The sequence below is a fragment of the Erwinia sp. Leaf53 genome (assembly GCF_001422605.1).
Lineage (GTDB): Bacteria > Pseudomonadota > Gammaproteobacteria > Enterobacterales > Enterobacteriaceae > Erwinia.
The window spans coordinates 114009-170717 of sequence record NZ_LMLK01000025.1; the positions used below are offsets into that span (position 1 = coordinate 114009).

55 protein-coding genes (2 of these 55 running past the window's edge) are annotated in these 56709 nt (G+C 59.0%); 41 read left to right on the forward strand and 14 right to left on the reverse strand.

Going from position 1 to position 56709, the window contains the following annotated elements; translation table 11 throughout:
• The 10 genes from ASF13_RS20275 to ASF13_RS20320 all read left to right on the forward strand — a co-directional run.
• Positions 1–269, forward strand: partial view of an ABC transporter substrate-binding protein gene (locus ASF13_RS20275; RefSeq protein ID WP_056240828.1) — the 3' portion only. The gene continues 1012 nt to the left of window position 1, outside the view; the window shows 269 of its 1281 coding nt (coding positions 1013–1281); its start codon lies off the left edge, out of view; the stop codon is at positions 267–269.
• 9 nt (positions 270–278) lie between these two features.
• A complete protein-coding gene (locus tag ASF13_RS20280) occupies positions 279–1190 on the forward strand; it encodes a carbohydrate ABC transporter permease (RefSeq protein WP_056240832.1) in 912 nt (303 codons plus the stop codon).
• On the forward strand, positions 1187–2029 hold the full coding sequence (locus ASF13_RS20285) for a carbohydrate ABC transporter permease (RefSeq protein ID WP_056240835.1): 843 nt from the start codon (positions 1187–1189) through the stop codon (positions 2027–2029). Before ASF13_RS20280 ends, ASF13_RS20285 begins: the two co-directional genes overlap by 4 nt.
• An 11-nt stretch (positions 2030–2040) precedes the next feature.
• Positions 2041–3015 (forward strand): metallophosphoesterase, encoded by a 975-nt coding sequence (locus ASF13_RS20290; protein ID WP_056240839.1) that lies wholly within the window; start codon positions 2041–2043, stop codon positions 3013–3015.
• Positions 3016–3152: 137 nt separating this feature from the next.
• Positions 3153–3926: a hypothetical protein gene (locus tag ASF13_RS20295; RefSeq protein WP_056240842.1), complete on the forward strand. Its 774-nt coding sequence runs from the start codon at positions 3153–3155 to the stop codon at positions 3924–3926.
• 274 nt (positions 3927–4200) lie between these two features.
• Positions 4201–4947: a sulfite exporter TauE/SafE family protein gene (locus ASF13_RS20300; protein WP_056240854.1), complete on the forward strand. Its 747-nt coding sequence runs from the start codon at positions 4201–4203 to the stop codon at positions 4945–4947.
• 302 nt (positions 4948–5249) lie between these two features.
• Positions 5250–5708: a helix-turn-helix domain-containing protein gene (locus ASF13_RS20305; protein ID WP_056240858.1), complete on the forward strand. Its 459-nt coding sequence runs from the start codon at positions 5250–5252 to the stop codon at positions 5706–5708.
• Between the two features lie 16 nt (positions 5709–5724).
• Positions 5725–6300 carry a PIN domain-containing protein gene (locus ASF13_RS20310; protein ID WP_056240864.1) on the forward strand — a complete coding sequence of 192 codons (576 nt, stop codon included), beginning with the start codon at positions 5725–5727 and terminating at the stop codon, positions 6298–6300.
• Between the two features lie 309 nt (positions 6301–6609).
• Positions 6610–7152 carry an isochorismatase family protein gene (locus ASF13_RS20315; protein ID WP_056240867.1) on the forward strand — a complete coding sequence of 181 codons (543 nt, stop codon included), beginning with the start codon at positions 6610–6612 and terminating at the stop codon, positions 7150–7152.
• Between the two features lie 62 nt (positions 7153–7214).
• Positions 7215–8156 (forward strand): GlxA family transcriptional regulator, encoded by a 942-nt coding sequence (locus ASF13_RS20320; RefSeq protein WP_056240871.1) that lies wholly within the window; start codon positions 7215–7217, stop codon positions 8154–8156.
• Positions 8157–8335: 179 nt separating this feature from the next.
• On the opposite strand, the gene ASF13_RS20325 is transcribed toward ASF13_RS20320, so the two are convergent.
• Entirely contained in the window at positions 8336–9331 is a 996-nt protein-coding gene (locus ASF13_RS20325) for an acyltransferase (protein WP_056240876.1), read from the reverse strand.
• A gap of 238 nt (positions 9332–9569) precedes the next feature.
• Here ASF13_RS20325 and glyQ point away from each other — a divergent pair, with 238 nt between their 5' ends.
• The 3 genes from glyQ to ASF13_RS20340 all read left to right on the forward strand — a co-directional run bounded on the left by glyQ (position 9570) and on the right by ASF13_RS20340 (position 13886).
• The gene (glyQ, locus tag ASF13_RS20330; protein ID WP_056240879.1) at positions 9570–10481 is read left to right on the forward strand and encodes a glycine--tRNA ligase subunit alpha; all 912 of its coding nucleotides are present in this window, start codon (positions 9570–9572) and stop codon (positions 10479–10481) included.
• Between the two features lie 9 nt (positions 10482–10490).
• Positions 10491–12560: a glycine--tRNA ligase subunit beta gene (gene glyS, locus ASF13_RS20335; protein ID WP_056240883.1), complete on the forward strand. Its 2070-nt coding sequence runs from the start codon at positions 10491–10493 to the stop codon at positions 12558–12560.
• A 273-nt stretch (positions 12561–12833) separates the two neighbouring features.
• Positions 12834–13886: an NAD(P)-dependent alcohol dehydrogenase gene (locus ASF13_RS20340; RefSeq protein ID WP_056240886.1), complete on the forward strand. Its 1053-nt coding sequence runs from the start codon at positions 12834–12836 to the stop codon at positions 13884–13886.
• Positions 13887–13919: 33 nt separating this feature from the next.
• On the opposite strand, the gene ASF13_RS20345 is transcribed toward ASF13_RS20340, so the two are convergent.
• The gene (locus ASF13_RS20345) at positions 13920–14213 is read right to left on the reverse strand and encodes an HTH-type transcriptional regulator (protein WP_056241193.1); all 294 of its coding nucleotides are present in this window, start codon (positions 14211–14213) and stop codon (positions 13920–13922) included.
• 584 nt (positions 14214–14797) lie between these two features.
• Between ASF13_RS20345 and ASF13_RS20350 the strand changes: the two genes are divergently transcribed.
• The 8 genes from ASF13_RS20350 (at position 14798) to ASF13_RS20385 (ending at position 23358) form a co-directional block, all read left to right on the forward strand.
• Positions 14798–15514 (forward strand): DUF3053 domain-containing protein, encoded by a 717-nt coding sequence (locus ASF13_RS20350; RefSeq protein WP_056240890.1) that lies wholly within the window; start codon positions 14798–14800, stop codon positions 15512–15514.
• Positions 15515–16033: 519 nt separating this feature from the next.
• Positions 16034–17959, forward strand: a complete 1926-nt coding sequence (locus tag ASF13_RS20355) for a PTS mannitol transporter subunit IICBA (protein WP_056240894.1) — start codon at positions 16034–16036, stop codon at positions 17957–17959.
• A gap of 90 nt (positions 17960–18049) precedes the next feature.
• A complete protein-coding gene (locus ASF13_RS20360; RefSeq protein WP_056240897.1) occupies positions 18050–19198 on the forward strand; it encodes a mannitol-1-phosphate 5-dehydrogenase in 1149 nt (382 codons plus the stop codon).
• Between the two features lie 95 nt (positions 19199–19293).
• A complete protein-coding gene (locus ASF13_RS20365; protein WP_056240901.1) occupies positions 19294–19818 on the forward strand; it encodes an MltR family transcriptional regulator in 525 nt (174 codons plus the stop codon).
• Between the two features lie 72 nt (positions 19819–19890).
• The gene (locus ASF13_RS20370; RefSeq protein WP_056240904.1) at positions 19891–20253 is read left to right on the forward strand and encodes a YibL family ribosome-associated protein; all 363 of its coding nucleotides are present in this window, start codon (positions 19891–19893) and stop codon (positions 20251–20253) included.
• A 387-nt stretch (positions 20254–20640) separates the two neighbouring features.
• Positions 20641–21270, forward strand: coding sequence for a LuxR C-terminal-related transcriptional regulator (locus tag ASF13_RS20375; protein WP_056240907.1), 630 nt, complete (start codon positions 20641–20643; stop codon positions 21268–21270).
• A 10-nt stretch (positions 21271–21280) separates the two neighbouring features.
• Positions 21281–21745, forward strand: a complete 465-nt coding sequence (locus ASF13_RS20380; RefSeq protein ID WP_156365628.1) for a hypothetical protein — start codon at positions 21281–21283, stop codon at positions 21743–21745.
• On the forward strand, positions 21742–23358 hold the full coding sequence (locus ASF13_RS20385) for an FKBP-type peptidyl-prolyl cis-trans isomerase (protein WP_082502397.1): 1617 nt from the start codon (positions 21742–21744) through the stop codon (positions 23356–23358). The genes ASF13_RS20380 and ASF13_RS20385 overlap by 4 nt, the downstream gene beginning before the upstream one ends.
• On the opposite strand, the gene ASF13_RS20390 is transcribed toward ASF13_RS20385, so the two are convergent.
• On the reverse strand, positions 23359–23628 hold the full coding sequence (locus tag ASF13_RS20390; protein ID WP_056240920.1) for a FaeA/PapI family transcriptional regulator: 270 nt from the start codon (positions 23626–23628) through the stop codon (positions 23359–23361). It abuts the gene before it with no gap.
• Positions 23629–23998: 370 nt separating this feature from the next.
• Here ASF13_RS20390 and ASF13_RS20395 point away from each other — a divergent pair, with 370 nt between their 5' ends.
• Complete coding sequence (locus ASF13_RS20395) at positions 23999–24805, forward strand: winged helix-turn-helix domain-containing protein (RefSeq protein ID WP_056240922.1); 807 nt, start codon at positions 23999–24001, stop codon at positions 24803–24805.
• Complete coding sequence (locus ASF13_RS20400; RefSeq protein WP_056240925.1) at positions 24802–25284, forward strand: FidL-like protein; 483 nt, start codon at positions 24802–24804, stop codon at positions 25282–25284. Before ASF13_RS20395 ends, ASF13_RS20400 begins: the two co-directional genes overlap by 4 nt.
• Before the next feature lie 58 nt (positions 25285–25342).
• Here the strand turns inward: ASF13_RS20400 and ASF13_RS20405 are convergent, their stop codons facing one another.
• The 5 genes from ASF13_RS20405 to fdhD form a co-directional block, all read right to left on the reverse strand.
• Positions 25343–26410, reverse strand: coding sequence for a sugar ABC transporter substrate-binding protein (locus ASF13_RS20405; protein WP_056240929.1), 1068 nt, complete (start codon positions 26408–26410; stop codon positions 25343–25345).
• 25 nt (positions 26411–26435) lie between these two features.
• Positions 26436–27440, reverse strand: a complete 1005-nt coding sequence (locus ASF13_RS20410; RefSeq protein ID WP_056240933.1) for an ABC transporter permease — start codon at positions 27438–27440, stop codon at positions 26436–26438.
• Positions 27437–28942 carry a sugar ABC transporter ATP-binding protein gene (locus ASF13_RS20415; RefSeq protein ID WP_056240938.1) on the reverse strand — a complete coding sequence of 502 codons (1506 nt, stop codon included), beginning with the start codon at positions 28940–28942 and terminating at the stop codon, positions 27437–27439. Before ASF13_RS20415 ends, ASF13_RS20410 begins: the two co-directional genes overlap by 4 nt.
• Positions 28943–29276: 334 nt before the next feature.
• On the reverse strand, positions 29277–29894 hold the full coding sequence (sodA, locus tag ASF13_RS20420; RefSeq protein ID WP_056240942.1) for a superoxide dismutase [Mn]: 618 nt from the start codon (positions 29892–29894) through the stop codon (positions 29277–29279).
• Positions 29895–30095: 201 nt separating this feature from the next.
• Positions 30096–30935: a formate dehydrogenase accessory sulfurtransferase FdhD gene (fdhD, locus tag ASF13_RS20425; RefSeq protein ID WP_072166453.1), complete on the reverse strand. Its 840-nt coding sequence runs from the start codon at positions 30933–30935 to the stop codon at positions 30096–30098.
• A 213-nt stretch (positions 30936–31148) separates the two neighbouring features.
• Between fdhD and fdhE the strand changes: the two genes are divergently transcribed.
• The 7 genes from fdhE (at position 31149) to ASF13_RS20460 (ending at position 37194) form a co-directional block, all read left to right on the forward strand.
• Entirely contained in the window at positions 31149–32075 is a 927-nt protein-coding gene (fdhE, locus tag ASF13_RS20430; RefSeq protein ID WP_056240946.1) for a formate dehydrogenase accessory protein FdhE, read from the forward strand.
• A gap of 3 nt (positions 32076–32078) precedes the next feature.
• On the forward strand, positions 32079–32690 hold the full coding sequence (locus ASF13_RS20435; RefSeq protein WP_056240950.1) for a glutathione S-transferase: 612 nt from the start codon (positions 32079–32081) through the stop codon (positions 32688–32690).
• Positions 32691–32850: 160 nt separating this feature from the next.
• Positions 32851–33414: a DNA-3-methyladenine glycosylase I gene (locus ASF13_RS20440; RefSeq protein ID WP_056241200.1), complete on the forward strand. Its 564-nt coding sequence runs from the start codon at positions 32851–32853 to the stop codon at positions 33412–33414.
• 113 nt (positions 33415–33527) lie between these two features.
• The gene (locus tag ASF13_RS20445) at positions 33528–34190 is read left to right on the forward strand and encodes an OmpA family lipoprotein (protein WP_056240955.1); all 663 of its coding nucleotides are present in this window, start codon (positions 33528–33530) and stop codon (positions 34188–34190) included.
• 103 nt (positions 34191–34293) lie between these two features.
• Positions 34294–35280, forward strand: a complete 987-nt coding sequence (locus tag ASF13_RS20450) for a LacI family DNA-binding transcriptional regulator (RefSeq protein WP_056240958.1) — start codon at positions 34294–34296, stop codon at positions 35278–35280.
• A gap of 48 nt (positions 35281–35328) precedes the next feature.
• Positions 35329–36357, forward strand: coding sequence for a LacI family DNA-binding transcriptional regulator (locus tag ASF13_RS20455; RefSeq protein ID WP_056240962.1), 1029 nt, complete (start codon positions 35329–35331; stop codon positions 36355–36357).
• A gap of 318 nt (positions 36358–36675) precedes the next feature.
• Positions 36676–37194: a hypothetical protein gene (locus ASF13_RS20460; RefSeq protein WP_056240966.1), complete on the forward strand. Its 519-nt coding sequence runs from the start codon at positions 36676–36678 to the stop codon at positions 37192–37194.
• Between the two features lie 72 nt (positions 37195–37266).
• Here the strand turns inward: ASF13_RS20460 and ASF13_RS20465 are convergent, their stop codons facing one another.
• A complete protein-coding gene (locus ASF13_RS20465) occupies positions 37267–37485 on the reverse strand; it encodes a hypothetical protein (protein ID WP_056240969.1) in 219 nt (72 codons plus the stop codon).
• Positions 37486–37705: 220 nt separating this feature from the next.
• Here ASF13_RS20465 and ASF13_RS20470 point away from each other — a divergent pair, with 220 nt between their 5' ends.
• The 5 genes from ASF13_RS20470 to ASF13_RS20490 all read left to right on the forward strand — a co-directional run bounded on the left by ASF13_RS20470 (position 37706) and on the right by ASF13_RS20490 (position 43312).
• Positions 37706–38455: a sugar phosphate isomerase/epimerase gene (locus ASF13_RS20470; protein WP_056241205.1), complete on the forward strand. Its 750-nt coding sequence runs from the start codon at positions 37706–37708 to the stop codon at positions 38453–38455.
• Between the two features lie 2 nt (positions 38456–38457).
• Positions 38458–39411, forward strand: a complete 954-nt coding sequence (locus tag ASF13_RS20475; protein ID WP_056240972.1) for a sugar kinase — start codon at positions 38458–38460, stop codon at positions 39409–39411.
• Positions 39412–39497: 86 nt separating this feature from the next.
• Positions 39498–40790: an MFS transporter gene (locus ASF13_RS20480; protein ID WP_056240975.1), complete on the forward strand. Its 1293-nt coding sequence runs from the start codon at positions 39498–39500 to the stop codon at positions 40788–40790.
• Positions 40791–40838: 48 nt separating this feature from the next.
• Positions 40839–41813, forward strand: coding sequence for a glyoxylate/hydroxypyruvate reductase GhrB (gene ghrB, locus ASF13_RS20485; protein WP_056240976.1), 975 nt, complete (start codon positions 40839–40841; stop codon positions 41811–41813).
• A gap of 248 nt (positions 41814–42061) precedes the next feature.
• A complete protein-coding gene (locus ASF13_RS20490; protein ID WP_056240979.1) occupies positions 42062–43312 on the forward strand; it encodes a valine--pyruvate transaminase in 1251 nt (416 codons plus the stop codon).
• 35 nt (positions 43313–43347) lie between these two features.
• On the opposite strand, the gene ibpA is transcribed toward ASF13_RS20490, so the two are convergent.
• Positions 43348–43767 (reverse strand): small heat shock chaperone IbpA, encoded by a 420-nt coding sequence (gene ibpA, locus ASF13_RS20495; RefSeq protein WP_056240982.1) that lies wholly within the window; start codon positions 43765–43767, stop codon positions 43348–43350.
• Positions 43768–44073: 306 nt separating this feature from the next.
• Here ibpA and ASF13_RS20500 point away from each other — a divergent pair, with 306 nt between their 5' ends.
• Positions 44074–44448 (forward strand): YceK/YidQ family lipoprotein, encoded by a 375-nt coding sequence (locus tag ASF13_RS20500; protein ID WP_056241208.1) that lies wholly within the window; start codon positions 44074–44076, stop codon positions 44446–44448.
• On the opposite strand, the gene ASF13_RS20505 is transcribed toward ASF13_RS20500, so the two are convergent.
• Complete coding sequence (locus tag ASF13_RS20505) at positions 44408–45697, reverse strand: DUF3748 domain-containing protein (protein ID WP_056240986.1); 1290 nt, start codon at positions 45695–45697, stop codon at positions 44408–44410. The two genes, ASF13_RS20500 and ASF13_RS20505, sit on opposite strands and share 41 nt — an antisense overlap.
• A gap of 80 nt (positions 45698–45777) precedes the next feature.
• Complete coding sequence (gene yidA / locus ASF13_RS20510) at positions 45778–46587, reverse strand: sugar-phosphatase (RefSeq protein ID WP_056240989.1); 810 nt, start codon at positions 46585–46587, stop codon at positions 45778–45780.
• 278 nt (positions 46588–46865) lie between these two features.
• Between yidA and ASF13_RS20515 the strand changes: the two genes are divergently transcribed.
• The 5 genes from ASF13_RS20515 to ASF13_RS20535 all read left to right on the forward strand — a co-directional run bounded on the left by ASF13_RS20515 (position 46866) and on the right by ASF13_RS20535 (position 53372).
• On the forward strand, positions 46866–47432 hold the full coding sequence (locus ASF13_RS20515) for a sugar dehydrogenase complex small subunit (protein WP_056240992.1): 567 nt from the start codon (positions 46866–46868) through the stop codon (positions 47430–47432).
• A gap of 27 nt (positions 47433–47459) precedes the next feature.
• Positions 47460–49115 (forward strand): GMC family oxidoreductase, encoded by a 1656-nt coding sequence (locus ASF13_RS20520; RefSeq protein ID WP_056240994.1) that lies wholly within the window; start codon positions 47460–47462, stop codon positions 49113–49115.
• A gap of 140 nt (positions 49116–49255) precedes the next feature.
• Positions 49256–50632, forward strand: a complete 1377-nt coding sequence (locus ASF13_RS20525) for a cytochrome c (protein ID WP_056241210.1) — start codon at positions 49256–49258, stop codon at positions 50630–50632.
• A gap of 84 nt (positions 50633–50716) precedes the next feature.
• Entirely contained in the window at positions 50717–51706 is a 990-nt protein-coding gene (locus ASF13_RS20530; protein WP_056240997.1) for a LacI family DNA-binding transcriptional regulator, read from the forward strand.
• A 358-nt stretch (positions 51707–52064) separates the two neighbouring features.
• On the forward strand, positions 52065–53372 hold the full coding sequence (locus ASF13_RS20535) for an MFS transporter (RefSeq protein ID WP_056241000.1): 1308 nt from the start codon (positions 52065–52067) through the stop codon (positions 53370–53372).
• A gap of 6 nt (positions 53373–53378) precedes the next feature.
• Here the strand turns inward: ASF13_RS20535 and fic are convergent, their stop codons facing one another.
• A complete protein-coding gene (fic, locus tag ASF13_RS20540) occupies positions 53379–54491 on the reverse strand; it encodes a protein adenylyltransferase Fic (RefSeq protein WP_056241003.1) in 1113 nt (370 codons plus the stop codon).
• A gap of 264 nt (positions 54492–54755) precedes the next feature.
• Positions 54756–56709 carry the 3' portion of a DNA topoisomerase (ATP-hydrolyzing) subunit B gene (gene gyrB / locus ASF13_RS20545; RefSeq protein ID WP_056241005.1) on the reverse strand. The gene runs 455 nt beyond the window's last position, so the window shows 1954 of its 2409 coding nt (coding positions 456–2409); its start codon lies beyond the right edge, outside the window; its stop codon occupies positions 54756–54758.

Consider the following 56709-nt stretch of genomic DNA (forward strand, 5'->3'; position numbering starts at 1 on the left):
GGAGCATCGCCACCGGCTACGTCGCCACCTCCCCGGCCGCGTGGGACACCCAGGTGATGCAGGATTACGTGAAGCAGGTGCCGCAGGCGCTGGTGGCCCGCGAACAGCTGAAATACTCGCAGCCGGAGCTGTCGACCTATAACAGCGTGCAGATCCAGGAAGCGCTGAACCACGCGATTGAAGCGGCGGTGACCGGCGCGCAGACGCCAGCCCAGGCGCTGGAATCGGCACAGAAGCAGGCCGATCGCCTGCTCAAACCTTACCAGTAACGGCCTCTTATGAGCTCACTGCATACCGTGGATAATGTTGCCCGCCGCCGTGGCCTGTCGCTGCAGCTGTGTGGTTACCTGCTGATTTTACCGGCGCTGGGGTTTCTGCTGCTGTTTACCCACTATCCGGCGCTGGCCACGGTATGGGAGAGCCTGTTCAGCGCGGCGCGCGGCGGGCATCCGGCGCAGTTTGTCGGCCTGGATAACTACCGCGCCCTGCTGGATGACGACATCTTTATGCTGTCGCTGCGCAATAACCTGCTCTACGCGGCGGTGACCATTCCGCTGGCGGTGGCGCTGGCGCTGCTGATGGCGCTGGCGGTGAACCGCCGCCTGCGCGGCAACGCGATGGTGCGGGCCGCGTTCTTTATTCCGTCGCTGCTGCCGATGATCGCCATCGCCAACCTGTGGCTGTTCTTCTACACGCCGCAGCTCGGGCTGCTGAACAAGCTGCTGGCGCTGTTCTCGCTGCCCGCCGTCAACTGGCTGGGGGACCCGGACAGCGCGCTGTGGTGCCTGATGGCGATTTCGGTGTGGCGCGAGGCGGGGTTCTTTATGATCTTCTACCTTGCGGCGCTGCAGCAGATCGACCCGCGGCTGGCGGAGGCCGCCGAGATTGAAGGGGCCTCACGCCGCTACTTCTTCCGCCGCGTGCAGTGGCCGCTGCTGATGCCGACCACGCTGTTTATTCTGATTAACGCCTCGATGAACGCCTTCCGCATCGTCGACCAGGTGATCGCGCTGACCAACGGCGGGCCGAACAACAGCAGCAGCCTGCTGCTGTTCTATATCTACCGCACCGCATTCAGCTACTGGGACCTGCCTGCCGCCTCGGCGATGACCGTGGTGCTGCTGGCGATCCTCGCCGTGGTTGCGCTGATTAAATTCACCCTGCTGGATAAGCGAGCGCATTACCAATGAGTATCAGCCTGTCCGTTCCTGCCACCCGCACCTTCAGCGTCGGCCGCCTGTGCCTGAACGCGCTGATCTGGCTGGCGGCGCTGCTGTGGCTGCTGCCGGTGCTGGTGGCCGTCTGGGTCGCCATTCACCCGGCCAGCGATCAGGGCAGCTTTATCCTGTTCTCGCCGCTGACCGCGCAGAACTTTATCGACGCCTGGCACGCCGCGCCGTTTGGCCGCTATTTTATCAACACCGCGCTGCTGGTGGTGATGATCGTGGTGGTGCAGCTGGTGCTGGCGACGCTGGCCGCCTACGCGCTGGTGCGCTTCCGGCTAAAGCTCTCCGGGCTGCTGTTTGCGCTGATCCTGCTGCAGCTGATGATCAGCCCCGACGTGCTGATCCTCAACAACTACAAAACCATCGGCGCGCTCGGCCTGCGCGACACCCTGACCGGCATCGCGCTGCCCTACTTCGCCTCGGCGTTTGCCATTTTCCTGCTGCGCCAGACCTTTAAAAGCATCCCGCTGGTGCTGGAGGAGGCGGCGACCGTCGAAGGGGCCAGCCGCTTCTTTATCCTGCGCAAGATTTACATCCCGCTGGCCAAACCGGTCTACGTCGCGTTTGCGCTGGTTTCAATCAGCTTCCACTGGAACGACTTCCTGTGGCCGCTGGTGATCACCGACTCAGTCACCGTGCGCCCGCTCACCGTCGGCCTGCAGCTGTTTTCTGCCCCGGAACAGGGGGTGCAGTGGGCGCTGGTGGGCGCCGCCACGCTGATGACCTCGCTGCCGCTGCTGCTGCTGTTTTTGCTGTTCCAGCGCCAGTTTGTGCAGTCGTTTATGCGCGCCGGCATACGTTAACGGAGTTTATGATGGCTTTTGAATCCACCCCGCACCCGCTCTCGCCCCTGCAGCTGCAGGCCCTTGGCCCGGTCAGCGCGCTGTATGCCCCGCCGCAGCTGCGCGGCAGCGCCCCGGCCGACCGCACGCTGCGCTTCGGGCTGATCGCCGACCCGCAGTACGCCGACGTTGACGCCGACGTGGCGAAAAACCTCTACTACCGCCACGCGCTGCACAAGCTGCCGCGCGCCATCGCCGCCCTCAACGCCCAGCCGCTGGATTTTGTCATGACGCTGGGGGATATGGTCGACCGGCACTGGGCCAGCTACCGCGCGCTGCTGCCGCTGTATGACAAACTGCACCACCCGCACGGGTTTGTGATCGGCAACCACGACGCGCAGACGCTGGCCGACCGGCTGAGCGCGGCGCAGTCGCCGCCCGCCGGCCTGCCGAAAAGCTACTATCAGTTCCGCCTGGCGGGCTGGCGCTTTATCGTCTTTGACGGCAACGACATCAGCCTCTACTGCAACGCAGGCAACGGCGACGACTGCCAGCAGGCGATGGCGATGCTGGACGATCTGCGTTCCCGCGCCCAGCCGCAGGCGCAGCCGTGGAACGGCGCGGTCGGCCCCGCACAGATGAAATGGATTGAGCAGCAGCTGGCGGAAGCGCAGGCGATCGGCGAAAGCGTGGTGGTGTTTGGCCACTACCCGCTGGCACCGCACACCGGCCATATCCTGCTGAACGGCGGCGAGCTGGCGCAGCTGCTGGCACGCTACCGGGTGCGCGCCTGCTTCACCGGCCACGACCACCGCGGCGGCTACGCGCGGCTGGACGGCACCGACTTTATTACCCTGAAAGGCATGCTCGACGGCGCGGACGACACGCCGTTTGCGGTGGTGGAGCTGCTGGACGGCGTGCTGCGGGTGAAGGGCTACGGCCCGGAGGTCAGCCGTGTTTTACCGTTAAAAGAGGCCGCCCCTGCCCGGATGAAACAGCCCTCTTAACGCCAATCACAGAGACAATCTGCTCTAATTAGAACGCCAGCCGGATGACGCTGGCGTTCTGCTTTTTGCTGTGGATAATTGTGCTGAAAGCATAATAATTCGCCGTTATTTACTCTCTTTTTAATCAGGGAATCGCTATGAACAGGGACCATCCGCTCGCGACCGGCCGCCCCGCTGCCCGCCCCGCCCGTGCATTTATTGCGCAGCTGGTGACGTTCGTTATCAACCCCGCCATCCGCAACGGCCGCGATGAAGCCGCACCGCTGCGCGACGCCGCATGGAACTTTATCGCCTCGGTGTGCCTGGTGGCGCTGCTCACCGGCGGGCTGGGCGCGCTGCTGAACGCGTCTGACATCAGCGGATTCAGCGGCGCGATCAGGCCGGGCTTCCTCACCCTGTTGCTGGCTGCTTATGCGCTGATCTTCGCCATGCTGTTCTGGCTGCTCACCACGGCCGTAATCTCAGTCAGAAAGCGCGGGCTGCACCTGCTCAGCTTTATGCAGGTGCTGCAGAGCTGGGCGGCGCTGAACCTGTTTGTGGTGCTGCTGTGCTGGGCAGCGCTGGATCGGCTGCTGGTTGCCAGTGACGATAAGCCGCTGAGCCTGGTGTATCTGGCGCTGGGCGGCGTGGCCGGCCTGGCGCTGCTGATACTGGCGGCGCGCCTGCTGTTACTGCCGGTGATCCACTATCTGAGCCGCTATTTAAATCTCCCTGCCGCCGCCGTTATGACCCTGGCGATCGCCTGCGTCAGCGTTTACCTGAGCGCACAGCTGATCCGCCCGTTCAGCGCAGTGGCCTTCGATGCGCAGGCGACCTGCCAGGCGCTGAACCTCAGCCGCAATGCGCCGGGCACACCGGGCCAGATGCCGGAGAAGATGTTTACCGACAGCTGCCTGGCGCAGTTCCGGTGATAGGGTGAGGGCGGGCGTGGCTTGCCCGTCAGAGTTGACGATGACTGACTGAGCAAAAGGTTTCTGCAGGTTTCACGCCGCGACGGCACTGCTCAACGCTGATGCCTTCTGCCGGTCATCGTTCAGGCAGCCAGTACTGTTTCTGACGAATAAATCATCAGCCCGCCTGTAGTATTTTTACGATTGAGCGTTAAACTGAGCACAAATTAATCCGCGGGCGGCACACGCCGCCAGCCCGGCTTTACGCCATCACTGACAGGGAACCGTCAACCCCATGCACGATACGCTTACGCTTTCCGCTTATCTGATCCTCGCCGTCACCCTGCTGGTGGCCTACGTGATTTTCGGCATTGCCGGCTTTGGCAGCGCGCTGATCGCCAGCCCGGTGATGGCGCTGTACCTGCCGCTGTCGCAGATCGTGCCGCTGCTGGCGCTGCTGGATCTCTGCGCAGCCATCATCAACGTCAGCCGCGACGGCCGTAACGCCGCCTGGCCGGAGCTGAGGCGGCTGGTGCCGCTGATGGTGGCCGGCAGCCTGGTCGGTGCCACTATCCTGCTGACCACCCGCCCGGAGATCCTGCTGCTGGCGCTGGGCGTATTTGTTATCGGCTACGCGCTGTGGTCGCTGATCGGCCGTAAACCGGCGCACGCCTTTCCACCCGCTGCCGTGGTGCCCTTTGGCCTGGTCGGCGGCGTGTTCAGCGCGCTGTTCGGCAGCGGCGGCTTTATCTATGCCATCTGGCTCGGCGGGCGGCTGCCGCAGAAAGAGGCGTTCCGCATCACCCAGACTACGATAATCGGCCTCAGCACCCTGACCCGGGTGATTATCTTCGCTGTCGCCGGGGTGTATATGGACTGGCACCTGCTGCTGCTGGCGCTGACCCTGCTGCCTGGGATGATTATCGGCATCACGCTGGGGCGTTTCTTCACCCTGAAAATGTCACGCGAGCAGTTTCTGCGGATGATTAATCTGATTTTGCTGGCGTCCGGGGTGATGCTGGTGGGGCGGTATTTTGGCTAAAGGGGGTGACCTTTGATGAACCTGTAAGTTGGTCTTACAGGTTGCGTTTTATACAGCCGCGCCCTGGTAAAGGATAGCGCTTACAGCCTGCCTGGCGGCTACCAGTAGCTGTAGAGGGTTTTACAGGCGACCGGACGATAAAATCTACTGCACGGAAGCAACTGCTGGTTGAGTTTTTAGCTTTAGGGCAATGTCCTGCATTCCGGAAACCCTTCTGAGCGCACGTTTCGTTTGTTTCGATTATTGTTATTTTCGTCTATTTCGATTAATCTTGCAGTGACTCACCGACAAAGGTAATCATTATGGCAACGCCATTAATCCCTCTTAACCTTCCCGATCCCTTTGAAAGCGAAGTGGCACAGCGCGGGCAACGGGAACTGGCAGCTTTCCTCTCCACCCGACTGGAAACCCAGCGAATTTCAATCGTCGGCGAAGATAATCAGTCCCACAGTATTGAACTGCCTGCCCGGGCACTGAACCTGCTGGTTGAGGTGCTCGGGGAGCTGGCCGTGGGCAACGCAGTGCAGATCGTGCCAGTGCAGGCCGAACTGACCACTCAGGAAGCCGCCAATATCCTCAACGTTTCCCGTCCGCATATGGTGAAGTTGCTCGAAGAAGGCAAGCTACCGTTTCATAAAACCGGACGCCATCGCCGGGTGCTGTTTGCCGATCTGCTGAACTATAAACAACAGCGTGAACAGCAGAGTCTGGAGGCGATGCAGGCCCTGGCGGATCAGGGGCAAAATTTAGGAATCTATTAATCAGGGAAGTTTAATCATGGGACACTCACCTTATCCGGTGGTACTGGATGCCTGTGTACTCTACCCGGCACGCTTACGGGATCTGCTGATGCATCTTGGAATTGTTGGGCTGTATCAGCCTAAATGGAGCAGCCGTATCCACGATGAATGGTGTCGCAACCTGTTAGCTAATCGGGTGGATATAAAACCTGATGCGCTCAGACACACCGTTCAGTTGATGAATACGGCACTGCCAGATGCCAACATATCAGGGTTTGAATCACTGATTGAAAGATTAAGCCTGCCAGACAGCGATGACCGGCACGTTCTTGCAACGGCTATACGGGCTAAAGCCGAAGTGATTGTTACGCTCAATCAGCGCGACTTCCCATCGGAAATCCTCGCTTCTTATCATATGGAGGCACTGCACCCTGACGAGTTTATCTCCGACCTTTTTGACCTCAACCATGCTCTGGCACTCAAAGCGGTCAGAAGACAACGACAATCACTTCGCCACCCGCCGCTGGCAGTAAAAGAGTTTCTGGAGATGCTGTTTAAGCAGGGTTTACCACTGACGGTCAGGGCGCTGGAGAAATATCAGTATGCGATCTGATCGGCGCTACAAGACCGATCACGGGATGGCGTACAGTTTGATGTGACTTGTTCGGTAAAACCGAACAAGTCAGCGTTTTATAAACGTTACAAGAGTGAGAGATTTTGAGCAGATCAGCAATGTAAGTATCTATTTAAAATGTATTATTCACTTCTCCAGACCTCCCTGATTCTTTTATCAAGATCTATAAACTTCCCCCTACCTCGCGAACCTGTCCCTTGCAACCTCAATCCCGTCCTTTTCTGGCCTTCTCCCCCTCCCCAATCCCGTAGATCATAGCCCTAACCCCACCTCATAAGGAGTCCCAAAATGACCGACACCGTACTGTTAGTGATTGACGCGCAGCAATCCTTCTATCATCGTGGCTACCGTGAGACGCCGGAAACCCCGGCGTTTGAGCAGGCGTTGAGTGCGCTGGTTGCCGGCTGCCAGCAGCGCGGGATTGCGGTGGTGGACGTGCTGCATGAGGATGATGACGAGGCGTTCAGGCCGGAGTCCGGGCTGGTGACCCGCCTGCCGTTTCTCAGCCACCAGCCGGTTGCCACCTTCCATAAGCGGGTGCATAACGCGCTGACTGAATCGGGTTTGCAGCAGTGGCTGGAGCAGCAGCAGGTGAAGCACGTGATCATCAGCGGGCTGCGCAGCGAGCAGTGCTGTGAAACCACCGCCCGCGTGGCATCGGATTTCGGTTATCAGGTGACTTACGTAACGGAAGCGACACTAACCTTCCCGATCACCCATAACGGCATTACCCTGAGCGTGGCCGATCTTCGCCACCGTACTGAGAGCGTGCTGATCAACCGCTTTGCGGATATTGCCACCGTCGAACAGTGTCTGCATAAGCTGGGCTGATGCCAGCGTCAGCATTGTTATCACCGACCTCAAACTTTTCTGTCCGCAGGAGGCTGTCTGCTATGACCATCCCGGTTTATTTTGTCACCCTCCCCGGCGTGATGACGCTGGATATCACCGGCCCGGCAGAGACGCTGGCGCTGGCCGGTGATGCCTTTGCGCTGCGCTATATCGGGCCGGATGAGACGGTGCTGAGTTCCACTCAGATGTTTATCAGCCGCATTGAACCACTGCCGGAGACGCTGCCCGACGGCTGTCTGCTGGTGCTGCCCGGCGTCAGCGACTCGACAGTGTGGTTCGATACGCCGCAGGCGCTAGCGGCGCGCCACTGGCTGATGCGTATGCAGCCCGCCATTCACGCGCAGCGCATTACGCTGGTGTGCATCTGTTCCGGTTCGCTGCTGGCGGCGAAAGCCGGGCTGCTGCACGGCGTACAGTGCACCACCCATCATGAGGTCATCGACCGACTCAAGGTGGCGGAACCGGCGGCGATGGTCAGAGAAAACCGGATTTTCGTGGAAGATCGTGGCATCTGGACCAGCGCGGGCATTACGGCGGGCATCGACCTGGCGCTGCATCTGATTAACCGGCTGTGCGGGCCACGGGTGGCGCTGGAGGTGGCGCGGGAAATGGTGGTTTATTTCCGCCGCTCGGGGGAGGATCCGCAGCTGTCGCCGTTTCTGCGCTACCGTAACCATCTGCACCCGGCGATCCACCGCGCGCAGGATCTGCTGGTGTTACAACCGGAGCAGGCGTGGCCGCTGGAGGAGATCGCCGGCCGGGTGCACGTAAGCCCGCGCCATCTCACCCGGCTGTTCCGCGACCATCTCGGCATCAGCGTGCGCGACTACCACGAGCAGCTGCGGCTGACGCTGGCGCAGCAGCGGCTGCAGCAGGGGGAAGGTAACGAGCGGGCGGCGCTGGCGGCAGGGTTCTCCTCCGCCCGCCAGCTAAGGCGGGCCTTACAACGCTGGCAGGAAGACGCCGGCTTACAGAACCACTAACAGATCATCCCCGCTGAACAATCCGTAGTGCCGATTAATGGCTGAGTACCTCCAGCCCGGCGCTGTTCTCTGTAAGCAACGGTTCTGTTTACGTCACTCTGCACCGTCGGCATTTCAGCTGGCGGTCGAACGGTCATGCCTGTGGACAAGCGGTCCTAAGATGCAGCAGCCCCCTTTTCTCAGCTCACCCATCCCCGCGTATCAATTTTCTTCAGCCCGATCGCCAGCAGCAGGCTGCCGCCGAGGGTGATACTGAAGATCAGCGGGATATCCAGCCACGGCCGGTCGGTGTTGTCCAGGTCGTGGGTGCGCATAAAGTGGATAAACAGCGCGTGAAAGCCGTAGATCGGCAGCGAGTTGCGGGAAATCAGCGCCATAAACGCCGGTACGCGGTCGTTACAGCAGTTTTTAAACAGCACCAGCAGGCTGACCGCGGCGATAAACACCGCCGGGCCGCAGTAGAGGTACCAGGTATCGGCGAAGGCACCGTTAATCGCGAACTGGCGTTTGGTGCCGAAAGCGATCGCCGCCACGCAGGCCGCAAAAACCAGCCCGGCCAGCCAGCCGGTGCGGCGTCCGCCGGTTGCCATCATGCCGATCGCCCGGCCAAACAGCGCATAGAGCAGGTAGTAGATGGTGTCGCCGCTGATATAAAGGTTGATCGGCAGCCAGTGGAAGCGGGCGATGGAGCCGTCAACGGTGTTCGGGTTGGCAACGATCGCCAGCACCAGCGTCACCACCGCCAGATAGCGGGCGCGCACCGGCTTGACCTGGATCAGCGGCGAGAACAGGTAAATCACGATAATCGCGAAGAAGAACCACAGGTGGTAAAACACCGGCTTCTGCAGCAGGTGCGCCAGCGATTTACTCTCGTTAATCGGCGTCAGCAGGGTGATATAAATCAGCGCCACCGCGCTGTAGAACAGCAGGCACAGCACCACGCGGGCAAAGTGGCGCGCCTGGGCGCTGCGCTCGCCGAAAAACAGGTAGCCGGAGATCATAAAGAAGATCGGTACGCAGACGCGGGAAGCGGAGTTCAGCAGGTTCGACATATCCCAGCTGTGCTCACCCACCGACATGCCGGTGGTGACGTACCAGGTGGTGGTGTGGATCATAATCACCATCAGGCAGGCCAGGGCGCGTAAGTTATCTATCCATCCGATTTTCTGCGACATTTCATCCTCATTGTTCGCCAGTTCAGCAGGCTGCGTGTCAGAGCGTAGCCAGGCGGCCGGGCTTCAACAACCTGATGCGGGAAAATTCAGACCGGGATGAGCGGGTTATGCGGCAGGGGCAGCAAAATTAGCCGGGGATAAACGCGCTTACCGCCCGTCAGCACTTTGGTAATCAGCCCGCTCAAAGGGTATACTGACGCCCACTTTTTATAACCACTTCATCGCGTGCGACATCAACATGCAAAAGTTTGATACCAAGACCTTTCAGGGGCTGATCCTGACCTTACAGGATTACTGGGCGCGACAGGGTTGCACCATCATCCAACCGCTGGATATGGAAGTCGGTGCCGGGACGTCTCACCCGATGACCTGTCTGCGCGCTATCGGCCCGGAGCCAACCGCCGTTGCCTACGTGCAGCCCTCACGCCGCCCGACCGATGGCCGCTACGGTGAAAACCCGAACCGCCTGCAGCACTACTATCAGTTCCAGGTGATCATCAAGCCGTCACCGGACAATATTCAGGAGCTGTACCTCGGCTCGCTGAAAGAGCTGGGCATGGACCCGACCATTCACGACATCCGCTTCGTGGAAGATAACTGGGAAAACCCGACGCTGGGCGCCTGGGGCCTCGGCTGGGAAGTGTGGCTGAACGGGATGGAAGTGACGCAGTTCACCTACTTCCAGCAGGTCGGCGGCCTGGAGTGTAAGCCGGTCACCGGCGAGATCACCTACGGCCTCGAGCGCCTGGCGATGTATATCCAGGGCGTGGACAGCGTGTACGATCTGGTGTGGAGCGACGGTCCGCTGGGTAAAACCACCTACGGTGACGTGTTCCATCAGAACGAAGTCGAGCAGTCGACCTACAACTTCGAATACGCCGACGTCGATTTCCTGTTCAGCTGCTTCGAGCAGTACGAGAAAGAGGCGCAGAGCCTGCTGGCGCTGGAAAAACCGCTGCCGCTGCCAGCCTATGAACGTATTCTGAAAGCCGCGCACAGCTTCAACCTGCTGGACGCGCGCAAGGCGATCTCGGTCACCGAGCGTCAGCGCTATATTCTGCGCATCCGTACCCTGACTAAAGCCGTGGCTGAAGCCTACTACGCCTCCCGCGAGGCGCTGGGCTTCCCGATGTGCAACAAGAATAACTAAGAGGCAGCCATGACTGAACAAACCTTCCTGGTGGAGATCGGCACCGAAGAGCTGCCGCCGAAAGCCCTGCGCAGCCTGGCCGAGTCCTTTGCTGCTAACCTGACCGCCGAGCTGGATGCTGCGGGCCTCGCCCACGGTGACGTGAAGTGGTTTGCCGCGCCGCGCCGTCTGGCGCTGAAAGTCGCCGCGCTGAGCGCCGCGCAGCCGGATCGCGAAGTAGAAAAACGTGGCCCGGCGATTCAGGCCGCGTTTGATGCCAGCGGTGCGCCAACCAAAGCGGCCGAAGGCTGGGCGCGCGGCTGTGGCATTACCGTTGATCAGGCCGAGCGTCTGAGCACCGATAAAGGCGAATGGCTGGTGCATCGCGCTAAAGTGACCGGTGAAAGCGCGCAGGCGCTGCTGCCGGCGATGATCGCCACCTCGCTGGCGAAGCTGCCGATCCCGAAACTGATGCGCTGGGGCGCGTCCGAGGTGCAGTTCGTGCGCCCGGTACACACCGTGACCCTGCTGCTGGGCGATGAACTGATCCCGGCGAAGATTCTGGGCATCGACTCCGCCCGTACGATTCGCGGCCACCGCTTTATGGGCGAGCCGGAGTTCACCATCGATAACGCCGATCAGTATCCGCAGATCCTGCTGGAGCGCGGCCGCGTGCAGGCCGACTTTGAGGTGCGTAAAGCCACCATCAAGGCCGATGCCGAAGCCGCCGCGCGCCAGATTGGCGGCGTCGCCGACCTCAGCGAAAGCCTGCTGGAAGAGGTGACCTCGCTGGTCGAGTGGCCGGTGGTGCTGACCGCCACCTTTGAAGAGAAGTTCCTCGCGGTGCCGGCGGAAGCGCTGGTCTACACCATGAAGGGCGACCAGAAGTACTTCCCGGTGTACGACGCCGCGGGCAAGCTGCTGCCTAACTTTATCTTCGTCACCAACATCGAGTCGAAAGATCCGCAGCAGATTATTTCCGGTAACGAGAAGGTGGTGCGCCCGCGCCTCGCCGACGCCGAGTTCTTCTTTAACAGCGACCGTAAGCGTCGTCTGGAAGATAACCTGCCGCGCCTGGAGACCGTGCTGTTCCAGAAACAGCTGGGTACGCTGCGTGACAAAACCGACCGTATTCAGGCGCTGGCCGGCTGGATCGCCGCGCAGATCGGTGCAGACGTCAACCACGCCACCCGCGCGGGCCTGCTGTCCAAGTGTGACCTGATGACCAATATGGTGTTCGAGTTCACCGACACCCAGGGCGTGATGGGCATGCACTACGCGCGTCACGACGGCGAAGCCGAAGACGTGGCGGTCGCGCTGAACGAGCAGTATCAGCCGCGCTTTGCCGGCGATGCGCTGCCGTCTAACCCGATCGCCTGCGCGCTGGCGATCGCCGATAAGATGGATACCCTGGCCGGCATCTTCGGCATCGGGCAGCATCCGAAAGGCGATAAAGATCCGTTCGCACTGCGCCGTGCGGCGCTGGGCGTGCTGCGTATCATCGTTGAGAAGAACCTGCCGCTGGATCTGCAGACCCTGACCGAAGAGGCCGCGCGCCTGTACGGCAGCAAGCTGACCAACGCGAAGGTGGTGGATGAGGTGGTCGACTTTATGCTCGGCCGTTTCCGTAGCTGGTACCAGGAAGCGGGCCACAGCGTGGATACCATCCAGGCCGTGCTGGCACGCCGCCCGACCCGCCCGGCGGATTTCGACGCGCGTATGAAGGCGGTATCGCACTTCCGTACGCTGGAGCAGGCTGCCAGCCTGGCGGCCGCCAACAAGCGCGTCTCCAATATTCTCGCCAAGTCCGACGAGCCGCTGAACGACAGCGTGCAGGCGTCGCTGCTGAAAGAGAATGAAGAGATCAAGCTGGCGACCTACGTTTCAGCGCTGACCAGCAAGCTGGCACCGTACTTCGCCGAAGGCCGCTACCAGGATGCGCTGATCGAGCTGGCCGAGCTGCGTGAAGCGGTGGACAACTTCTTTGACAAGGTGATGGTCAACGCCGACGACAGAGAGATCCGTCTAAACCGCCTGACGCTGCTGGCGAAGCTGCGCGCGCTGTTCCTGCAGGTAGCGGATATCTCGCTGCTGCAGTAGGTGCTACAGTGGTGGCTGCCTGCGGCTGCTATTGCGCGCAGGCAGCGCCGATCGCTGGCTGCTGCCATTGTGCGCGGGCAGCGTAAGCGCTGTGTGTCCTCCCTGCGCTTCAGCGGTGCCGAGTAGGCGTCTGAACCGGGCAGCGGGTTTACCGGCTGTCCGGTTCGGGTCTCTGAAACAGGTTTCCAGACACCCCCCTTTACAATTCCACCTTGCCCCTGACGCCTTAAATCCCTACCCTGTGCCGTTTTTGCCAACCAGGCTGAGACATCAATGCAATCTTACGGATTCGCTGCCAAAGCAGCTAACACCCCGCTGGAACCCTTCACCTTTACCCGTCGCGAGCTGCAGGCCGGTGACGTACACATTGATATTCACTACTGCGGCGTCTGCCACTCTGACCTGCATATGGCGCGTAACGAGTGGGGCGTCAGCCAGTTCCCGCTGGTGCCGGGCCACGAAATCGTTGGTCGCGTGGTCGCCACCGGCAGCGCGGTCTCCGCCTTTAAGCCCGGCGATCTGGTCGGCGTCGGCGTGATGGTCGACTCCTGCGGCCACTGCGCGCAGTGCCATGACGGCGAAGAGCAGTATTGTGAAGCCGGCTTTACCGCCACCTATAACGGCGAGGAAAAGGTGATCGGCGGCAAAACCTTCGGCGGTTATGCCGACAATATCGTGGTCGACAGCAGGTTTGTGGTTTCGGTACCGGAGAACCTGCCGCTGGCCGCGGTGGCACCGCTGCTGTGTGCCGGCGTGACAACCTGGTCGCCGCTGCAGCACTGGAACGTGCAGCCAGGCCAGCGTGTGGGCGTGATTGGCCTCGGTGGCCTCGGCCATATGGCGGTGAAGCTGGCCCGTGCGCTGGGCGCGGAAGTGGTGCTGTTTACCACCTCTCCGGCAAAAGGTGCGGATGCGCTGCGCCTCGGAGCCAGCGAAGTGGTGGTATCGAAGGACGCTGAGCAGATGGCAGGCGTGAAGAACAGCCTGGATATGATCCTCGACTGCGTGGCGGCACCGCACGATCTCGACCCGTACCTCGCCGCGCTGAAGACCAACGGCCACCTGGTGCTGGTCGGCATCCCTGACGCGCCGCACAAGTCGCCGGACGTGACGCCGATCGTCTTTAAGCGCCTGAGCATCTCCGGAACCTCGATCGGCAGCATCAGAGAGACTCAGCAGATGCTGGATTTCTGCGGTGAGCACCAGATCGTGTCTGAGGTGGAAGTGATTCGTCTGGATCAGGTCGAGCAGGCGTTTGAACGGATGCTGAAGGGTGACGTGAAGTACCGCTTTGTGATCGATATGAAGGCGCAGGCCGCCCTGTAAAACAAAAACCCGCCAGATGGCGGGTTTGTTCTTTTATCCCAGCAGCTGTCTGCTGAGACACGGATTCGAATGAATCAACTGCATCAGTTTTTGTGCACTGCCTGACGGACGGGTCTTCTTCGCTTCCCAACTCTTCACCGAGGAAACGCTAACGCCCATTGCCAGGGCAAACTCATCAATCTGCATGCCGGTAATCTCCCGGATGCGTTTGGGTTCAGGCAGTAAAACGTCGTCCTTCAGAATCGGGGACAGGGCGATCGTCTGACGGGTAATCACGATCTGTTCCAGACTCGATAGCAGTTCATGCATTGGATCTTTTGTTTCCATTAATTCCATCAGTGCACCTCATTCAACTCACGTAACGTGAACAACAAGAGGATGTAGAACCTGAAGCTCAGGTTCTGAATGCTGGCGAACAGCAGCCGCTGGCGGCCTCAAAGTCGGGCCCACAGGGCAAGCACCAGGAACCTAAATACTAGTCAATCCCGTGTGATTTGGGTCATATTTTTTGATTATTTTTCAGTTCTGCTGAAAATCTCAGCCGCGATTGATCGACGTCAATTAATCAGCCGGTCCGATCATTGCAGGCAGGGGCGCGGGTAAAAAAAAAGGGCCGCACAACGGCGGCCCAGGCAGACAGGATGCCTTGTATAACTCAGGCAAATTGTTGCCTCCAGCCTGCCAGCGAGGCCTTACCATCAAACCCCATATTGTTCAGAAACCCGGTCATCCCCCGGTTGATCTCAGGGTTCGATAGATATCGGTCCAGTGTTCATGATGTTAGCGTTTTTTAGGTATTAAAATCGTTGCGGCGGGTGAGCAATGATGGCTACCTTTAAAAATGCAGTTCGACTATTCTTAGTCGCGGTAGCAATCTTAAAATCACCCGTTTTAAACAGGAGTTTGTTCTTATGACCACAGGACCTGCGCGTGTCTGGATGCGTCTGCTGGTGCCATTTATGGCGCTGTTTTTGGTGCTGCAGCTGACCGCCTGCGGTGATAAAGAAGGAGATCAGCGCAAAGCGTTTATCGACTTCCTGCAAAATACCGTGATGCGCAGCGGCGAGCATCTGCCGAGCCTGAGCGAAGACCAGAAGCAGAAGTTCGGCAACTATGTCAGCGATTACGCGATTCTTTACGGCTTCTCACAGCAGGTCAATAAAGCGGTGGAATCGGGTATGAAGCCGGTAGTGGATGAACTGTCTGCCATTCGTACCCCGCAGGATTACCTGACGCGCCGCGACTCTCTGCGCCAGGCCAGCGGTGCGCTTGGCGTGCTGGCCCAGCAGATTCAGTCCGCTAAAACCCAGGCGGACAGCAGCAAAGGGACGCTGAAACAGCCGGAGGATCTGAAAACGGTCTATGACAACGTCTATAACAAGGTGGTTTCTCAGCCAGCGGCTTCACTGATCCCGCTATTGCCGGCACTACAGACCCTGAGCCAGGATGCGGTACAGACCGGCGATTTTCTGCAGCAGCAGGGATCGCAGGTAAGCTTTAACGGCGCGGCCGTACAGTTCCCGACCCAGCAGCAGGCGACCCAGTACAATACGCTGATGAGCAATCTGAGCGCCAATACCCAGGCGCTGACCCGGGCGCAGAGTGCACTGCAGGGCGGATTCCAGTAAGTCACCGCAGGGGGTACCGCGGTGCCCCCACATAACGCCCCCTGTCGTCCGCCACCCATTTCTGCTGGCGTCCTGCCCCCTGCAGGCCCTTAGCGACTTCATATGGCACGTTTTATCGGACTATATCGCTTCGATAGATCCGCGTCACAGAAACGCGACGGATCAATAATCAGCGAAATTCACCCTGAAATTTATTGTGATCTTCATCACACAAATGACACGTAACGCACGTCATCATTTGTGATAAGCATCACAAAAATGAGCGTTTCGCGACGATTTTACATACAGAAAGAGGCGTTCTCACTGCATAAACGTGATCATAATCACTAAAACAACCTGGTTCACCCCACCCATATAGTGACTTAGATCACACTTTATCCGCACGCATCGCAAGCGTCATATTCGCGTGATAGAGTCCGCCTGCATACAGTGATACTGACGGCGTCGCCGTAACGTCTCCAACAAAAATCAACGCGCTCTCTTACTGGGTCAGCGCGTACTCATAAGGGGTGTGTTTATATGTCCTCATCAGATTTTAAGATCAAAGTGCAGAGCTTTGGTCGCTTTCTGAGCAACATGGTGATGCCAAATATCGGGGCATTTATTGCCTGGGGGATCATCACCGCGCTGTTTATCCCAACCGGCTGGCTGCCAAACGAAACGCTGGCCAGGCTGGTCGGCCCGATGATCACCTACCTGCTGCCGCTGCTGATCGGCTTTACCGGTGGCCGCCTGGTCGGCGGTGACCGCGGCGGCGTGGTCGGTGCGATCACCACCATGGGCGTGATCGTCGGTGCCGATATGCCGATGTTCCTCGGCGCGATGATTGCCGGTCCGCTGGGCGGCTGGGCGATCAAATCTTTTGACCGCGCGATCGACGGTAAGATTAAAAGCGGCTTCGAGATGCTGGTTAACAACTTCTCTGCCGGTATTATCGGCATGCTGCTGGCCATCATTGCCTTCCTGGCGATCGGGCCACTGGTTGAGGGCCTGTCGCACATTCTGGCGGCCGGCGTAAATCTGATGGTGCAGAACAACCTGCTGCCGCTGACCTCGATCTTTGTTGAACCGGCGAAAATCCTGTTCCTCAATAACGCCATTAACCACGGTATCTTCTCGCCGCTGGGTATCCAGCAGGCCAGCGAAGCCGGTAAGTCGATCTTCTTCCTGATTGAAGCCAACCCGGGCCCGGGCATGGGCGTACTGATGGCCTATATGTTCTTCGGCCGTGGCAATGCGAAGCAGTCTGCCGGTGGTGCCGCGATTATCCACTTCCTCGGCGGTATTCACGAAATCTACTTCCCGTACGTGCTGATGAACCCGCGCCTGATTCTGGCGGTGATCCTCGGCGGTATGACCGGCGTGTTCACCCTGACCCTGCTGAACGGTGGCCTGGTGTCTCCGGCTTCTCCGGGTTCAATCCTCGCCGTGCTGGCGATGACGCCAAAAGGTGCCTACTTCGCTAACATCGCGGCGATTGTGGCGGCCTTCGCGGTCTCCTTTGTCGTCTCTGCCGTGCTGCTGAAAACCAGCAAAGTGAAAGAAGATGACGATATCGAAGCGGCAACCCGCCGTATGCAGGAGATGAAGTCGCAGTCTAAAGGCCAGACCGGCGCTACTGCCGCTGAAGGCCTGCACGGCGATCTGAGCCACGTGCGTAAAATCATCGTTGCCTGTGACGCGGGCATGGGTTCCAGCGCCATGGGCGCCGGCGTGCTGCGTAAGAAGGTGGCCGATGCCGGCCTGAGCAACATCTCGGTGACCAACTCGGCGATTAACAGCCTGCCGGGCGACGTTGACCTGGTGATTACCCACCGCGATCTGACCGAGCGCGCGATGCGCCAGGCACCCCATGCGCAGCATATTTCGCTGAGCAACTTCCTCGACAGCGGCCTGTATAACGATCTGACCGCGCGCCTGGTGGAAGCCAACCGCAGCGAACAGCACCGTGAAAAGGTCAATGCCACGCTGAACGACAGCTATGATGACGGCCAGGCCAACCTGTTCAAACTGAGCGCCGCCAACGTGTTCCTCGGCAATCACGCCGCGGACAAAGAGCAGGCGATCCGCTTTGCCGGTGAGCAGCTGGTGAAAGGTGGCTACGTTGAGCCGGATTACGTGGAAGCGATGCTGGCCCGTGAAAAGCTGACGCCAACCTATCTGGGTGAGTCGATCGCCGTCCCACACGGCACCATCGAAGCGAAAGATCGCGTGCTGAAAACCGGCATCGTCTTCTGCCAGTATCCGAACGGCGTGAAGTTCGGGGATGATGAAGACGCCATCGCCCGGTTAGTGATCGGCATTGCCGCACGCAACAACGAGCATATTCAGGTGATTACCGCCCTGACCAATGCGCTGGATGATGACTCGGTGATTGAACGGCTGGCCACCACCAGCAACGTGCAGGACGTGCTGGATCTGTTGTCCGGTGACGCGCGCGCCTGATCCATAAGCCATTCGTTGATTTCGCCCCAGGGGCCGGGCTTGCCCGGCCCCTGTTTATTGGCTCGTTGACTCTGTAAGAAGGGATTAATTATGAAAGCTCTGCATTTTGGCGCGGGTAATATTGGCCGCGGTTTTATCGGCAAACTGCTGGCCGATGCCGGTATTCAGCTCACCTTTGCCGATGTTAATCAGGCGGTGCTCGACGCGCTGAACGCGCGCCATCAGTACCCGGTACAGGTGGTCGGTGAGCAGGCGAAGACCGAGATCGTCACCGGGGTTGATGCGATTAACAGCACCAGCGACGAGGTTATCGATCGGGTGGCTGAGGTTGATATCGTTACCACGGCGGTTGGCCCACAGATCCTTGAGCGCATTGCGGGCAGCATTGCGAAAGGGCTGGCTAAACGCAGTGATAACGCTAATACCCGTCCGCTGAACATTATCGCCTGTGAAAACATGGTGCGTGGCACCACTCAGCTGAAGGGCCACGTGCTGAAGGCGCTGCCGGAGCAGTATCACGCCTGGCTCGAAGAGCATGTCGGCTTCGTCGACTCCGCCGTTGACCGTATTGTTCCGCCGACAGAAGCCGGCAGCAGCGATCCGCTGGAAGTGACCGTAGAGACCTTCAGCGAATGGATCGTCGATCAGACCCAGTTTAAAGGCCCGCTGCCGCAGATTGCCGGCATGGAGCTGACCGACAACCTGATGGCCTTTGTCGAGCGTAAGCTGTTTACGCTGAACACCGGCCATGCCATCACCGCCTATCTCGGCCAGCTGGCCGGCCATCAGACCATCCGTGATGCGATTCTCGATCCAAAGGTACGTCAGGTGGTTGAAGGCGCGATGCAGGAGAGCGGCGCGGTGCTGATCCGCCGTTACGGCTTTGATGCACATAAGCACGCGGCCTATATCAGCAAGATCCTCAGCCGTTTTGAGAATCCGTACCTGAAAGATGACGTCGAGCGCGTCGGACGTCAGCCGCTGCGCAAGCTGAGCGCCGGTGACCGCCTGATTAAACCGACGCTGGGCACGCTGGAGTATCAGCTGCCGCACGACAACCTGGTGCAAGGCATCGCGGCCGCGCTGCACTATCGCAGCGAGCAGGACCCTCAGGCGCAGCAGCTGACCGAACTGCTGGCGAAACAGGATGTCGCCACCACCCTGGCAGAGATCTCTGGCCTGGATGCCCACAGTGATGTTGTGGCGGCGGTGGTGAAGGCTTACAACGCTGTGTCATAATGTCGGCCTTCCTCACGGATGAACCCTACGGGTGCAGCGCTGCTGCGCCCGTACCGACGCCATTATGCCCCATTACGAATCACGTGCAGGCTCTCATGGAACAACCACAGGCTTTTGAAAATCGGGTGCTGGAGCGCCTGAACACCGGACGTTCGGTGAGAAGCTTTCTGATCGCCGCCGTTGAGCTGCTGGCCGAAGCGGTCAATATTCTGATTACTCAGGTGTTCCGCAAGGATGACTATGCCGTCAAGTACGCGGTCGAACCGCTGCTGCTCGGTGATGGCCCGCTGGGGGAGCTGTCGGTGCGCCTGAAGCTGGTCTACGGCCTCGGCATCATCAACCGCAGCGAGTATGAAGATGCCGAGCTGCTGATGGCGCTGCGTGAAGAGCTGAACCACGACGGCAGCGAGTACCGCTTTACCGACGATGAGATCCTCGGCCCCTTTGGTGAGCTGCATTGCGTTACCGCCCTGCCGCCCTGCCCCGACTACGTCAGCGATGATGCGGAACTACGCGCCATGCAGCAGCAACGCTATCTGCAGGTGGTGCGATCGACCATGGTGCTGTCGCTGACCGCGCTGATCGCGCGGATCAGCCAAAAGCAGGCTTTTAAAAAATAACGCCCCTTTTCCCTCTTTCCGCCGCTTTCGTGTATCCTTTGCTGCAATGAATCATTGTTGACGGTTACGGTTATGACAGAAAAAGTGCAGGATGAAATCAGAGCGTTGAGCGACAAGCTGGATGCCCTGAACCATAAAGAACCGACGCTGCTGGCGTCTGGCGACAGCGAGAAGCTTGGCGAGCTGTTGAAAGAGAAAGATAAGCTGCAGGCTGAAATTGAACGTCTGCGCGGCGTGCGGGCTGAAAAACTCAGCAAGGAAGCGCAGCAGCTGCAAAAACTGCCGTTCAGCCGGGCGATCACCAAAAAAGAACAGGCCAACATGGGCGCGCTGAAAAAAAGCGTTCGCGGACTGATTGTGGTGCATCCGACTTCCGCGCTGGGCCGCGAGCTGGGTCTGAAAGAGATGACCGGTTACGCTCGCGCTGCGTTTTAACGCCGGTATCTGACGGATGTCATCCAGGCTGATGTGAAACGTCTCTCTAGACGGCGCGTCATGTCAGCCTTCCCGGAAGATTGCTTTCCCCCGCCTCACCTGCTGTACCTTCCCCCTTGTTGTCAGGCCTTACCCGCTGTCGAATACGCTGATTAATAAAATTTAATATCGCAAAAGCTTTATTTAAATTCTTTTGCGACGACTAACATCGCATAAATTCAATAGCCAGTTATATATATCGCAATTTGCAAAACTGGTGATACTTACTTTTGCCATAATATTAATAACGATACAATATATGGATTAATGTGATGAATTAAGGCGATGACAGCCGCTGAGAGGCGATGCCCGTCTCTCCGGTTAGGGACAACAGTGGATGAAAAACGGATGAACAGAAATCAGCTGACGATCGTAATCAACGACCCTAATCGGTACTTTGCTGACGGGCTCGCCGCCTGTATTTCTGAGTATCTGTTAGCCAAGGGCATTTCGCCTTCGTTTACCGATTGCGTATTTAATTATGATGCAAGAATCCTGTTTATTGCTGCCGAATCCATATCCATCGCCAATTGTCATTACCTTCATCGCCGCGTCTCTACGCGTTCGCTTGACGTTTTTATCCTCCGCGACAGAACACCACTGCCGGATGAGGGCAACATAACCGTTCCCCACTTAGATGATTTTCCGACCTTATACCGTGACAGCCAGCTGGCTGACTTTTACAGAAAAGTACAGAGCCGTACGTCTCCGCATACTGATTTACGCAGTTTGCTTGCCAGGCCCTGCACTCCGCACTCTTTTGGTTTGCTCACCCGGCGTGAAATCGAAGTGCTGCGTTACCTGGCTCGCGGTATCAGTAATGGCGCGATTGCCCGTTTTCTGCTGATCAGCGAGAAGACGGTGAGTGCGCACAAAAGGAATATCATGGCCAAACTCAATATGATCCGCCCTGCTGAACTTAACTACTGGCTACTGCAGGAAGGCTGGTGCGAGTCCTGGTGCGGGCGTGATAAATAAAGAGTCCACGATGATCACCGCGATGTTAACTCCCATTATGTGCAAAAAAAACAGAATCGTTTTGCTCTGTTCACTACTACTGGCCGGCTGCCAACTCTTACCGCAGTCAGAAAAAAAGACCGTAGTGACCCCGCCGACCGTTGCTGTAGCACCGGCGACAACCGCGCTGGCAACAAATCGTGCTGAACCGGCGCGCAGTCAAAAAGATGAAGGCGATCGGGTCCGGCTTCAGCAGTGTCAGGGGCAACTGGATGCGCTTAAGACCATGAATCCTGCCCAGTTTAAACGGATGCGTAGTGCCTTCGATTACCTGATGAATGGCGCAGCACAGTATGCCGATCTGCGGAGTAAAACGAATGCAGATACTCAGGACACCGTCGACTCACTGTATCGCTATCGTGCCAATCTCCTTTGCGCACAGATCGCGCAAACGCTGTTGGACAGCCTGACTAACCGGGGCGAGGCACGGCCATGATGGTCCGTCGGCGGATATCCTTCCGGTTGTCGGCAATCACGTTGAGTCTACTCTGCTACTCGTTACTCCAGCACAACGCGCTGGCAGATGAAGGCCCTGCCGTGCTGCAGTTTGCCCGTAAATACCAGCAACAGGCCGCCCCCCCGCGGGAGCGGCCTACCGTAACCCCCACGCGAACCCAAAGAAAACCCTCCCCGCCATCTGATGTTGAACATCAGCAACGGCTGGCGCTGCAACACGAGTTGGAAAAAAGCAGGCAGCAACTGAGTGAGCGCAACCAGCAGCTGTCAGATTTACGGCAAAAAATTACCCGCCTGGAGCGGCTCCCCCCTGCGTCACCGGCGACTCTGCCAGCGGTTCCCTCGCTGAGCGAGGCCGATCGCCAGACGCTGCAAAACCTTGCCAGCACCTTCCGTAATCTGTGGCATTTTTCACCGTCTGAGCTGGCGCTGGCAGAAAAACTCCGGCTGGCCAACCAACGGGCGAAGAAATCACAGCAGCTTGTAAACAGGACACGGCAACGGCAACAGGAGCTGCAACAGCAGCTCATTTCACTGCGCGATCGTTATACGGCGCTGCTCCGTCGCGATGCCACAGGCCAGCAGGCAACGGCACAACAGCAGGCAGAGCTTGAACAGCAGATTGCCGGGCTTAATCATACGAAGCAACAGCTGGCAGACAGTCTGCTAAGAAGCAAAGCAGCAGAAGCACAGCTGGACAGCGTGTTAGCACAGCAGAAAAGCAGCAGCAGCTCCGCCAGCAAGGCCAGCGCCGCGCTGCTGGCCGAAAAAAACAGCGCCGAGGAGAAGCTCAAGGCGCTGCAGGCCAGGCTGGACGAGGTGCTGGCWCAGCAGCAGGTGAAACAATCCGTTGCGGTTAAGCCTGGGGTGGCAGAACTCACTGCTGCACAACTCAGGCAGAAAGCCACGCGCGAAGCCTACGCTATCGGCTTCTCGATGGGCCAGGAAATACTGCAGGTGCAGGCTGAAAATCACAACTGGTCTGCGGTGGACAACGACCGTCGGGTGGTACTGGCAGGCATCGTTGATGCTTTTAAAAACACAGCAAAAATACCGCTGGCAGATATGGAAAAGATCATTGCCAGCGTTGCAACCCAGCTAAACAGCGGCCGGGAAAAATTCATGAACCGCCTGGACAAATCGACGAAAAACTTTGTTAAGGCCTTCATTAACGATAAAAAAACGCATAAGAGCAAACTCGGATTTTGGTATCAGATTGGCTATATCGGGGATACGCCAATTTCGGCGAATACCAGTATTGACGTGGTGGTAAAAGAGAGCCTGGCCAGCGGTAAGGTGATCGAAGATATGGATGCCAAAGGGATCGTGCTGACGCAGCCTTTATCGGCTTTTCCACCCATCTTCCAGGAAGCGCTAAGTAAGATAAAAAATCATGGTTCCGTTACTATTGTGGTCCCGCCAAATCTGGCGTATGGCGAGAAGGGCTATCCACCTAAAGTGCCGCCCAATGCCACAATGGTTTACGATATACGGATTGCCGAGTCGTATCCGGAAAATAAAAAGAAGAACGCATCGCCAGAGAAAAAGGTGTTACCCGGCAATCCCGCTCCGGAGAGTAAGAGAAGCCAATAGTTAAATTCCCTTAAGTTTCTCTGTTTTATTCCAGTACAAACTCTTACGATTTTCATTCTTAATGGAGGTAATCATTCCTTCTTTTTCAAGCTTGATCAATATATGTCTGGCATTATAAATACTTAAGTCGGAGCGATCTGCGATATCACGCGTACTGGCATAAATGGGATGCGGTCCGGATGGCATTTTTTCCGCAAAAAACTCGTTAAGTGCATGAATTACCTTTGCGACAGATTTTTCCCGATGCAGACAACTGGCACGTTCGAACATTGACAACTCCTTTATAAAATATATAGCTCCTGCTGTGAAAGGATCGGCCAAACTTTTACCTAACCCCTGTTGTGACAATGATAACCTCAGCCTGACTTAATCAAAACTTAATATCAATTATTAATTTATAATAGAATATAAAACTAACATAGTGAGATTTTAAGGAATTAAAGACTGATTTATCGAAAAACCAGCCTCCTGATAAGGATTTTTATATGCGCATTAATATAGCGTCAATAGTGATTAATTTTAATCACGCATGAGGCAGGATGTTATATCGCACTGCAGCGACAGGATAAGTTCGCCCGGCCAACTTGCGTTATGAATCTTTTGATAACAAACGCAATCAAAAATAAAAATCAGAAATGAAATGAAATATTTGATTAATGAAAAAATAGATTTTGATTCTGCAACCGGCTGGCTCCAGCTTATGGGGGAAGAGAACGCCTCTCTGCAACTTTCGCGCCCAAGCACGCTATTATTAACCGAACTCATAGTGAATGCCGGCAAAACATCATCGCGCGAATCGTTGCTCACCAACGTCTGGGAAAAAAATGGCCTTATCCCTTCCAGTAATAACCTTAGCAATCATATCAGTTATTTGAGAAAAACATTCAGGCAGCTGGGCGTTGAGGATGATGTCATCACGACCGTTCCGAAAGAAGGATTTCGGCTGGCGATGGTCACCCGATGCCATGATGCCGTTCACATAAACAAAAACCGCGTTGATGCCGATACCAAAACAGTTTCACCTGAATCGGAGGCAACCGAAAAACCACACCAGAAGGCGTCTCTTTCGCTTAATACCGTCGCTAACATTAGCATAACAGTAGCGCTGATACTGATATCCATTAGTTTACTTACTGTAATTACCCTGCCGACGAGATCGCAGGTGGCGATGACTCCTTTCCCACCGATCGGGCTCTGCCTGATGTATGAGATGAATGCAGGTAATCCGTCGTATCAGGAGGAGAAAAAAAACCGCCTCAAAGAGGTTATTAATCGTAATAACATCGATTGTAATAATAAAAAAAGCACGAATTACTTTGAATTCTATCATTTCAATCCAGAGGAAAAAAATGAACAGAAAGGTCTGTTTTTCGCCCAGTGCGTTATCGGAACGCTGGAGAGCGAACACTGTGTGAACTACCTCTCTGTCACCATCGATAAACCATGATCAAGAAAACGCTTATCGCCGGTGCCCTGCTGTGTACTGCACTGATTATGCCGATCTGCATGTGGATCCTGGCGCCCGAGCGGGCCAGCCCTGCGCTGGCACTCTCCTGCCGGGCGAACGTTCATTTTGCGATTAATCAGGATGCCACCACCACCACCATGGATGGCCAGGTTTCCCTGGTCACGCTGGGAAAATCACGACTGGCAATGCAATTTTCCGGTCAGATGACCACACCTGAAGGGCGATTTCTGCTCAACCGGGTCCTGATGATGACCTACCACTATCATCCTGAAAATCAGGCACTGGAACTCAATTACAGCCATAGCAACGTCAGTGAAACTGACAACATTCCTGATAGCGTGTTTTATCAACGGCTGGTAAAAAACCCTGCTTTACTGCTCTACCTGCAGCGCTTTAACCACGACAGCTGGCTGGTTTCCGGGCTGAATATGCCGCTTTACATCTGTACGGATCGCTGAGGATAAAAAAACGGCCTATCCTGCAGGATAAGCCGTTGTCGGAAGACGTAATCGGAGGTTATTTTTTACCGTATTTTGCTTCCAGCGGTGCGAACCACGGTGCGACGAAATCAGGTGAGGTGCCCCAGCCTGGGATAATCTTGCTCAGTGTGGCGACGTTAACGGCACCTGGCTGGGCCTTGAGCTGCGACTGAGAGATGGCTGCGGCCTGGAACTGATAGCTGGCCGGCGTTGGCTCGCCGCCGATTTTATTGGCTACCAGGCGCATGTTGATTGCACCAATCAGCTTGCTGTCTACCGCCACGGTCTGCTGCCACGGGCTGTTTTTCTCGCTCATCAGCTGCAGATCCTGGTTGGAAACGTCAATGCTGTAGAGTTTGATTTCAGTGCGGCCGTTCTCCTGCAGGGCTTTGTAAGCGCCCTGAGCAAACGCGTCCCATGAACCCCAGATGGCGTCAATTTTGCCTTTCGGATATTTAGCCAGAATGGCGCCAATCTTATTAGCGGTATCGCCCTGCACGTCGGAAGAGACGGCACCAATCGATTCCAGCTGGTGAATACCCGGGTTGGCCTTCAGCACCTTCTCATACACCACCTGGCGACGTTCCATCGCCGGGAAGCCGGCGACCCACAGCTTCACGATATTCGCTTTGCCGTTGCTGTCTTTCACCAGCTGATCGAGTGACAGCTGCGCCAGCGAGGCGTCATCCTGGGCGGTCACCGTGACGCCCGGCAGAGTCTGATTCACCGGCGTGTCGAAGACCGAAACCTTGATGCCGGCGTCGGTAATGCGTTTTACCAGCGCGGTCGCGTAAGGGTCTTTACCGTGCGACAGAATGATGCCGTCATACTTCTGGCTGATCGCCTGGTTCACGAAGTCCTGGAAACGGGCGTCATCGCCGTTGCTGAGGAAGGTGCTGACCTTAAAGCCCAGCTTGCGCCCTTCCTGGATCGCCCCGGCCACAAACTGGGTGGTGTTATCGTCCGAGCCCAGGTTGCGGATCACCGCCACGCGCACCGGGCCCTGATGATCGGCAATCGCGGCCGGGATGGCAACGTCAGCCGCAAGGGCGGGCAGCGAACTTAACAGGCTCAGCGCCAGCAGTGAAAGCGTAATTTTTTTCATTATTCTCTTTTCCCGTCTGCAAATGTCAGGCCGGTCGGCGCTGAACGTAGGTGATAGCCAGTGCAACCGCCAGCACCAGACCTTTAATAATATCCATGGCGTAATAGGGCACCGACAGCATCACCAGGCCATTCTGCAGCACCCCGAGGATCACCGCGCCCAGCAGGGTGCCCAGCGCGTTCGGTTTACCCGCCCCCGCCAGCGACAGGCCAATCCACGCCGCCGCCACCGCATCCATCAGATAACCGCCACCGGCGTTTACCTGCGAGGAGCCGATGCGTGACGCAAGCAAAATGCCGCCCAGCCCGGCCAGCAGCGCCGAGATCACATAGGCGAGGATGCGGTAACGGTTGGTGCGAATGCCGGACAGGCGCGCCGCCTCCGGGTTACCGCCGATCGCATACATGCGCCGCCCGTGTTTGGTCAGCGACAGCAGCAGTTGCGCTACCACGGTGACGACCAGCATAACGATAACAATTACCGGCACCTGGCCCAGCAGCGAGAACACCGGCGGAATAGTGCCTTCGGCCATATCACCGCTCGGCAACACCATGTTTTCCGTGATCGAACCGCCAAAACTGTAGGTCATCGCCACGCCCTGCACCACGAACAGGCTGGCCAGCGTCGCCAGCATATCGGGAATTTTCAGCACCACGATCATAAAGGCGTTAAACAGGCCGACCAGCGTACACAGCAGCAGGGTCAGAGCAATTGCCTGAGTGGGACCAAAGCCGTACCAGACAAACAGTGAAATCACCAGCGAGTTGGCCAGCGACGCCGTTGACCCGACAGAGAGGTCGAATCCGCCGATGGTCAGCGAGACGGAGACGCCGATGGCGATCACCGTCACGATGGCGATCGAGCGCAGGATATTGATAATGTTGGTCGGCTCAAGGAAGCTGTCAGACGCGATGCCAAAGCCGGCGATCAGCAGGACTACCGTCAGCAGCATGCCCCACTTATAGAGAAAATCCGTGAGCTGATGGCGGACGGACGGTGCCGCTTTAAGAGAGTGTTCTTTGCTGCTCACGCAGGGGTTCCTCCGGTGGAGTAAAGTAAAAGTGTTTCTTCGTTAACGTCGCTGGCCGCCATCTCGGCAACAATGCGACCGTCCCACAACACGCAGATGCGGTCACACAGGCCAACCAGTTCGGAAAATTCGCCGGAGGCGTAAATCACGCCTTTGCCCTGGCGCGCCAGCCCGTCGATCAGTTCGAACAGATCCGTTTTTGCCTTGATGTCGACGCCCTTGGTCGGTTCATCAAAGATCAGCACGTCGGCGTCATTGCGCAGCCATTTGCCAATCGCCACCTTCTGCTGATTGCCGCCGGAGAGGCGTCGCAGGGTCTGCCGTGGCCCGGTAGTGCGCACCCCCAGCCTGGCAATTACCTCTTCCGCCCAGCGCCACGCGCGGCGGTGGCCAAACAGGCTCCAGCGCGAGAAGCTGTTATCCGCGCTGACGCTGAGGTTCATCACCACCGACTCATCGATAAAGATCCCCTCTTTACGCCGCTCTTCCGGGATCAGCGCCATCCGGTTAGCCACCGCGGCGTGCGGCGCGGTCGGCCGCCACGGCTTGCCGTGCAGTTCGCCCTGCTGCAGGCGGCTCTTGCTGGCGCCGAACAGCGCCTTGCACAGTTCGGTTTTGCCCGCGCCGGCCAGCCCGGCAAGACCGAGGATTTCGCCTTTGCGCAGGGTCAGGGTGATGTCTTTCAGCAACTTCTCATCGTGCAGCCCGGTCACCTGCAGCAGCACCTCATCGCTGAACGGCGGCCGCCGCGGCGGGTAGATATCGTCCAGCTGGTGGCCGAGCATTTTTTCAACGATCTGTTCACCGCTCAGCCCCTGCATCGGGCCGCTTTCAATCAGCTGCCCGTCACGCAGTACCGTCAGCCGGTCACAGGTAGCCTTCAGTTCATGAATGCGGTGGGAGATAAACACCACGCCGATGCCACTCTCACGCAGACGCCGCACCACGCTGAACAGCCGTTCGCTTTCATGCTGATCGAGCGGTGCGGTAGGTTCATCGAGGATCAGGAAACGGCAGTGGTGGGAGAGCGCACGCGCCAGCAGGATCTGCTGCTTTTCCGCCAGCGTGCACTGCTCAACTTTCTGGCGCACGTCGATCTGCACGTCGAGCTGTGCCAGCAGGGCGCGGGCCTGGCGGCGCAGTTCACCCCAGCGATACAGCACGCCGCCTTCGGCCAGCCGATCCAGCATGATGTTCTCCGCCACGCTGAGGCCGGCGACCAGCGCCACGTCCACCTCCTGCTGCACCAGGTGAATACCCAGCTGTTTGGCATCGCGCGGGGAACGGATAGTGACCGGTTGTCCATCGAGCAGGATTTCACCGCTGTAATGCTCCCAGGCACCGGAAAGGACCGCCATCAGCGTCGATTTTCCGGCCCCGTTGGCGCCGGTGAGCGCGTGAATCGAATGTCCTTCCAGGGTGAGGTCCACCGATTTAAGCGCCATAAAACCGCCAAAAGCGATCGAGATATGGCGCATTTCAAGGCGATTTAACGCGGTCATGACGAGTTTCTCTGGCAAAAAAAATCAACAGTCGAGCCGCATTTTTTAATGGATTATCACTGCTGGCAACGAACGAAAGGGCATAAGCTAACACGAAATGGTATTAGCCATCCAGATGTCCAATGACTATAGCGCTAAGCGCTGAGTAGGAAGCAATAAGCAGATGATTAAGTTAATTTATCACTTAATCACAGCGTAATTATGCTGTTTACGCCAGGGTAGCCGGCCAGGTTAAGTGAGTAAGGGTTACCAGGGCCGTGAACGGCGTGGCGTCAGACGGGCGAAAAAAAACCGGCGAGGGATGACCCTCGCCGGTTATCAGCGGACTAACAGATTATTTCGCCGCAGCGAACAGCTCTGCAGCCTGGTCCCAGTTTACTACGCTCCAGAATGCCTTGATGTAGTCAGGGCGTTTGTTCTGGTATTTCAGGTAGTAAGCGTGTTCCCACACGTCCAGACCGATGATTGGTGTACCGGAAGCACCGGCAACCGCTTCGCCCATCAGCGGGCTGTCCTGGTTAGCGGTAGAGACCACCGCCAGCTTGTCGCCCTTCTTAACCAGCCACGCCCAGCCGGAGCCGAAGCGAGTGGTTGCGGCTTTTTCGAACTCGGCCTGGAAAGCCTCAACGCTGCCGAAATCTTTTTCGATCGCCGCTTTCAGCTCGCCACCCAGGGTGGTGCCGGTTTTCAGGCCTTTCCAGAAGAAGCTGTGGTTAGAGTGGCCACCGGCGTTGTTGCGCAGTGGGCCTTTCTTGTCGGCCGGCAGCTGGTCCAGTTTAGCGATCAGCTCGTCAACCGGCAGGTTAGCGAACTCGGTACCTTCCAGCGCTGCGTTAGCGTTATTAACATAGGCCTGGTGGTGTTTAGAGTGATGGATTTCCATCGTCTGCTTGTCGAAATGGGGTTCCAGCGCGTCGTAGGCGTAAGGCAGGGATGGCAGTGAATAACTCATGTTCATCGTCTCCATTAAAGTTATGGCGGTGCCAGTTTTTTCAGCACCGGGTAAGCAGTCGGATCATTATAGTTAAATAAATGATCGGGAAAAGGGATATCAATGCCCCGCAATCAGTAAGGTTAACACCCCAGGCGGGCGGGGCACAGGGGTTATGGCTTTCCCTGCCTCCAGTATAACCAAACGATCTAAGGGATTGTTTTACTTTGGGTCTGACTGGCGCAGGCGCTGAGGATGGCTGTATACCGTGGCCCGGCCCGGCTTGCTGAACCCGACCAGCGTCAGGTTACTGCGCTGCGCCACCTCCACCGCCAGCCGGGTGGCAGCAGAGACGGCGAACAGGATCTCCACACCGCACATCGCCGCTTTCTGCACCATCTCATAGCTGGCCCGGCTGGAGACCAGCACAGCACCGCAGCTTCCCCACTCTGCCTGACAGCGCTGGCCTAACAGCTTATCCAGCGCCACGTGGCGACCGACATCCTCACAGCCTGCCTGCAGCTGGCCGTCTGGCGCTATCCACGCGGCCGCATGGGTACAACCGGTCAGCTGGCCGATCGGCTGAAAGTCGGTGAGCTGGCGCAGCGCGCCGTCCAGCCGGTTGAAATCAAAGGTCTGGGTAAAGGGCAGCGCGGGTACCGGTTTACCGATCTCGGCCAGTTGCTCCACGCCGCAGACGCCACAGCCGGTACGCCCCGCCATCGCACGCCGCTGCGCCTTCAGCGCCATAAAACGTCGGCTGGAGAGCTCAATCTGCACTTCAATACCGCCACAGGCCGGCACAATATCGATGCCAAAAATCTCTTCCGGCCCGCTGATAATGCCTTCTGACAGGGAAAATCCGAGGGCAAAGGCCGCCAGATCCTTTGGCGTAGCCATCATCACCACGTGCGAGATGCCGTTATAGACCAGCGCTACCGGCACCTCTTCCGCCAGCCAGTCTGGCTGTGCCTGCTCCAGCGCGTTGCGCTGCCAGACGGGCAGCTGGCCTGCACCCTCTAACGGCGCGTCGTGGTCGTCCTGCCGTTGTTTATTGCTCACTAAGTCACCTGCCCGGTCCGCCCTGCGAAGAGTGTGGTAATGTTGCTACTAAGCGTACCAAAAAAACGCCGCGGCTGAGTGTGAACCGGCGGCGGGCGGGCCGAAAAACGCATTTTGCCGTGCGATGGCGCATGGAAGAGGCGGCAGACGGCCACTATAATTTTCAGCAGACTGCCCTTTCTGGCAGTGCCATTCACCCGAATAAGGCTCCTGATGACTATTCGCATTATCCCGCAGGCACCACAGGACAGGCACCCTGACCGGCCCGAAGGGGAGATCCCGCCGTTACTGTTTCCACAGCTGAAGTCACTATATGCCCGCCGTGCTGGCCGCCTGCGTCAGCTGGCCGAGAAAAACCCGCTCGGCGACTACCTGCGCTTTGCGGCGGTGGTGGCCAGCGCGCAGGTTATCGTGCTGTACGATCATCCGCTACAGGGGGATTTACAGGCGCGGCTGGCCGACAGCGCCCGCGTGGGAACGCCGCCGCTGGACGTGGCGACGCTGACGCGCGACGGACACTGGCAGCGGCTGCTGCAGTCGCTGATCGCCGAGCTGAAACCAGAGATGAGTGGCCAGGCGCTGGCGGTGCTGGAGAATCTGGAGAAGGCCTCCGCCAGCGAGCTGGAGGCGATGGCGCAGTCGCTGCTGCGGCATGAATTTACCCAGGTCAATAGCGACAGTTCACCTTTTATCTGGGCAGCGCTGTCGGTCTACTGGGCGCAGATGGCGGCGCTGATCCCCGGCCACGCGCGGGCTGAGGCCGGCGATCCCCGTCCGCTCTGCCCGGTGTGCGGCAGCGTGCCGGTCTGTGGCGTGATGCAGATGGCCAGCGGCGGCGAAAGCGCCCGCTACCTGCACTGCAACTTATGCGAAACTGAATGGCATATGCCGCGCAGCCAGTGCAGCAGCTGCGGGCAGGAGAAGCAGCTACACTACTGGTCGCTTGAAGGGGTGAATGCCGCGGTCAAAACCGAGAGCTGCGGCGACTGTGGCTCCTTCCTCAAGCTGCTTCACCAGCAGATCGACCCGGCGGTAGAGCCGGTGGCCGACGATCTGGCGTCGCTGGTGCTGGATGCCCGTATGGAGCAGGAGGGCTTTGCCCGCAGCAGCATCAATCCGTTTTTATTTCCGGGAGAGTGAACGATGAAACTGATCGGCAGTTATACCAGCCCTTTTGTGCGCAAAATATCCGTGATGCTGCTGGAAAAGGGCATCACCTTCGAGTTTGTTAACGAATCGCCGTGGGTCGCTGAGAGCCACGTTCCGGACTATAACCCGTTAGGAAAAGTCCCGGCGCTGGTCACCGATGAGGGTAAGGTCTGGTACAACTCAGCGATGATCGCGGCTTATCTGGAGTCTCTGCACCAGGCTCCGGCGTTTCTGCCGGTTGACCCGGTCGCCGCGCTGGAGGTGCGTCAGCTTGAGACGCTGGCCGACGGCATTGGTGATGCGGCGCTGCTGATCGTCCTTGAGCTGCAGAAGAAACCGGAACAGCAGTCAGAGCAGATGATGGCGCGCCAGCGCCAGAAAATCGAGCGCGGGCTGGATGCCCTGGAAGCCGCGGCTGTCACCGGCCGCTGGCTTAACGGACGGGATATGAATCTGGCCGATATCGCCACCGCCTGTCTGCTGAGCTATCTGAACTTCCGCCGCGTGTTACCCGGCTGGCCGGTTAACCGCCCGGCGCTGGTCGCGCTGGCCAATAACCTGTTCACCCGCGCCAGCTTCACGCGCACCGAGCCCTCCGCCGCCTGACGTCCTGTATTGCCTGCGCCCCGTTCGCCCGATTGCCGGTGCCCGCCAGCGGCAACCGGCAGCGAAAGCGGTGAACACGTATTGCACAACCTGCAAAAACCCCGCTAAAATACTGTATTAATTTACAGTATCCACTAACCGGCAAAGGACCAGGGATATGATGCAACGCTGTGGCTGGGTCTCTGACGATCCACTGTACCTCGCTTACCACGATCGCGAATGGGGCGTACCGCACCACGACGCGCAGGCGCTGTTTGAAATGATCTGCCTTGAGGGCCAGGTCGCCGGGCTCTCCTGGCTAACCGTGCTGAAAAAACGGGAAAATTATCGCCGTCTTTTCCACCACTTTGATGCGAAACAGGTGGCGCAGATGGATGAGGTGGATACCGACCGCCTGATGCAGGAGAGCGGGATTATCCGCCATCGCGGCAAAATCAACGCCATCATCGCTAACGCCCGCGCGCTGCTGGCGATGGAGGCCAGCGGTGAATCCTTCCACGACTTTATCTGGGGCTTTGTTGACCATCAGCCGCAGATCACCCGTTTTGAACACTATCGTGATGCGCCGACCATCAGCCCGGCCGCCGAAGCGATGTCAAAAGCGCTGAAAAAACGCGGTTTCAAATTTGTCGGCCCGACGACCTGCTACTCGTTTATGCAGGCCTGCGGGCTGATCAGCGAGCACGTTAGCGGCTGCTTCTGCCACCCCGATCGTCAGCCGTAGCCGGCCCGGAAAATTTGGGAATGCACCTGGGGATTTCCCGCGCTTTTCAGCGGCATAATAGCCCGGCCAGCGGGTAAGGTTGCCCGCAGCTGAATGAGAAAGAGGGAATACCCATGAAGAAAAGTGTCATTACCCTGGCGCTGGTGCTGAGCGGAACGCTGGCCCTCGCAGGCTGCACCACCAACCCGTATACCGGCGAACGGGAAGCGGGCAAATCTGGTATTGGCGCTGGCCTTGGTGCGGCGCTGGGAGCGGGCGTGGGTGCGCTCTCTTCATCGAAAAAAGATCGCGGTAAGGGCGCGCTGATTGGCGCGGCGGCGGGTGCGGCACTGGGCGGCGGAGCCGGTTACTATATGGACGTGCAGGAAGCCAAACTGCGCGACAAGATGAAAGGTACCGGGGTCAGCGTCACCCGCAACGGCGATAATATCGTGCTGAACATGCCGAATAACGTCACCTTTGACAGCAGCAGCAGCACGCTGAAACCTGCGGGAGCGAATACGCTGACCGGCGTGGCGATGGTGCTGAAAGAGTATCCTAAAACCGCGGTTAACGTGGTGGGTTACACCGACAGCAGCGGCAGCCGTCAGCTGAATATGACCCTGTCGCAGCAGCGCGCCGACAGCGTGGGCAGCGCGCTGGTGGTACAGGGCGTGGCGGCCGATCGCCTGCGCACCAGCGGGCAGGGCCCGGATAATCCGCTGGCCTCTAACGCCACCGCCGAAGGTAAAGCGCAAAACCGCCGCGTCGAAATTACCCTCAGCCCTCTGCAGTAACGCCTGAACGGCGGCGTTGGCGCAGGGAATAAATCCTCTGCGCCATAGCGAATTTTAGTGAATCGTGCTAGTGTGCGCAAAAAATGATCGTTGCCTGCACACCATGTCACTGAAAGCTATCGCCGCCAAACTGGGCCTCTCCGTTACCACCGTCAGCCGGGCGCTTAATGGCTACAACGACGTGGCAGAGGAGACGCGCCAGCGTATTCAACTGGAAGCCCGCCGTCGCGGATATCGCCCCAGTACGGTCGCCCGCCGCCTGAAGATGGGTAAAACCAACGCGGTCGGTTTACTGTTTCCGGTTGAGCCCCAGCCGTTTAACGATGCCAGCTTTGTAGAAATGATGGCGGCTACCGCACAATCGCTTGCGCGGCACGATATCGACCTGCTGGCAATCGCCGATGATACCCAGGACGACCACCGCAACCTGCAGCGCATTCTGCGCACGCACAGCGTGGATGCGCTGATCGTCGCCCATACCTGCCGCCATGACAGCCGCCTGCTCAGGCTGCAGCAGCTGGACTTTCCCTTTCTGGCGCTCGGGCGCAGCCAGCTGGATGCCCCCTATGCCTGGTTCGATTTTGATAACTACGCCGGTGGCCGGCTGGCCGCCGGGCATTATGCCGCTCAGGGGCTGAGCCAGATCGGCTGGCTGGGCAGCCACCACGATCAGACCTTCGTCAGCCAGCGCCGCCAGGGCTATCTGGACGCTATGCAGCAGCACCGGCTGTCATCGGCGCTGTGCTGGCAGGTGGAACCCTCACGCCGTGAGGGGTATCGCATGACCCGCTCGCTGCTGGCAGAACAGCCCGCGCTGCAGGCCTTAATCACCGACTGCAATATGCTGGGCGACGGCGCGGCGATTGCCCTGCGCGAGGCCGGTCGCCTGGCCGGCAGTCATCGCGTTGAGCTGATGGTTTACGACGGCCTGCCCGCGGACTCGGTGGTCACCGAGCCGGTTGCCAGTATCGCCCAGGCCACCCGGCTGGCGGTCGGGCAACAGGTGGCACAGATGGCACAACAGCTGATTGAGGGTGAGCCATTGAGTGCCCTGCAGGTGCTGTGGCAACCGCAGCTGATACTGCCGTGAGCGGGCAGTTGTGATAGGCTGACGCAATACCTGCAATCCGAGACCGCCATGAATCCTAAGGCCGCTAAAGCCACCATCAGCGACGTTGCCCGCACGGCAAAAACCGGCAAGACCAGCGTTTCCCGCTATCTCAACGGCGAGTTTGACGTGCTTTCCGACGCGCTGCGGCAGCGTATTGAAGCGGCGATCGCCGCCCTCGATTACCGCCCCAGCCAGATGGCGCGCGGGCTGAAGCGTGGCCGCACCCGCCTGATTGGCCTGCTGATTGCCGATATTACCAACCCGTACTCGGTAGACGTGCTGAGCGGTATCGAAGCCGCCTGCCGGGCGCACGGCTACACCCTGCTGATGTGTAACACCAATAACGCGCTGGAGCTGGAACAGTATTACCTCAACCTGCTCAGCAGCTATCAGGTTGAAGGGCTGGTGGTTAACGCCGTCGGCATGCGTGAACAGGCGCTGAGCAAACTGCAGCAGTCTTCGCTGCCGATGGTGTTGATTGACCGCAAGATCCCCGACTTTGTCTGCGATGTGGTCGGCCTGGATAACCACGCGGCGGCGCTAGAGGCTACCGACCATCTGCTGGATCGCGGTTATCAGGCGCTGCTGTTTGTCAGCGAGCGCCTCGGGCTGGTGAATACCCGGCTGGAGCGCGTGCACACCTTCCGCCAGCGCATGGCGCAGCATCCCGGCCTGGTGGCAGAGCAGGTAGAGGTGACGCTGGGCGAAAATCAGCGGATTGAGCAGGTGCTGCAGGAGTTTTATCAGCGTCACCGCCATCTGCGCTGTGCGGTGATGGCGGTCAACGGCGCGCTGACGCTGCAGGTGGCGCGGGCGCTGCGCCGCCTTGACCTGAACTGGGGAGAAGATATCGGCCTGCTGGGCTTTGACGAGCTGGAGTGGGCTGAGCTGGCCGGCAGCGGCATCACCACCTTAAAGCAACCTACCTGGCAGATTGGCCACGCCGCACTGGAACAGGTGATCCGCCGCATCGAAGGCGACCCGCAGCCACAGGGGGAGCAGGTGTTCCAGGGAGAGCTGATCGTGCGCGGTTCAACGCGAATGCTGCTGGGTTAGTGCGTCTGGTTTAATTTCAACAACTCATTGAAATTAAACCAGATTAAATAAAACCTAATGCTATAAGCCCCTCTTCGTCGGCTGTTTATTTTCACTTTATTTCCCATCTATTCTTCATAATCAGCAAAACCATCATTTACTTCCCCGACCAGCAAGCAATACAGTTCCTGAAATTCATTGAAAAGGAACTCACTATGGCTATTCCGGTATATCTTATCGATGAAATACAATGGATTGTCAGATGAAAAAAAATACCGCCATTCTGTTAACGCTACTTATCATTAATTTTCAGACAAAAGCCATCTCCCCCCCATCGGTATGGCTGAAAGGTATGAAAGAGAGGATGGAAGTAATGCTCAGGAGAACCTCAGTAACCACCGGTTAATACCGAGGATCCTTGTCGACGGTGAAGAGGTACAGTTTGAAAAAAACACATTATTACAGGTAAAAGCTAAGCTTGGCGGAGAGATAAAGGATAGCGGAACCACACAATGGTTATGCTATAAAAATCAAATAACAACCTTCTGGTTTATCTCCAACAATGAGATGCAACACGGCGACCTTTCAGGTGTTGCACTCTCCAGTGCTGATAAAAATGAGGATTGTAAAAAAACCCAAAAAACTATCGTAGTTAAAATCCACCATACGGAAATCGGTACGAGCTGGGATTATTTTTCATCGATCTGGAAAACAGAGACACTTCCCAAATCCGGTTCTGTCTGGCTGTACAGTGAATTACCCGCAGCTAAGAATTTCATTCAGCTAAATATGGCGAACTTTACATTCAGACAGGGAAAACTTGCCGATATGCTTTTCACTCAGGTCACCAGCAATTAGCCGATAACCCTTTTATCCAGGCCACCAGCGACCCGATACCGCAGGCGGGGAGATCCCCGCCGGTTAATTCTTTCAGTGCGCCACCCGCGGTGGCTCCAGCCGGACGGAGATTTTACTGCCGTCGGAGACCTCCATCTCCACCAGGTTACCGCGGCTGGAACGCATAATCAGGTAACTGAAGCGTATTATTACCGCCATTTTCTCTTCAAGACTTAGCGGACTGTCGTTGAGAACGTCCTCAATTTGCCGGTGAAGTTCCTCGAAAAGCGCCTGCCTTTGTTCACTGTACATTCGGTTATACTCCCTGCCAGAGTGAAATCCTGTAAAACACCCGCGGCTATTGTGCTGAGCGCTGCGGAGGTTTTCCGGTCATTTGCTGCTTTTGATGCCTGATGGTACAAAAAATTACCAGGTCCGTGAGCGCGATCATAAATTCAGCAGCCGCCGCTTTCCTTTGGAACCGGTCCCATTTAACGTTTTTACATCAAATCGGGCAAAAGAGGCCGGAAACATGAAAAGAGAAGTGTTTGTCGTCACTGCAGCCTATGGCTCGCAACAGATTGAGGAACTCGGCGGGCAGCAGGCGCTGCTGCCGGTGATTGCCGCCGCAGGAGCAGACGGCGTCGAGATCCGCCGCGAGTTGTTTAGCGAACAGCAGCTGCAGGAACTGCCCGCGCTGGCGGCGGCGATCGCGGCGGCGCGGCTGATCGCGGTCTATTCGGTGCCGGAAGCGCTGTTTATGGCCGACGGCGCGCTGAACCCGCGCCTCGACCAGCACTTTGCCGAAGCCGGGGTGCTGAACGCCCAGCTGATCAAATATTCGCTCGGCCACTATCGTCCGCAGCAGGATCGCCGCGCCCTGCGCGACTACCTTGCCCGGCAGCAGGTGCACCTGGTGGTCGAGAACGATCAGACCGACTGCGGCCGGCTGGCCGCGCTGGACGCCTTCTTCCACGGCTGCGGAGAGGAGCGCACCTGCAGCGGCATGACCTTCGACACCGGTAACTGGCTGTGGGCGGGAGATCCACCGCTGGAGGCCGCCCGCCGCCTGGCGCGCAACGTCAGCTATATCCACGTGAAGGCGGTGGCCGCCCAGGGCAGCGGCTGGCGGGCGGTACCGCCGGATGAGAACGACACACTGTGGCGTGAGACGCTGGCGCTGCTGCCCGCTGACGTTCCACGGGCGATCGAATTCCCGCTCGAAGGCCCTGACCTGGTGGCTGTCACCCGCCGCTACGTTAACCTGCTGCGGGAGGCGTAACCATGAACCTGAAAACTGATGCTACGCTGGACGTGGTGACCCTGGGTGAAGCGATGGCGATGTTTGTCGCCGGTGAGCGCGGCGACCTGGCCAGCGCCACGCGGTTCAGCAAACGCGCTGCCGGTGCCGAGCTGAACGTGGCCACCGGGCTGGCGCGCCTCGGCCTGCGGGTCGGCTGGGTCAGCCGCGTTGGCGATGACTCCTTTGGCCGCTTTATCTGCCAGCAGCTGGACCTGGAAGGGATCGATCGCCGTCAGGTGACTACTGACCGGCGTTACCCCACCGGTTTTCAGCTGAAATCATCGGTGGATGACGGCTCTGACCCGCAGGTAGAGTATTTTCGCAAAGGCTCTGCCGCCAGCCATCTCTCCACAGACGACTTTAACCCGGACTACTTCGGCGCGGCGCGCCACCTGCACCTCAGCGGCGTGGCTGCCGCCCTTTCCGACAGCTCGCTGGCGCTGGTTCACCACGCGGCGTCAGAGATGAAAGCGGCGGGCAGGAGCCTCTCGTTCGACCCCAACCTGCGTCCGTCACTGTGGTCCAGCGAAGGGGTAATGGTTGAGCGGCTGAACGCGCTGGCGCAGCACGCCGACTGGGTGCTGCCCGGCCTGGCCGAAGGCCAGATCCTGACCGGCTATCGCCAGCCGGAAGCCATCGCCGATTTCTACCTGGCGAAGGGAGTAAAAGCGGTCGTGATTAAGACCGGCAGCGACGGTGCCTGGTATAAAACCGCCGCCGGTGAACGGGGCCATGTCGCTGGCTTCCCGGTCAGCAAGGTGGTGGACACGGTCGGCGCGGGTGACGGCTTTGCCGTTGGCGTAATCAGCGCGCTGCTGGAAGGTAAAGCGTTACCGGCGGCCATTCGCCGCGGCAATAAGATCGGATCGCTGGCGATTCAGGCGATCGGTGACAGTGAAGGACTGCCGACCCGCGCCGCGCTGGGTGATTTTTAAGCCCCGCCAGCCTGCGGAAAAAGAACCCGCCACCCCACCGTTCCCGCCCGGAAACGCCGGTGGCTCCCCTCTACAGAGGAAACACCATGAACGCAGAAAAACCGCAGTCACTCGCCGTTAAACGCTGGTGGTACATCATGCCGATTGTGTTTATCACCTACAGTCTGGCATACCTCGATCGGGCCAACTTCAGCTTCGCCTCCGCCGCGGGGATTAATGAAGACCTGGGCATCACCAAAGGCGTCTCGTCGCTGATCGGTGCGCTGTTCTTCCTCGGCTACTTCTTCTTCCAGATCCCCGGTGCGATCTACGCTGAACGACGCAGCGTGAAAAAGCTGGTGTTCTGGTGCCTGATCCTGTGGGGGATGTGCGCCACCCTGACCGGCATGGTCAGCAACATTCCGATGCTGGCCGCCATCCGCTTTACGCTCGGGGTAGTGGAAGCGGCGGTGATGCCGGCGATGCTGATCTACATCAGCAACTGGTTTACCCAGTCGGAACGTTCCCGCGCCAACACCTTCCTGATCCTCGGCAACCCGGTGACGGTGCTGTGGATGTCGGTGGTCTCCGGCTACCTGATCGAGGCGTACGGCTGGCGTGAGATGTTTATCATCGAAGGCTTCCCGGCGGTGATCTGGGCCGTCGCCTGGTGGTTCCTGGTGCAGGATAAACCGGCGCAGGCTAAATGGCTGAGCGACGCGGAAAAAGCCGCGCTGCAGGCGCAGCTGCAGAAAGAGCAGGCCGGCCTGAAGGCGGTACGCAACTACCGCGAGGCGTTTAAGTCACGCAACGTGATCCTGCTCTGCGCCCAGTACTTCTGCTGGAGCATTGGCGTGTACGGCTTCGTGCTGTGGCTGCCCTCCATTCTGCGCAACGGCAGCCAGATGGGGATGGTGGAAGCCGGCTGGCTGTCGGCGGTGCCCTATCTTGCCGCCACGGTAGCGATGATCCTGGTCTCCTGGGCCTCGGATAAGTTACAGACTCGCAAATTGTTTGTCTGGCCGTTACTGTTGCTGGGCGCGCTGGCCTTTTTTGGCTCATATTGGGTGGGGGCAGGCAACTTCTGGCTCTCTTACGCGCTGCTGGTGATTGCCGGTGCCGCCATGTATGCCCCTTACGGACCGTTCTTTGCCATTATTCCGGAGATGCTGCCACGTAACGTCTCCGGGGGCGCGATGGCGCTGATCAACTCGATGGGCGCGCTGGGATCCTTCCTCGGTTCGTGGGTGGTCGGTTATCTGAACGGCGAAACCGGCAGCCCGGCAGCCTCCTATATCTTTATGGCCGGGGCGCTGCTGATGTCCGTGGTGCTGATGCTGGCGGTGCGGCCGGCCCGCAACCAGACGTCAGCGCTGCCTGAGTGCGCAAAACACGCTTAATCTCATACGGGCCGCCGCGGCCCGTCGCTATCAAACAGGGAGAACCGAATGAAACCTTCTGTGGTGCTGTATAAATCGTTACCTGCGGATTTACGCGCGAAGCTGGATGACCACTTTAGCGTGACCGAATTTAACGGCTTAACCCCGGAAAACATCGCGGCGCACGCCGAGGCGCTGAACAACGCCGAGGGCCTGCTGGGCGCGGGCGGTAAGGTCGACGCTGAATTCCTGCAGCACGCGCCGAAACTGCGCGTGGCCTCTACCGTCTCCGTCGGTTATGACAACTTCGACGTCAATGCGCTGAACGATCGTGGCGTGGTGCTGATGCACACCCCGACCGTGCTGACCGAAACCGTGGCGGATACGCTGATGGCACTGGTGCTGAGCAGCGCGCGCCGGGTGGTGGAAGTGGCGGAAAAGGTGAAGGCCGGCGAGTGGCAAAAGAGCATTGGCCCGGAGTGGTACGGCGTGGACGTCCACCACAAAAAGCTGGGTATTCTGGGGATGGGCCGCATCGGCATGGCGCTGGCGCAGCGCGCCCATTTCGGCTTCAGCATGCCGATCCTCTATAACGCCCGTAAACATCATCCGCAGGCCGAGGAACGTTTTAACGCGCAGTACTGCGACCTGGATACGCTGCTGGCCGAGTCGGATTTCGTGTGCATTATCCTGCCGCTGACCGATGAAACCCATCACCTGATCGGCCGCGACCAATTGGCAAAAATGAAATCCAGCGCGATCCTGATCAACGCCGGGCGCGGGCCGGTGGTCGACGAGCAGGCGCTGGTCGCCGCGCTGAAGGACGGCACGATCCACGCCGCCGGGTTGGACGTGTTTGAGCAGGAACCGCTGCCGCTGAGCTCTGAGCTGCTGAAGCTGAACAACGTGGTGGCGCTGCCGCACATCGGCTCTGCCACCCATGAAACCCGCTACGGCATGGCGCGCGACGCGGTGGATAACCTGATCGCTGCGCTGGCAGGTCAGGTAGAGAAGAACTGCGTTAATCCGCAGGCCCTGAAGTAAAGCGCTAAGGCCGAAAGGGGAGATCCTGACCCCGAACACTATGCCGCCGGAACGGCTGACAGAGGGCTGCATAGTACACTGCAGGTAAGAGGCGGATACATACGGTTTTACGCCGCCTCTTACCGATTCCTGTAGGATGTTCAGCATAAAATGCCAGCACCTGTGCTTTAAGCGGTGCGATGATTGCATCCCTCCTGCCCCGGCGTTAAGGTTGTCACCCTCAGCGAACAACAAGTGATTAACAGGGTATGAGCTTCTCGGCATTTGGCGATAAATTTACGCAACATTCAGGCATTACGCGGTTGATGGAAGATATGGGCGAGGGCTTACGCCAGCCCGGCGCGGTGATGCTCGGCGGCGGCAATCCGGCGCAGATCCCCGCGATGAATGACTACTTCCAGCAGCTGTTGCAGCAGATGCACGACGAAGGCAAGCTGGCGGACGCGCTGTGTAACTATGACGGCCCGCGCGGCAAAAGCACCCTGCTGGATTCGCTGGCAACGCTGCTGCGTGAACAGTTTGGCTGGGAGATCTCGGCGGAGAATATTGCGCTGACCAACGGCAGCCAGAGCGCCTTCTTCTACCTGTTTAACCTCTACGCCGGCCGCCGCGCCGACGGCAGCAAAAAGCGCGTGCTGTTCCCGCTGGCGCCGGAGTACCTCGGCTACGCCGACGCCGGGCTGGATGAAGATCTGTTCGTCTCCACGCGGCCAAACATCGAAATGCTGCCGGAAGGCCAGTTTAAGTACCACGTTGACTTTGAAAACCTGCATATCGGCGACGATACCGGGCTGATCTGCGTCTCGCGCCCGACCAACCCGACCGGCAACGTGGTCACCGATGAAGAGCTGCTGAAGCTGGACGCGCTGGCGCAGCAGCATCAGGTGCCGCTGCTGATCGATAACGCCTACGGCGTACCGTTCCCGGGAATTATCTTCAGCGAGGCGCGCCCGCTGTGGAACCCGAACATTATCCTGTGCATGAGCCTGTCGAAGCTTGGCCTGCCCGGATCGCGCTGCGGCATTATTATTGCCGACCAGAAAGTGATTACCGCGATCGGCAATATGAACGGCATTATCAGCCTCGCCCCCGGCGGCATCGGCCCGGCGATCGCCCATGAGATGATCCAGCGTGGCGACCTGCTGCGGCTGTCGGAAGAGGTGATTAAGCCCTTCTACCAGCAGCGGGTGAAGGAGACAGTGGCGGTGATCCGCCGCTATCTTTCAGCGGAGCGCTGCCTGATCCACAAGCCGGAAGGGGCGATTTTCCTCTGGCTGTGGTTTAAAGATCTGCCGGTCACCACCGAGGTGCTGTACCAGCGCCTGAAGCAGCGCGGCGTGCTGATGGTGCCCGGCCATCTGTTTTTCCCGGGTCTTGAGCATGAGTGGCCGCACACCCATCAGTGTATGCGCATGAACTACGTGCCGGAGAGCGAGAAGATTGAGCAGGGGATAAAAATTCTGGCGGAAGAGCTGGAGCGGGCGCACCGCGAGGGGTAACGCAGCGGGCCGCCGTGGGCGGCCCGTTAACGCGCTTATTTGAGGATTTCGATGCGGCGCGGTTTATTGGCTTCCGGCACCACGCGCTCCAGGTCAACGTACAGCAGGCCGTTGACCAGCCGTGCGTCACGCACGTGGACGTGCTCGGCCAGCTGGAACTTGCGCTCAAAGTTGCGCTCGGCAATGCCCTGATAGAGGTAGGTGCGCTCTTCCTGTTCTTCAGGATGGGCACCGCGCACGGTCAGCAGGTTGTCGTGGGAGGTAATCTCCAGCTCGCTCTCGGCGAAACCGGCCACGGCAAGGGTAATCCGGTAGTGGTTTTCTGCCACCAGCTCCACGTTGTAGGGAGGGTAGCCGCCATTGTTGCCCTGCGCCTGGCTGGATTCCAGCAGGTTGATCAGACGGTCAAAGCCAATAGATGAACGGTACAGTGGGGCAAGGTCAAAATTACGCATAGCTTAAGCTCCTGAATATCAGCGAGATTGCAGTACCGGCTCTCCACAATGGACGAGCCGCAGGCCCGGTAAACGCTGCCCTGTCGGCACAGGTTTCGTCGGGCGTAACAAATAAATGGAGATGCAGAAAAAGCTTTCAAGGGTAAAGTGCGATTTTTTTCAGCGGATCGCACTGAATGTCATACACTCAGGGATGAGCTCATCGGATCACTGTGCCAGCCGCCAGAGAGTGGCCGGGCGTGACGCCCCCGCACACCGGTGACCCGTCTCAGGTAAGGGCTTGCCATGACTGAAGGGATAATGATGATAACTGTACTGAAGAAGTACCGGATTGCCGGAATGATCGCCGTGTCGCTGGCCGGTACCAGCGGCTGTTCCAGCGTAATGACCCACACCGGCTCCAGCCAGGGCTACTACCCCGGCACCCGCGCCAGCGCCGAGGTACTGACCGACAAGGAGAGCAGCTGGGCAATGAAACCGCTGGCCGCTATCGATCTGCCCTTTTCAGCGGTAATGGATACCTTACTGCTGCCGTGGGACTATTACCGCGCCGGCGACACCAACTCCACCCGCGAGCGCATCCGCCGCAGCGAAGAGCAGAACCAGACCCGTGAAGGCCTGGCGCAGTCTGCTCCGCTGGTTACGCCTGCTCCGCGGGTAATGGTGGCACCGCAGCAATAAATATCTGCCGCCACTCGCCGCATTCACGCAGGAAGGCCACCCGTTTTCCGTCAGGCGAAAATACCACCGCGTCGCCGACCGGGGCCGGTTCACTGCGCGCGGTGATCGGCCGCAGCGCGCCGCTGGCCAGATCGCAGACCACCACCTGATTATCGCAGACAAACGCCAGCCGCTGGCCATCAGGGTGCCAGCTGAACGCCGACTGAATATCGCTGGCAGCGTGCGTGACCTGCCGCGGTTCGCCGCCCAGCGGCGATACCGTCCACAGCTGCACGACCCCCGCGTCATCGCGCATCAGAAAAGCGATAGCGCTGCCGTCCGGCGAGCTGCGCAGCCAGTGGCGCGGCACGCTGACCAGCCCCGGCCAGCGGCGCGCGTCGGTGAAGGTCAGACGCTTCTGCTGCACGCCGCGCGGCGGGGCCGGCATCTGGCTAAGGGTGCCCTGCAGCGGCCGGTCGCCGGTGACGGCAAAATCGGTATTCTTCTCCGGCAGATCGACCAGAAACACCTCCGGCACCTTTTCGCCGCCGGCGCTCAGGGTGTCGCCGATAAACGCCAGCGCCCAGCGCTGGCGGCTGCCATCGGCCCGCAGATAGCCCTGCTGCCCGACCCAGCCCTCTTCATAGGCGCGGTTGATCTCGTCGCTGCCCGGCCGCGGCGCGGAGCAGGTACGGCTGACCAGCACGCAGTAGTGGCTGCCGTCGTATTCGCGCGGATGCTGTTTCGGCGGGCAGACCGCGTGCAGCGGCACCGCCACGCCGACGTTGCGCAGATCTTCCGCCACGTCCCGCTGGCGCATCACCTGATCGTTATAGGTGAAACTGAGGCGGCTACCGTCCGGGCTGAACACGTGCACGTGGGAACCGCCGCGCAGCGCACCGGCGGTAAACGGCGGCGTGATATCACAGGCGTCGAGATTCTCCGCCCGGCCGTGTTGCACGATCACCCCGCGCCGGTGGTGAAAATCGTATTTCCCCTGAATTTCCGGGTGCTCCGGTCCGTGAATAAAGACGTAACGCGGCGGCAGATCCGGGCTGACGGTGACCACGCCGACGTGCGCGCCGTGCTGCGCCTGATAAAGCACCTCCACCGCACCGCTGACGACGTTAACCCGTTCGATAGTCAGCCCGGTAAACGAGGCCCCGGACGGGCGCACGTCATAGGCCAGCCACTGACTGTCGGCGGTCCAGACGTTGATATTGGTGAGCTGATGGTGGCGTGGAGCGAAGGTGAGCTGTTGTTCTTTCATCGACATTACCCTTAACGGTTTCGTTAAGGGTAATGTATTTGCGGCGGCAAGGGTATGCCCGGCCCGCAGAGGTCGGGCGTTTACAGCACGAACTTCTCGACGGCGTGCGCTACACCGTCTTCGCTGTTGGATTTGGTAATAAACTGCGCGATGGCTTTCACCGCGTCGATGCCGTTTTCCATTGCCACGCCGGTGCCGGCGTACTCGATCATCGCCAGGTCATTTTCCTGATCGCCGATGGTCATCACCTCGTCAGGCTGCAGGCCGAGCAGCTCCGCCAGCGCCTTCACCCCGGCCCCTTTGTTCACCTGCTTGTTGAGAATTTCGAGGAAGAACGGCGAGCTTTTCAGAATGGTGTTGCGCGCGTGTGCCTCAGCCGGAATACGCGCGATGGCGGCGTCCAGCAGCTCAGGTTCATCGATCATCATAATTTTCGGGAAGGTCAGCGAGCGGTCCATCTCCTCTACCGCGCGGTAGCGCAGCGCGATACCGGTCATGCTGGCTTCATGCACGCTGTAGCGGCTGATATCTTTGTTGGCGGTATACAGGTGGGTCTGGGTCAGCGCCTGAAAATGCACCCCCAGTTCTCGCGCCAGCTGCTCGTAGTAGAGATAGTCGTCAAAGCTGACCGGCACTTCCGCCACGCACTCGCCGCTCTCCGCGCGCTGCACCAGCGCACCGTTGTTAGTGATGCAGTACTGTCCCGGCTGCTGCAGATCCAACTCTTGCAGGTAGCGCTGCACGCCGATAAACGGCCGCCCGGTCGCCAGCACTACCGCTACGCCTTTATCGCGCGCCGCCTGCAGGGCCTGCTTCACGCGGGGAGTGATCTCATGCTGCGGGTTGAGCAGCGTGCCATCCATATCAATCGCAATCAGTTTAATCGCCATACCGTCCTCGTTAGCTTAGGGTTTGCCCCATGCTAACGCGATTCAGCCCACTCTGACCAGCGCGTGGAGGGCGTCGGGGGGCGAAACGCCTGCTTCGTGACGCAACGCGCTTTTCACGCTCCGGGCACCGCCGGTCGCCGCAACGTTATCATTTTTGGCTAAATAATTTACATCCATACAATTTTTTACAATACACCATTAACAAATCAGGGTTATCCCAGTAATATTTGTGACCTCCATCTCAATCCCGCTGTACGTTTTTAAAATCAGGAATATCCATGCGATCGTCATCATCACCCCCGGAGGTTATCCTATCCAAAAATGGAACCGGTTCCACTCGACGGGAATTTCTTCGTAACACGCTCGGTATATTGGCTATCGGGGCGCTGACCCCGCTGCCGTTTAAAGCGGTCGCTGCCGGCGTCGCCAGCGGCGCTGACCCGCTCAACGGCTTTATTGCGCTGTCACAGGCGATCACCGAACACCGGCAGATCGACAGCCGGCTGGCGGCACGTTTTTATGCGGCGTTCAGCCAGTGTGACGCACAGTTCGTGCCGCGGGTTAACCGGCTGGTTCAGCTGCTGCAGCCCGGCGACAGCGCACAGCAGCTGCTGGATAAGGCCAGCCAGGCCGGGCTGAAAGACTTTCTCTATCAGATCGTTACCGCCTGGTACACCGGCACCGTTGGCGATGACCATCACGGCACGCTGGTGGCCTATCAGCAGGCGCTGATGTACCGGCCGGTCAGCGATGGCCTGGTGGTGCCCACCTACTGCGGCAATGGCCCGATCTGGTGGACCCAGCCGCTGCCCGATGAACACAGCAACCTGATTGCCAGCCTGTAATTCAACAACATAAAAAATAAGACCAAGATGAAGAAACCCATTTTTAGTGAGCAGGGAGATGCCAGCGCAGACGTTGTCATCGTCGGATCCGGCATCGTCGGCGGCATGATGGCCAACGCACTGGTCAGCCAGGGCTACTCGGTGCTGGTGCTGGAAGCCGGGCTGCGCATCGAGCGCGCCCAGGCGGTAGAAAACTGGCGCAATATGCCGTTCGCCAACCGCGCCGGTTCGGATTTTCAGGGGCTGTATCCGCAGTCGCCGCTGGCACCGGCACCGCTGTACTTCCCGCCGAACAACTACGTTAACGTCACCGGCCCCAATGCCAGCAGCTTCCAGCAGGGCTACCTGCGTACCGTGGGCGGCACCACCTGGCACTGGGCGGCATCCTGCTGGCGGCACGATCCCAGCGACTTTGTGATGCAGTCAAAATACGGCGTCGGTCGCGACTGGCCGATCGCCTACGACGAGCTGGAGCCCTGGTACTGCCAGGCTGAAAATGAGATCGGCGTGGCCGGTCCAAACGATCCCGCTAAGCAGTCACCGGCGCAGCGCAGCCAGCCCTATCCGATGGATATGGTGCCGTTTGCCCACGGCGATAACTACTTTGCCAGCGTAGTGAACCCGCACGGATACAACCTGGTGCCGATCCCGCAGGGGCGCAGCACGCGGCCGTGGGAAGGGCGGCCGACCTGCTGCGGCAACAACAACTGCCAGCCGATCTGCCCGATCGGTGCGATGTATAACGGCATCCACCACGTGGAGCGCGCCGAGCGCGGTGGCGCGGTGGTGCTGGCTGAAGCGGTGGTACACAAAATCGATACCGACGGCAATAACCGGGTCACCGCCGTGCACTGGCTGGACAGCTCCGGCGCGTCGCACAAGGCGACGGCGAAAGCCTTCGCCCTGGCCTGTAACGGTATTGAAACCCCGCGCCTGCTGCTGCTGGCCGCCAACGGCGGCAACCCGAACGGCATCGCCAACGGCTCGGATATGGTCGGCCGCAATATGATGGACCACTCCGGCTTCCACTGCTCGTTCCTGACCAAAGAGCCGGTATGGCTGGGGCGCGGCCCGGCGCAGAGCAGCTGCATGGTCGGCTTCCGCGACGGTGAATTCCGCCGCGACTACTCGGCCAACAAGGTGATCCTCAACAACATCTCCCGCGTGGTCGCCGCCACTAAGCAGGCGCTGGCGCAGGGGCTGGTCGGAAAAGCGCTGGATGAAGAGATCCGCTATCGCGCTGTGCACAGCGTCGATCTGTCGATCAGCCTTGAGCCGCTGCCGGACCCGGAAAACCGCCTGACGCTAAGCAAAACCCGCAAAGATCCGCACGGCCTGGCCTGCCCGGATATTTACTACGACGTCGGCGACTACGTGCGCAAAGGGGCCGAGGCCTCCCACGCGCAGCTGGAGCATATCGGCCAGCTGTTTAACGCCCGCGAGTTCACCATCAGCAAAGGGCTGAACGCCAACAACCACATTATGGGCGGCACCATTATGGGCAGCAGCGGCAAAGACGCGGTGGTCGACGGCAACTGCCGCACCTTCGATCACGAAAACCTGTGGCTGCCGGGCGGCGGGGCGATCCCGTCCGCCAGCGTGGTCAACAGCACGCTGACCATGGCCGCGCTGGGTCTGAAGGCCGCGGAAGATATCGCCCGCCGCCTGCGGGGGAACGTATGAAGCTGATGCGTAGCACCCAACCGCAACGCGATGCCGCCGGGCGCGGTGGCCGACCGGACGTTAATGCCCCGTGCAGCGCACCCATCGCCCGCGACGCAGCGACCTTTCCGGTTCGAAAGGCAGGCAAAATGCGGCTGACGATGGCGCTGCTGCTGGCGGCCTTCGCGCTGCCGGCGGCCGGCCTGCAGGCCGCCGATGTTGATCTGAAGCTGCTGCATCAGGGCGAACAGGTGGCAATCGCCTCTGACTGCCAGGCCTGCCATACCGCGCCGGGCAGTAAAACGCCCTATTCCGGCGGCTACGCTATCGCCTCGCCGATCGGGGTGATTTATGCCACTAACATTACCCCGGCGCAGGGCGGGATTGGCGGTTACAGCGAGGCGCAGTTCTCGGCGGCGGTGCGTGACGGCGTGCGTGCCGACGGCGCTCAGCTCTACCCGGCAATGCCTTACACCTCCTACGGCAAAATGACCGATGAGGATCTGCACGCGCTTTACTACTACTTCACCCACGGCGTGCAGCCGGTGGAGCAGGCAAACCCGCAGACCCGCCTGCCGTTCCCGTTCAGCCTGCGCTTCAGCATGAAGTTCTGGAACCTGCTGTTTGCCGACGGCGCGCGCTACCAGTACGACAACCGGCAGAGCGCCGAGTGGAACCGCGGCAACTACCTGGTCAACGGCCTGGCGCACTGTAATACCTGCCATACGCCGCGCGGCGTGCTGATGCAGGAGAAAAGCGCGCTACCGCTGGCCGGTGGTCCGCTGGGCAGCTGGTACGCGCCGAATATCACCTCGGACCCGATCAGCGGTATCGGCGGCTGGCGCGACGATGAGCTGGTGCAGTACCTGAAAACCGGCCGTGCCGCCGGGAAAAATCAGGCGGCGGGCGGCATGGCGGAAGCGGTGGAAAACAGTCTGCAGTATCTGCCGGACGACGATCTGCAGGCGATCGCCACCTATCTGAAGAGCACGGCTCCGCTGCGCGACGAGGGCGACACACGCCCGGCTCACGCCTGGGGTCAGGCGGATAACGTGGAGAACAGCGTGCGCGGGCGTAACCCGGCGACCGCCAGTAACAGCCTGACTAACGGCGCGGCGCTGTTCAGCGGCAACTGCGCCAGCTGCCACCAGCCGGACGGTGCCGGCAGCCAGAACCAGGCGTATCCGTCGCTGTTCCACAACACCGCCACCGGTCTGCAGAGCCCGAACAACCTGATTGCCGCCATTCTTTTTGGCGTGCAGCGGAAAACGGCCGACGGCGAGGTACTGATGCCCGGCTTCAGCTCGCCCTCTTACGTCGACAAGCTGAGCGATCAGCAGGTGGCGGACATCAGCAACTATGTTCGCCAGCATTACGGCAATCCTGCCGGTGAAGTGACGGCGGGTGACGTGGCCTGGGTGCGCAAAGGCGGCCATCCGCCGTTGCTGGCGCAGCTGCAGCCGTGGATCCTGCCGGGCGGCGCGGTAGTGGTGGTGCTGATCCTGCTGCTGGTGCTGTACCGCGCCAGACGGCGCTAAGTGATACCAGGGGGGAAGCGTTCGGCTTCCCCTTTGCCGTTCAGGGACGCACGTGGCTCCGCTGATGAACCGCAGGAGGACAACATGAAATTACCGCGTATCACCTTAGATGACATCGCATCGCTGGCCGATGTGACCAAAATGACCGTCAGCCGCTATCTGCGTACGCCGCACAAGGTGGGCAAAGAGACGGCCGCACGCATTGCCGCCGTGATGGTGGAGATTGGCTATCAGCGCGATGCCGACAATCCGCAGGTGATAAGCCAGGTTCAGCCGCGCATTGGGGTGATCATCCCCTCATTTCATAATCAGATTTTTGCCGACCTGCTGGCGGGCATTGAGTCCGTTACCGCCGCCGAAGGCTGGCAGACGCTGGTGATGAACTACGAATACGATCTGCAGCGCGAAGAGGAGCAGATCGCCACGGTGCTGGCCTGCAACGTCGCCGCCATCCTGCTGACCGAAACGGTGCATACGCTGCGGGCTGAGAAGTACCTCAGCGGCGCACGCGTGCCGGTAGCGGAGGTGATGGGGCTGGCAACCACCGCCGGGCGGATTAACGTCGGCTTCGATAACCGTCAGGCCGCTTACGAGATGACGCAGCGGCTGATTGCCGGCGGCCGCAAGCCGGTGTGGTTTGGCTCAATGGCCGATCTGCGTGACGAACAACGCTATGCAGGTTACCGCGACGCCATGACAGCGGCGGGCCTCTCCGCCGGGCGAATCACTCCGCATAAAATCTCGTCGGTCTCCGCAGGCCATGACATGATGGCGCTGGCACGCCAGCGTTATCCGGCTATGGACGCCATTTTCTGTACCAATGACGACCTCGCCGTTGGCGTGCTGCAGGCGTGCAGGCAGCAGGGGATCGCCGTGCCGCAGCAGATGGCGATTGTCGGCTTTCACGGCCTTGAGATCGGCCAGCTGACCCGGCCAAAGCTGGCCAGCGTTATCACTCCGCGCTTTGAGATGGGAAAAGTGGCGACTGAGATTTTGATCAGCAGGGTCAATAACCTGCCGACAGAAGAGTCGGTCACTCTGCCCTATCGCCTGTTCGCCGGCGACACGCTCTGACGGCGGGGAGACGCGCCTCTCCCCGTACCAGCATCAGCATCCATATCAGCACCCGCACCAGCAATTGCATCTGCATCTGCATCTGCATCTGCATCTGCATCCGCACCCGCACCCGCACCCGCACCCGCACCCGCACCCGCACCCGCACCCGCCGATTATCCCTCCGCGATCACGCCGTTGGTAACACAGTTTTCTAACACGATTCAGCGTGAGCCTGGTCACGATTTAATCTTGCAATTCCTCTTTAATAAGCCCCTGTAGCAGCTGAATTTCCGTCGCGCAGGGAGGTCACGGCCAGGGGAGATCCCCTGCCGCTGACGCAGGCGCGGTTTATCTCAACCCGAAGTGAGGGGCCGACATGCATAATAAGATACCCGCAACGCGCTGGTGGCGCGTGATTGTGCCGATTTTGATTACCTGCATCGTGTCGTTTATGGATCGCGTGAACATCAGCTTTGCTCTGCCCGGCGGCATGGAGCAGGATCTGGCGATCACCAGCCAGATGGCCGGCATCGCCAGCGGCATCTTCTTTATCGGCTACCTGTTTCTGCAGGTGCCGGGGGGCCGCACGGCGGTGAACGGCAGCGGCAAACGCTTTATCGCCTGGTCGCTGACGGCGTGGATGGTGGTGTCCATTGCCACCGGTTTCGTCACTAATCACTGGCAGCTGCTGGCGCTGCGCTTTATTCTCGGCGTTTCCGAAGGCGGCATGCTGCCGGTGGTGCTGACGATGATCGGCAACTGGTTCCCGGAGCGTGAGCTGGGCCGCGCCAACGCCTGCGTGATGATGTTTGCGCCGCTGGGCGGCATGGTCACCGCCCCGCTCTCCGGGCTGCTGATCAACACGTTCGACTGGCGCTGGCTGTTTATTATTGAAGGCGTGCTCTCCGGGGCTGTGCTGCTGATGTGGTGGCTGATGGTGGCCGACCGGCCGCAGCAGGCGCGCTGGCTGCCCGATAGCGAGCGCGACTATCTGGTCACCACCCTGGCACAGGAACGGGCAGCCCGGCAGAAAAAATCGCCCCCCGGCAAAGCGCGCATTATCGACGTATTCCGCAACCCGGGCCTGCGTAAGCTGGTGCTGCTGAACTTCTTCTACCAGACCGGCGATTACGGTTACACCCTGTGGCTGCCGACCATCCTGCGCAACCTGACCGGGGCAAATATGACCGGCGTTGGCCTGCTGGCGGTGCTGCCGTTTGTCGCCACCATCGCCGGGATTTATACCATTTCGCTGTTCAGCGACCGCAGCGGCAAGCGCCGCCAGTGGGTAATGATCTCACTGTTCTGCTTCGCCGCCGCGCTGCTGGCCTCGGTGGTGCTGCACCAGCATGTGGTTGCCGCCTATATTGCGCTGATCGTCTGCGGCTTCTTCCTGAAAGCGGCCACCAGCCCGTTCTGGTCAATGCCCGGTCGGCTGGCCTCGCCGGAGCTGGCGGGCAGCGCACGCGGGGTGATTAACGGACTCGGCAACCTCGGCGGCTTTGTCGGCCCGTGGCTGGTGGGAATGGTGATCTATTTGTACGGCCAGAGCACCGCCATCTGCGTGCTGGCCGGGTCGCTAACTATTGCCGGGCTGATTGCCGCCACGCTGCCGCGCAGCTGCGATCTGCATGACGCCGCGGCAGAAGACGCACCTGAGCCGGGCGGGCTGAGAAAGGTGTAAGCATGGCTACTCATGCTGGTAACGCGTGAAATGATTGCTCTCCTGGGTCATCAGCGTTACCAGCTTAGGGTGAACAAACAGCTTCTCTTTTCCAGACCTTAATTCCGTCAGTACCCCGATATCGCAAAGCTGCTTCAGATACACGGAAGCCGTTTGCCTGCTGACGATTTCCTTGTCGGTCAGATTGCTGATGCGGCAGTAAGGCTGCTCAAAAATCACCTGAACCAGCTCGTGACTGTAGATTTTTGGCAGCTGCTGGCGAATATACCCGGTGGTATGCTCGATCAGCTCCCTCGCGGCAGCAATTTTGCGGGTGGTCCACTGTGAGGTGTGCTCTACGGCGCTCAGCATATATAAAATCCACGGCTGCCAGTCCTGGTCGCGGGTTACACCGATGAGAAAGCGGTAATAGTCCTGCTTGTTACGCACGATATAGTGGCTTAAATAGAGGATTGGCAGGCTAAGCAGCCCCTGCTCAATAAGATACAGAATATTGAGAATACGCCCGGTACGACCGTTGCCATCGCCAAACGGGTGGATAGCCTCAAACTGATAATGGGCCGCCGCCATCTTCACTAACGGATCGATATCATCTTCCTGATGAAGAAAGGCTTCCCAGTTAGCCAGCAGGTCGCGAATGACCCCTTCGCCTTCTGGCGGGGTATAGATCACTGCCCCCGTCACCGAGTTGCGCAATGCCGTTCCCGGCACCCGACGAATGTCCATATCTGTCGATTTCAGGATGCTGCATACCTGAATCATGGTGGTGACACACAGCGGACGTCGCTCAATTTCCAGGAATCCCTGGTACAGCGCCGTACGATAGCGTAGTGCTTCTTTGGTGGCGGCATCAGCCAGCGTGTCTTCGGCGGCATATTTAAACAGTTTGTCCGAGGTCGTCACGATATTCTCGATCTCGGAGCTGTCTTTCGCTTCCAGCAGCGGCAGGAGATTGATCAACAGCCCCTGGTTAGGCAGAAGTTCACCCGCCTGTTTCAGCTCTGCCAGCGCGGCACGCGCCCGGATGCAGGCCTTGAGCGTAACGATATTCTCCAGCACGTCACCCTGTTGGGGTAACGGTGGAAGCCGGTTGTAAGGGTGTTCTGCGTGCCAGCTCATAGGGTTTTCCGATTATTGCGCTCCTGTCATCATAGGAGGTAATGCCGGGCATGAAAACGACGTGTCGAAATTTTCGCATTTTTTCGACACGTTATGCGGATATGTTGATGCACTTAACATGAAGGAAGAACGTGTCGAAATTTTCGCATTTTTTCGACACGTTATCTGAATATGTCGATGCGCTTAACATGAAGGAAAAGCGAGACGAAAAAAAAGCAGATCCGAAGATCTGCTTTTTTATTATCAACAACAGCGGGTTAGCGCTTAGATATCGATATTGGCCGCGCGCAGCGCATTCTCTTCGATAAAGGCGCGGCGCGGTTCTACCGCATCACCCATCAGGGTGGTGAACAGCTGGTCAGCGGCAATCGCATCCTTCACGGTCACGCGCAGCATGCGGCGGCTGTCCGGATCCATGGTGGTTTCCCACAGCTGGTCCGGGTTCATCTCACCCAGCCCTTTATAGCGCTGAATGGTCAGGCCACGGCGTGACTCTTTGCTCAGCCAGTCGATCGCCTGCTCGAAGCTGGCAATCGGCTGACGGCGCTCGCCGCGCTCAATAAAGGCGTCTTCCTCGATCAGGCCACGCAGCTTCTCGCCCAGCGCGCAGATCTTACGGTATTCGCCGCCCAGCACGAACTCGTTGTCCAGCGGGTAGTCGGTGTCGACGCCGTGGGTACGCACGCGCAGCACCGGTTCAAAAATATGCAGTTCGCGGTTCTCGCGCACCACGCCGGCATAGCTGCTGCCGTGCTGATCGTTGTCGTTCAGGTAAGCGACCAGGCCGTCTAACCAGCTCTGCACCGGGGCCTGTGCCGCCAGATCGCCGAGGGTCGGATTGTAGATCAGCGCGTTCAGCAGCGCAGACGGATAACGACGCTCCATACGCTTAATCATCTTACGCGTGCTGTTGAACTCGGCCACCAGGCTCTCCAGCGGCGCGCCGCCCAGCGCCGGGGCGCTGGCGTTAGCGTGCAGGGAGGCACCGTCGAGGGCGATGGCGATCTGATACTCGTCCATCGCGTCCATATCCTTGATGTACTGCTCCTGTTTGCCCTTCTTCACCTTAAACAGCGGCGGCTGCGCGATGTAGACGTGGCCACGCTCGATGATTTCCGGCATCTGGCGGTAGAAGAAGGTCAGCAGCAGGGTACGGATGTGCGAGCCGTCGACGTCCGCATCGGTCATGATGATGATGCTGTGGTAGCGCAGCTTGTCCGGGTTGTACTCGTCACGACCGATGCCGCAGCCCAGCGCGGTGATCAGCGTGGCCACTTCCTGCGAGGCGAGCATCTTATCGAAGCGCGCCTTCTCAACGTTAAGGATCTTACCCTTCAGCGGCAGAATCGCCTGGTTTTTACGGTTACGTCCCTGCTTGGCAGAACCGCCCGCAGAGTCACCCTCCACCAGGTAGATTTCAGACAGCGCCGGATCGCGCTCCTGGCAGTCCGCCAGCTTGCCCGGCAGGCCGGCGAGATCCAGCGCGCCTTTACGGCGGGTCATTTCGCGGGCGCGGCGCGCGGCTTCACGGGCGCGGGCCGCATCAATGATTTTGCCGACCACGATTTTAGCATCGCCCGGATTTTCCAGCAGGTATTCAGCCAGCAGTTCGTTCATCTGCTGCTCAACCGCCGATTTCACCTCAGAGGAGACCAGCTTGTCTTTGGTCTGTGAGGAGAACTTCGGATCCGGTACCTTCACCGACACCACGGCAATCAGGCCTTCACGCGCATCGTCACCGGTGGCGCTAACCTTGGCCTTCTTGCTGTAACCCTCTTTATCCATATAGGCGTTCAGGGTACGGGTCATCGCGGTGCGGAAACCGACCAGGTGGGTACCGCCGTCGCGCTGCGGGATGTTGTTGGTAAAGCAGTAGATGTTTTCCTGGAAGCCGTCGTTCCACTGCAGCGCCACTTCCACACCAATGCCGTCTTTCTCTGTAGAGAAATAGAACACATTCGGGTGGATCGGGGTTTTGTTTTTGTTCAGATACTCAACAAACGCCTTGATACCACCTTCATAGTGGTAGTGGTCGGTTTTACCATCGCGCTTATCTTCCAGCTTGATCGACACGCCGGAGTTCAGGAACGACAGCTCACGCAGACGCTTAGCCAGGATCTCATATTCGAAATCGGTGACGTTGGTAAAGGTCTGATGGCTTGGCCAGAAGCGCACGCGGGTACCGGTCAGGTCGGTTTCACCGGTCACGCTCAGCGGG

Excerpts from the sequence above, each read along its gene's own strand:
- ASF13_RS20280 (WP_056240832.1), top strand. The coding sequence starts at position 279 with ATGAGCTCACTGCATACCGTGGATAATGTTGCCCGCCGCCGTGGCCTG.
- ASF13_RS20285 (WP_056240835.1), top strand. The coding sequence starts at position 1,187 with ATGAGTATCAGCCTGTCCGTTCCTGCCACCCGCACCTTCAGCGTCGGC.
- ASF13_RS20290 (WP_056240839.1), top strand. The coding sequence starts at position 2,041 with ATGGCTTTTGAATCCACCCCGCACCCGCTCTCGCCCCTGCAGCTGCAG.
- ASF13_RS20295 (WP_056240842.1), top strand. The coding sequence starts at position 3,153 with ATGAACAGGGACCATCCGCTCGCGACCGGCCGCCCCGCTGCCCGCCCC.
- ASF13_RS20300 (WP_056240854.1), top strand. The coding sequence starts at position 4,201 with ATGCACGATACGCTTACGCTTTCCGCTTATCTGATCCTCGCCGTCACC.
- ASF13_RS20305 (WP_056240858.1), top strand. The coding sequence starts at position 5,250 with ATGGCAACGCCATTAATCCCTCTTAACCTTCCCGATCCCTTTGAAAGC.
- ASF13_RS20310 (WP_056240864.1), top strand. The coding sequence starts at position 5,725 with ATGGGACACTCACCTTATCCGGTGGTACTGGATGCCTGTGTACTCTAC.
- ASF13_RS20315 (WP_056240867.1), top strand. The coding sequence starts at position 6,610 with ATGACCGACACCGTACTGTTAGTGATTGACGCGCAGCAATCCTTCTAT.
- ASF13_RS20320 (WP_056240871.1), top strand. The coding sequence starts at position 7,215 with ATGACCATCCCGGTTTATTTTGTCACCCTCCCCGGCGTGATGACGCTG.
- ASF13_RS20325 (WP_056240876.1), bottom strand. The coding sequence starts at position 9,331 with ATGTCGCAGAAAATCGGATGGATAGATAACTTACGCGCCCTGGCCTGC.
- glyQ (WP_056240879.1), top strand. The coding sequence starts at position 9,570 with ATGCAAAAGTTTGATACCAAGACCTTTCAGGGGCTGATCCTGACCTTA.
- glyS (WP_056240883.1), top strand. The coding sequence starts at position 10,491 with ATGACTGAACAAACCTTCCTGGTGGAGATCGGCACCGAAGAGCTGCCG.
- ASF13_RS20340 (WP_056240886.1), top strand. The coding sequence starts at position 12,834 with ATGCAATCTTACGGATTCGCTGCCAAAGCAGCTAACACCCCGCTGGAA.
- ASF13_RS20345 (WP_056241193.1), bottom strand. The coding sequence starts at position 14,213 with ATGGAAACAAAAGATCCAATGCATGAACTGCTATCGAGTCTGGAACAG.
- ASF13_RS20350 (WP_056240890.1), top strand. The coding sequence starts at position 14,798 with ATGACCACAGGACCTGCGCGTGTCTGGATGCGTCTGCTGGTGCCATTT.
- ASF13_RS20355 (WP_056240894.1), top strand. The coding sequence starts at position 16,034 with ATGTCCTCATCAGATTTTAAGATCAAAGTGCAGAGCTTTGGTCGCTTT.
- ASF13_RS20360 (WP_056240897.1), top strand. The coding sequence starts at position 18,050 with ATGAAAGCTCTGCATTTTGGCGCGGGTAATATTGGCCGCGGTTTTATC.
- ASF13_RS20365 (WP_056240901.1), top strand. The coding sequence starts at position 19,294 with ATGGAACAACCACAGGCTTTTGAAAATCGGGTGCTGGAGCGCCTGAAC.
- ASF13_RS20370 (WP_056240904.1), top strand. The coding sequence starts at position 19,891 with ATGACAGAAAAAGTGCAGGATGAAATCAGAGCGTTGAGCGACAAGCTG.
- ASF13_RS20375 (WP_056240907.1), top strand. The coding sequence starts at position 20,641 with ATGAACAGAAATCAGCTGACGATCGTAATCAACGACCCTAATCGGTAC.
- ASF13_RS20380 (WP_156365628.1), top strand. The coding sequence starts at position 21,281 with ATGATCACCGCGATGTTAACTCCCATTATGTGCAAAAAAAACAGAATC.
- ASF13_RS20390 (WP_056240920.1), bottom strand. The coding sequence starts at position 23,628 with ATGTTCGAACGTGCCAGTTGTCTGCATCGGGAAAAATCTGTCGCAAAG.
- ASF13_RS20395 (WP_056240922.1), top strand. The coding sequence starts at position 23,999 with ATGAAATATTTGATTAATGAAAAAATAGATTTTGATTCTGCAACCGGC.
- ASF13_RS20400 (WP_056240925.1), top strand. The coding sequence starts at position 24,802 with ATGATCAAGAAAACGCTTATCGCCGGTGCCCTGCTGTGTACTGCACTG.
- ASF13_RS20405 (WP_056240929.1), bottom strand. The coding sequence starts at position 26,410 with ATGAAAAAAATTACGCTTTCACTGCTGGCGCTGAGCCTGTTAAGTTCG.
- ASF13_RS20415 (WP_056240938.1), bottom strand. The coding sequence starts at position 28,942 with ATGACCGCGTTAAATCGCCTTGAAATGCGCCATATCTCGATCGCTTTT.
- sodA (WP_056240942.1), bottom strand. The coding sequence starts at position 29,894 with ATGAGTTATTCACTGCCATCCCTGCCTTACGCCTACGACGCGCTGGAA.
- fdhE (WP_056240946.1), top strand. The coding sequence starts at position 31,149 with ATGACTATTCGCATTATCCCGCAGGCACCACAGGACAGGCACCCTGAC.
- ASF13_RS20435 (WP_056240950.1), top strand. The coding sequence starts at position 32,079 with ATGAAACTGATCGGCAGTTATACCAGCCCTTTTGTGCGCAAAATATCC.
- ASF13_RS20440 (WP_056241200.1), top strand. The coding sequence starts at position 32,851 with ATGCAACGCTGTGGCTGGGTCTCTGACGATCCACTGTACCTCGCTTAC.
- ASF13_RS20445 (WP_056240955.1), top strand. The coding sequence starts at position 33,528 with ATGAAGAAAAGTGTCATTACCCTGGCGCTGGTGCTGAGCGGAACGCTG.
- ASF13_RS20450 (WP_056240958.1), top strand. The coding sequence starts at position 34,294 with ATGTCACTGAAAGCTATCGCCGCCAAACTGGGCCTCTCCGTTACCACC.
- ASF13_RS20455 (WP_056240962.1), top strand. The coding sequence starts at position 35,329 with ATGAATCCTAAGGCCGCTAAAGCCACCATCAGCGACGTTGCCCGCACG.
- ASF13_RS20460 (WP_056240966.1), top strand. The coding sequence starts at position 36,676 with ATGGCTGAAAGGTATGAAAGAGAGGATGGAAGTAATGCTCAGGAGAAC.
- ASF13_RS20465 (WP_056240969.1), bottom strand. The coding sequence starts at position 37,485 with ATGTACAGTGAACAAAGGCAGGCGCTTTTCGAGGAACTTCACCGGCAA.
- ASF13_RS20470 (WP_056241205.1), top strand. The coding sequence starts at position 37,706 with ATGAAAAGAGAAGTGTTTGTCGTCACTGCAGCCTATGGCTCGCAACAG.
- ASF13_RS20475 (WP_056240972.1), top strand. The coding sequence starts at position 38,458 with ATGAACCTGAAAACTGATGCTACGCTGGACGTGGTGACCCTGGGTGAA.
- ASF13_RS20480 (WP_056240975.1), top strand. The coding sequence starts at position 39,498 with ATGAACGCAGAAAAACCGCAGTCACTCGCCGTTAAACGCTGGTGGTAC.
- ghrB (WP_056240976.1), top strand. The coding sequence starts at position 40,839 with ATGAAACCTTCTGTGGTGCTGTATAAATCGTTACCTGCGGATTTACGC.
- ASF13_RS20490 (WP_056240979.1), top strand. The coding sequence starts at position 42,062 with ATGAGCTTCTCGGCATTTGGCGATAAATTTACGCAACATTCAGGCATT.
- ibpA (WP_056240982.1), bottom strand. The coding sequence starts at position 43,767 with ATGCGTAATTTTGACCTTGCCCCACTGTACCGTTCATCTATTGGCTTT.
- ASF13_RS20505 (WP_056240986.1), bottom strand. The coding sequence starts at position 45,697 with ATGAAAGAACAACAGCTCACCTTCGCTCCACGCCACCATCAGCTCACC.
- yidA (WP_056240989.1), bottom strand. The coding sequence starts at position 46,587 with ATGGCGATTAAACTGATTGCGATTGATATGGATGGCACGCTGCTCAAC.
- ASF13_RS20515 (WP_056240992.1), top strand. The coding sequence starts at position 46,866 with ATGCGATCGTCATCATCACCCCCGGAGGTTATCCTATCCAAAAATGGA.
- ASF13_RS20520 (WP_056240994.1), top strand. The coding sequence starts at position 47,460 with ATGAAGAAACCCATTTTTAGTGAGCAGGGAGATGCCAGCGCAGACGTT.
- ASF13_RS20525 (WP_056241210.1), top strand. The coding sequence starts at position 49,256 with ATGGCGCTGCTGCTGGCGGCCTTCGCGCTGCCGGCGGCCGGCCTGCAG.
- ASF13_RS20530 (WP_056240997.1), top strand. The coding sequence starts at position 50,717 with ATGAAATTACCGCGTATCACCTTAGATGACATCGCATCGCTGGCCGAT.
- ASF13_RS20535 (WP_056241000.1), top strand. The coding sequence starts at position 52,065 with ATGCATAATAAGATACCCGCAACGCGCTGGTGGCGCGTGATTGTGCCG.
- fic (WP_056241003.1), bottom strand. The coding sequence starts at position 54,491 with ATGAGCTGGCACGCAGAACACCCTTACAACCGGCTTCCACCGTTACCC.